This window comes from Nafulsella turpanensis ZLM-10, assembly GCF_000346615.1.
GTDB classification, from domain to species: domain Bacteria; phylum Bacteroidota; class Bacteroidia; order Cytophagales; family Cyclobacteriaceae; genus Nafulsella; species Nafulsella turpanensis.
This window is the reverse complement of the sequence record NZ_ANNU01000032.1, coordinates 57,672-101,926: the sequence shown is the minus strand read 5'-3', so window position 1 is coordinate 101,926 and position 44,255 is coordinate 57,672. Positions and strand designations below refer to the sequence as shown.

Below are 44,255 nucleotides of genomic sequence, written 5' to 3'. Positions count from 1 at the left end.
CTCTGGCTCTTCTCCTTGTCTCATAACGTTTCTTTTTGTGTATCGCTATTTCAGGACGGGACATTTTAAACAGTAAAAAAGACTACCATTTCAGGTGGTCTTTTTTATTTTTATTTGTGGCCATGCGACTAAAGGTGTTTTCTGCACTTGTGGAGGGAAAAGGCTTTTGTTACCTCATTTTTGCTTTCCTGCTTCACCTTAACGTACCTCAATATACCTCATTTTAGGTATTGAACCCCTCTTACAGCTCAAGTACCTTTATAGAGGAAAATGTAGGGAAGAGAAAATAAAACAGCAGAAGATGGCAAAAAATTCACAAAATACTACTTGCCTGGACGCAGAGGGCCTTTGGGTCGATTTTCCAGGGCAGGGAGAGGAAGCAGTGTTTTATGCTTCTATTTTCGATTGCCGTGGGCGCAGGCTTGCGGGGCATTCTTTTATCGTTCCGGATAGTAAAGAAAAGTGCCGATGGAATGTGAACCACACCACCTGGCCAAAGGGAGCTTATGTGCTGGTGTTAAAAGGTGAACGGGTGTTGCGGCAGACGCTTTTAATGAAATAGGTTGTGTTATGAGAAATAGACAGGAAAGGCTGCCTCAGGGCAGCCTTTCTTTTGTTGTCATTTATTTGTTTTATGAGCGGTAGCCTAACTTTTCCCGCACTTTGGCTAAAGTTTGGTGCGCTACTTCACGGGCTTTTGCTTCCCCTTCTTCCAGCTTTTTGTGCAGCTCCGGGAGGTTGTTCATATAAAAATTATAAAGCTCTCTCTCCTTAGAATATTTGCTGATAATCAGCTCGAATAGCTCCTGCTTGGCATGTCCGTACCCATAGTTACCTCCTTCATATTTTTTGCGCATTTCCTGCTGCTGCTCAGGTGTTGCTAAAAGGCTGTAAAGAGCAAAGACATTGTCGGTATTTGGGTCTTTTGGATCTTCAAGCGGCGTACTATCGGTAACGATGCCCATTACCTGTTTACGCAACTGCTTGTCGGGAATGAAGATGTCCAGTGTATTGCCATAACTCTTACTCATCTTTTGTCCGTCGGTGCCAGGTACGGTCATTACATTTTCATCTATTTTAGGTTCGGGCAGTACAAAGGTTTCACCATACTGGTTGTTAAAGGCACTGGCAATATCGCGCGCCATTTCCAGGTGCTGTTTCTGGTCTTTCCCTACGGGTACAAACTCTGCATCGTATAAAATAATGTCGGCCGTCATGAGTACCGGATAGGTAAAGAGGCCGGCGTTTATATCGGCGAGGCGATCTGACTTATCCTTAAACGAGTGGGCATTGGCCAGCATCGGGAAAGGGGTAAAGCAGTTCAGGTACCAGGTAAGCTCGCACACCTCCGGAATATGGCTCTGGCGGTAGAACATATTTTTGTCTGTATCGAACCCAAAGGCCAGCCATGCAGCTGCTACAGCATTGATATTTTCCTGTCGCTGTTCTGCATCTTTAATGGTGGTGAGCGAATGCAGGTCGGCAATAAAAAAGAGACATTCGTTTTTAGTATCGTTCGCCAGTTCAATAGCCGGTACGATTGCGCCTAAAATATTGCCCAGGTGCGGCCGGCCTGAGCTTTGTATTCCGGTAAGTATTCTTGCCATTATTGAATGTTTTTCTGCAAAATAAATAAAGCAGGTGCTAAATACGGAATAAAATGTAAATTTTCCGGCCAATTCTTACAGGCATTTTTCTCTGGCCTGTTTTTTGACTGCGCTTTATTGTTGTACAAAGCTGTAACTATTTGTAAATTCACCTTTGTTTAAACAGGATTAACAGAAATTGAATATGAAGAAAATAAGTGTGTGCCTGCTATTTGCCTTAATGGTTACTACGCTCACGCCGGAGGCAGGTGCCCAGCAAATTGTGGAACGTGAAGGTTTCGAAAAAAAGCTGGCCCGGGTGGAGTTTCCGGAAAAAATACATGATTTTGGCGTAGTACCGGAGCAGGAGGGACCTGTGCAGCATACTTTTGAGTTTACCAATACCGGAGAGGTACCTGTAAAGATTTTGGCCGTGCAGGCTTCCTGCGGGTGTACCACTCCTGACTGGACTAAAGAAGAAGTAGCCCCTGGCGAAAAAGGTATTGTAGTGGCGGAATATAACCCTATGAACCGCCCCGGGGTATTCAATAAATCCCTTACAGTTACTACCTCTGCAGATCCTAATGTTGTAATACTTACCATTAAAGGCACTGTAAAACCTCGTCCACGCACAGCCGAAGACGACTTCCCTGCAGCTTTGGGTAATCTTAGAGTTAAGTACCGGGGCTTTAATATGGGGAAAGTCACTACCGAGGCACCTGTTACGAAGGTGTTTGAAGTGTATAATCAGGGTGAAGAGCCGCTGGTTTTTAAAGAAGAGTTTACTGCTCCGGAGCATATTAAGGTGAGTTTCCGTCCCAAAGAAATCGCACCGAAGGGCCGTGGAGAAGTAATGCTTACGTATGATGTAAAAGCCAGAAACGAACTCGGTTGGGTATCAGATAACCTGGAACTCTTTACCAATGAAGCTGAGCCGCACAATAAGAAGGTTTTCAGCGTGATGGCGACCATTGAAGAATATTTTCCACCCATGACAGAGGAGGAAATTGTCCAGGCTCCCCGCCTGCAACTGGATAAGACAGTACACGAATTTGGAAAAGTAAATGAAGGAAAACTGGTTGAGACAACCTTCCAGATTACCAATACCGGAAAGCAGCCTTTAAATATCCGCAAAACAAAGGCAAATTGCGGCTGTACGGTTTCTGCGCCTGAAAAAGATACCCTGGCGCCAGGCGAAAGTAGCAATATCAAAGTAACTTTTGACACAAAAGGCCGCAGGGGTAACCAGTATAAAACAGTAACTATTTTCAGTAACGATCCTTTGGCGCCTACTCAAACCGTTACTTTAAAAGGTGAAGTGGTGGAGTAGCGTTAAGGGCTGAGACATAGATTAAAAAGCGCTGTGGGTTTTAACCACCAGCGCTTTTTATTTTAAAAGAGTGATACCAGTAATGGCTGAAGAAAGGGTAAAAGTATCTTCTACAAGAACATTCCTCCTCCTCTGTCACCATCTTATTTAAAAGCAGGTATACCTGTAATCTCATGACCCAGTATGAGGAGGTGGATATCATGTGTGCCTTCATAAGTAAGTACCGATTCCAGGTTCATCATGTGGCGCATCATGGGGTATTCGCCTGTTATGCCCATGCCGCCGTGGATTTGGCGGGCTTCTCTGGCAATGTCCAGGGCAATGGCTACGCTGTTACGTTTGGCAAGGGAAATCTGGGCGGTGGTCGCCTTTCCTTCGTCCATTAGTTTGCCCAGGCGCCAGCAAACGAGCTGTGCTTTGGTAATTTCCGTCAGCATCTCGGCCAGCTTTTTCTGTACCAGTTGAAAAGAACCGATTGGTTTGTCGAACTGTATCCGTTCCAGGGAGTAGCGGCGGGCAGCATCGTAGCAGTCCATTGCGGCACCTAATGCACCCCAGCTGATGCCATATCGGGCTGAATCGAGGCACATAAGTGGTGCGCCTAATCCGCTTTTATTGGGAAGCAGGTTTTCTTTGGGTACTTTAACATTATCGAATACCAGTTCGCCGGTTGTGCTGGCCCGAAGGCTCCATTTACCATGTGTTTCAGGAGTGCTGAAGCCTTCCATTCCTCTCTCTACAATCAGCCCGTGGATGCGGCCTTCTTCATTCTTGGCCCATACCACGGCCACATCGGCTTTAGGAGAATTACTAATCCACATTTTGGCGCCATTCAGCAGGTAATGGTCGCCCATGTCTCTAAAGTTGGTAAGCATGCCACCCGGGTTAGAACCATGGTTGGGTTCTGTGAGGCCAAAGCAGCCCAGCCATTCGCCCGAAGCCAGTTTAGGCAGGTATTTTTTGCGCTGCTCCTCTGAGCCGAATTTGTAAATGGGGTACATCACCAGGGAGCCCTGCACCGATGCCGTTGATCGCATGCCCGAGTCACCTCTTTCAATTTCCTGCATAATCAAACCATAGGAGATGTAATCCATACCCCCTCCGCCATATTCAACCGGTATAGTAGGACCAAAAGCACCTACATCACCAAACTTCCGCACAATTCCGTAAGGGAAATGCGCCTTCTGGCACCAATCCTCAATGTTAGGCGTGATTTCTTTTTTTACAAAATCGCGGATAGAGGCGCGAACCAGTTTGTGCTCTTCGGTGAGGAGGTCGTCTATCGCGTAAAAATCGGGTGACTCAAACTGGTCGTTAAAATTGCGTTTACCAGTTTTTTTGGAGTCTTCTGCGCTGTGTACTGACATACTTGACTTTTTTTAAAACAATATAATTCTCACCTTTACAATTCAGTTAAAAATAAGAATTGTCAGATGGATTCTTCAAATTTAGACCCCAATATAGTAGAAAAAATCAAGAAACTGGAGGAGAAGTTTGAGGCGATGGGGCAGGATATGTCTGCTTACCTCGACGGGCTCCTCCATGCCGATTACCTGAACTATTGGGACTATATCAATCTGGATACCCTGCTGAGTCTGCAGCAGCCCCGTACGAAATACCCGGATGAGAAGATTTTTATCATGTACCATCAGATAACTGAGTTGTATTTCAAACTCATTCTGTGGGAGCTGGAGCAGCTAACCAGTGGGGGAGAGTTTTCGGCGAAACGATTCCTGATGAAAATAGAGAGGGTAAATCGTTATTTCGAGCACCTGGTCAATTCTTTCGACATTATGGTAGATGGCATGGAGCGGGAGCAGTTCCTGAACTTCCGTATGTCCCTGCTACCTGCCAGTGGCTTTCAGTCGGCCCAGTACCGTCTGATTGAAATATATGCCACTGATCTGCAAAACCTGCTGCCAGAGGAGAACAGGAAAAGCCTGCCAGAAAAATACACTGAAGAAGAACTCATCCAGAGTGTGTATTGGCAGAAAGGAGCCACTGAACTCAAAACAGGAAAAAAGACCCTTACCCTTCAGCAGTTCGAAGAGAAGTATCGCGATACTTTTATCAAAACAATTAAAGCCAAGCAGGATACGAATCTTTACAAGGTGTACCATCAACATATAGCCGGAGCGGAGGAGGAAGAGGAAATTAAAGAAGCCTTGCGCGAATTTGACCACCTGGCCAATGTACACTGGCCGCTCTCACATTATAAGTCGGCCGTTCGCTACCTGCAGGGCGACCCGGAAACCATTGCGGCTACAGGTGGTACGAACTGGCAAAAGTATCTGCCGCCCCGCTTTCAGCGGATTATCTTTTTCCCTGAGCTATGGTCGGAGGAAGAGAAAAAAGAGTGGGGAAAGTCGTGGGTTCTGCAGCAGGTAAAAAAACAATAAGGCTTTAAACTGGACGATCTTCTCCTCTTGCTCCTGCGGGTGAAATGTTTTTTAGCCACCTTCTTCTTCTATTAGTGAATAGCCTTTCAGGAATAAAAAAATAGTACTATTTTAGCAGAGTTTACAAGTATTACTTTGCGCTTCCATCTCTTTATATGGCCTCTCTTTTTCTTGCTGCTTCCTGTTCTAACAATGGGGCAGTCCAGGAAAATTATAGTCTATTACGACCAGAACCAGAAGGTAGTAAAGGAGATTTTTTATGTGGAAGACACCCTCAGCATGGCACTGGAGGGTCCATACTCTTCTTATTATGTAAGCGGAGCTCTCAGGGAAAAAGGTTTTTACAGTAATAACCAGGCCACCGGCTTCTGGGAGTATTTCTATGAAAGTGGAAACCCTAAAATGAAAGGTGAGCTTAAGGATGGCTCTAACTTTGGCCACTGGAAGTACTACTACGAAAATGGAAACCTGAGTATGGAAGGCCCTATTTTCGATGGGCAGCGACAGGACTTCTGGACCCATTACTATGAAAACGGCAGTGTTAAACGACAGGGGAAATACCTTAATAACCGGATGGTAGGTATCTGGAATTATTTCTATGAAAGCCAGCAGGGGGGCTATGGTTCTCTTAAAGCGCAGGCTTTTTATGAGGATGGTAAAGGAACCTACAAAGAATTCTATCCCAACGGAGAGCTCAAGGCAGAGGGATTATACATTGACGGGAAAAGTGAAGGGGAATGGATATTTTACCATCCGAACGGAGCGATAGAGGCAAAGGGAAGTTATTTAAACGGTACCCGCCAGGGTAAATGGGTTTATTTCCATGCCAATGGAGAAAAGGCTGCAGAAGGAGTGTATACCGATGGACTCCGTGAGGGTGACTGGCGGTTCTATCATAAAAATGGCCAGTTAAGCTCAGAAGGGAAAATGCAGGAAGGGCAGAAAGATGGTTATTGGGTGCTGTACAACCGCTGGGGCGATTACAAAGGAGAAGGGAATTTTGTAAAAGGGGAAGGGGAGTATAAGGAGTTTCATCAAAATGGGCGCTTAAAAACCATTGGTATGATTAAGGATGATAAAAATGAGGGGGAGTGGCTGTACTATTATCCGAATGGTCGGCTGGAGGGTAAAGCCAGTTTTGAAAATGGCCGTGGCACCTATATCGGTTATTATCCAGATGGCAGTAAAAATATGGAAGGGCTGGTGGAAAATGGCCAGCGAGTAGAGGTGTGGAAGATGTATAAGAAATCCGGAGAGTTGTCGGGTTTTTACAAGGTGTATTATGAAAATGATGCACCGGTGTATAAAATTGTGGAAGATAAAAAGGAAAAGGAGCCCGAAGGCTCAGATAAACCTGAATACCGGTTTAAGGTAACCAGGTTCAGAAACTTTGAGCCTAAGATCGGCGAATTTAAAGCCCTTATTCTGGCTACCAACCCCCTTGCTCCTCTGCATGGAAGTTTGCCTGTTTCCGTGGAATATTATATTCAGGAACGTCTGGGGTACGACCTTCAGCTTACCTACCTGCGGAAGCCTTTTTTTCAACATCATGATCTGGTCCAGGCTGGCGGTGAATATTACCAGGGCTTCTCTTTTGCCGTTAAGCAGAAGTTTTACCAGCCAGAAGATAAACTGGGAATGTTCTATTATGGTCATGAATTTCGGGTAAGTCCCATTATGCATTTTCACCAGACAGATAATCCTTCCTTAGGTCGTGATGGCGCTGTTTCGATGGATGAGCTAAAAGTAGAATACAGCGTTGTTTTCGGAAACAGAATTACCAGAGATGCCGGCCGGAAGGGGGTGACGCTGGATGTTTTCCTGGGAATTGGTGCCGGCTACCGCTATATCAGTAAAAATTATGCAGAAGAGGAGCTGGACGAGTCGGTGTTTGGGAATGTTAGCCAGCGAAACTTTTCCGTTCCTATTCGCTTTGGCTTCAATCTCGGCTATGCCTTTAACCGGCTGAAGTAATCCGCTTTATTTCGGGCATTCCCTCCTAAACTAATTTCACCTCTTTTATTGTTACATTTGCAGCCTTTTAAGGATAACCACCTTACCGCTTATGCATAAAATAATAGAACTCACCTTAAAGCCCGAAGAGGCTTTCAATGAAACTCTTTTTAACCAGCTGGCCCGCCAGTCTGCAGGAATTGGTCTTTCTGCCAAGGAGGTGCATATACGCCCCCTGCGTCGCTCAATCGATGCCCGCGGCCGGCAGGTAAAAGTAAAAGTTCAGGCAGAAGTGTGGGTGCAGGAAACACCTCCGCCGCTGATTAATTACTCGCTCGACTTGCCCTCGGTAAAAGATGCTACTCCTGTGCTGGTGGTAGGTGCCGGTCCGGCTGGCCTGTTTGCCGCCCTACGGCTGGTAGAACTGGGATTAAAACCTGTTGTTTTCGAGCGCGGAAAAGATGTGAAAAGCCGCCGGCGGGATTTGGCAGCCATCAATAAAGAGCATACGGTAAATCCCGAATCAAACTATTGTTTTGGGGAAGGAGGGGCGGGTACCTATTCCGACGGAAAACTGTATACCCGCTCTAAAAAGCGGGGCGATGTGCGGCGAATTCTGGAAATACTGGTAGCCCATGGCGCAACTGAGCAGATTCTGGTCGATGCCCACCCTCATATCGGTACCAATAAGCTACCCAAAATTGTAGAAAGCCTGCGCGAAAGTATCATCCGGGCAGGAGGAGAAGTGCACTTCGACTGCCGGGTAGATGACCTGATAATTGAAGGAGGAGAACTTAAAGGGGTTATTACGGCCAATGGTGAGCGGCATAAAGGTTTGGGCGTTATCCTGGCCACCGGCCATTCGGCCCGCGATATTTTTGAGCTCCTGCAGCGGAAAAAGGTGCTGATTGAAAATAAGCCTTATGCACTTGGGGTGCGGATCGAACACAGCCAGCAATTGATAGATAGCATTCAGTACCACTGTGAGGACCGGGGCCCATGGTTGCCGGCCTCTTCTTATTCGCTGGTAAGCCAGGTGATGTGGGAAGGAAGAAAGCGGGGCGTCTTTTCTTTTTGCATGTGCCCGGGAGGCTTTATTGTTCCGGCGGCTACAGCCCCGGGCGAGGTGGTGGTAAATGGCATGAGCCCCAGCAGGCGAAATTCAAAGTTTGCCAACTCGGGTATTGTTGTGGCGGTGGAGCCAGATGAGTTGAAGGAATTTCATCAATATGGTCCCCTGGCCGGCCTCCGCTTTCAGCAGTCTGTAGAGCAGCAGGCGTGTGCAATGGCAGGTGGTACACAGGCTGCCCCCGCCCAGCGAATGCAGGATTTTGTGGAGGGAAAGGTGAGTAGCAGTCTGTTGGATACCAGCTATCAGCCAGGCCTTGTAAGTGCCAATATGCACGAGGTATTGCCACCCAATATTTCCCGAAGGCTGCAACAGGCATTTAAGGATTTCGGAAAAAAAATGAAAGGCTACCTCAGTAATGAGGCGCAGATTATAGGTGTGGAGAGTAGAACCTCCTCTCCGGTAAAAATCCCGCGTGAGCGCGAAACCCTTGAGCATATTGAACTGAAGAGGTTATTCCCTTGTGCAGAAGGAGCAGGTTATGCCGGCGGTATTGTTTCGGCAGCCATGGATGGAGAGCGCTGTGCCGAGTCTCTTGCGGCTATTTATGCCGGGGTGAGAACGGCGACAGAGGATTTTGAAAAATAGAAGCCATGCATTAGCCGTAAAACGGGTGCTTGGAAGGTGGGTTTTTCCAGAGATTAACCCAACCCGTTTTCCTTTCGTTTAGACAATAAAAAGGATAACGAAAAGAGAATTAGAGATATGAATAAAAAGACAGTAGTAATTGGCGCAAGCAACAATCCATCCCGCTATGCCTATATAGCCGCAAATATGCTTACGGACTATGGGCATGAAATAGTGCCTCTGGGAATTAAAAAAGGTGAAGTAGCAGGTGAAACTATTCAGGACCTCAGGGGACACCCGAAGGTGGAGGAAGTGGATACGGTAACCCTTTACCTGGGGCCGCAAAACCAGCCGGAGTGGTATGACTATATCCTGGGGCTGAATCCGAAGCGTATCATTTTTAACCCCGGAACTGAAAATACGGAGCTGGATAAAAAAGCCCGTTCTAAGGGAATCGAAACTGTATATGGCTGTACACTTGTAATGCTACGCTCCAACACCTATTAATTAAAAGAGTTAGTTTTTTAGACCGGGTTTCTGATTTATTTAGTTTCCGTGCTTATCAGGGGCTGAATGGTTATCCCTTTTTGAGCTAGCAGTTCCAGCTGTTGTTGAAGTTGTGTCCTTTCCTCATCATCAAGTGCATTGCAGCAAAGGTAAAGAATGTGAAGTGAGGGCAATCTGGTGATGGAGGTAGGGATAGACTGCAGCTGGTTATGCGAAATATCAAGGTCCTTTAGCCTGTTGAGTTGGAGGATAGGTTCCGGGAAGTCCTGCAGGTAATTGTGGTTGAGGTGTAAGACTTCCAGCTGATGAAGCTCTCCTAAACTTGCAGGAATTTCAGTAAGTAAATTATGGTGGAGGTACAACTCCTGTAATTTTTCCAGCTTTCCTAATGAGGAGGGGAGGCTGTGGAGCTGGTTGTGGGCGGCAAACAGCATTTTGAGGTTCTTTAACTTTTCAATCTCTTCCGGAATAGCGTCCAGCTGGTTGTAGTAGAGATCCAGCGCCTCCAGTTTTTCCAGTTCTAGTAAAGAGCGGGGAAAAGCAGTCTGCCGGTTGCGGTACAGGCTTATTTGCTCCAGATTTCGTAGTTGGCCCACCTCTGCTGGCAGGCAGCTTAACTGGTTATCTGCCAGGCTTAAATTTTCCAGATTCTTCAGGCGTTTTATGCTCTCTGGCAGGCACTGGAGCTGGCATTGGTTCATTTCCAGGCGTGTGATGCGCCTCAGCGGACGAAATGCCTGCCTGTGTAGTTCCAGTGGATTGCGATTTAGCCGGAGTTTGCGAAGAGAGCGGACCCTGCCAATTCGCCCTGGCAGGCGGCGGAGCTGATTATCTTCCAGCGAGAGCTCTTCCAGTTTTCTCAGGCGGTGGAGTTTTCGCGGCATTTTGTTTAGTTCATTGGAGCCCAGGTATAGCTTTTTAATGGTGTGATTTCTCTTAATAATGAGCTTCCTTTCAGTCAGACCGTTCTTCTCGAGCTTAAGCGAAGTCAGCCGGGGCATATCATTCAGCCAGGCAGGTAATACCGCTAGCCGATTGCCGGAAAAGTTTAAATGTTCTAACCTGCCAAAGTGCTTTATAAACTGGGGAATTTCCCGTAAATTACAATTCTTCAAACTGATTTGCTCAATGAGGCCTTTATGCGGATAGTTGGCCAGACGCGCCAGATAATCTGTTACTGTTTCTTCTTTTTCCCTGCTCAGGTTCCGGCTTAAAGCGGGCACCTCAATGGTATTAACCTGCTGTGCCAGCAGGTTAAAGGAGAAAAAAAGGAGTACCAGGGAATAAAGGATGAATTTCATACTTAAAACTAAATATTTAGTTGATAAAAAACACTATTTTAGGTGCTAAAAAGGATAAAATTTCGTATTTTTGAGTCTTTTGTAAAAGATTATGAGCGAACCGAAAGAGATAAAAGCAAACAATTACGGAGCCAATAATATACAGGTCCTGGAAGGACTTGAGGCGGTACGTAAAAGACCCGCCATGTATATTGGCGATGTGGGCATTAAAGGCTTACACCACCTGATTTGGGAAGTGGTCGATAACTCTATCGACGAAGCGATGGCTGGTCATTGCGACCATATTAAAGTCACCATCAACGAAGACAATTCTATTACGGTGGTAGATAATGGAAGGGGTATTCCTACCGACTACCACACAAAGGAAAAACGCTCGGCCCTCGAGGTAGTAATGACTGTACTGCATGCCGGCGGTAAGTTCGATAAAGATACTTACAAAGTTTCCGGAGGTCTTCATGGAGTAGGTGTATCCTGTGTAAATGCCCTTTCCATACTCCTGCATGCCGAAGTGCACCGCGACGGTAAAGTATTCGAGCAGGAGTACAGTAAGGGAATTCCTCAGTACCCTGTCAGGGAAATAGGCACCACGGATCTTACAGGAACCACCATTCGTTTTAAGCCCGACGGCGAAATTTTCCACGACCTGGTTTACCGCTACGAAACCGTAGCCACTCGCCTGCGGGAACTCTCCTTCCTGAATGCAGGTATCCGTATCGACCTTACCGACCTGCGCGAACTGGATGATAAAGGACAGCCAAGGCATGAGCAGTTCTTTTCTCAAGGCGGCTTAAAAGAGTTTGTTGAGTACCTCGATAGCACTCGTGAAAATCTTATCCCTGAGCCTATTTTTGTAGAGGGAGAAAAAGGAGGCATTCCGGTACAGGTAGCCATGAGCTACAATACTTCCTATACCGAAAATGTGGTTTCCTATGTGAATAATATTAATACCATAGAAGGTGGTACGCACGTAAGCGGTTTCCGCCGCGCGCTTACCCGTACTCTTAAAGCTTATGCCGACCGTTCAGGACTACTGGACAAGGCAAAAGTAGAAATTGTAGGCGATGACTTCCGTGAGGGCCTTACCGCAGTAGTATCCGTTAAAGTAGCGGAGCCGCAGTTCGAAGGGCAAACCAAGACCAAGCTAGGAAACTCCGATGCTATAGGGGCGGTGGATGCCAGCGTTAGTGAAATTCTCAATAACTATCTTGAGGAGCATCCGAAGGAAGCCCGCCAGATAGTGCAAAAGGTAATTTTAGCTGCACAGGCCCGGCAGGCAGCCCGTAAGGCACGCGAAATGGTGCAGCGGAAAAATGTACTCTCCGGCACCGGCTTGCCAGGTAAGCTGGCCGACTGCTCCGACAGCGACCCGGCTGTGAGTGAACTGTATCTGGTGGAAGGTGACTCTGCAGGCGGATCTGCCAAGCAGGGCCGCGACCGTAAGTTTCAGGCGATACTGCCGCTGAGAGGCAAAATTCTGAATGTGGAAAAAGCACAGGAGCACAGAATTTACGATAATGAGGAAATCAAGAACATGATTACCGCCATGGGTGTAAGCTTTGGCCGCGAAGATGATGACAAAGCGCTCAATATGGAAAAACTTCGTTATCATAAAATCGTTATAATGACGGATGCCGATATTGACGGCTCCCACATTCGTACATTAATTCTTACTTTCTTCTTCCGCTATATGCGGGAGCTGATTGAAAAAGGATATTTGTATATTGCCCTGCCGCCACTTTACCTGCTTAAAAAAGGAAAGGATGAACGCTATGCATGGTCGGAAGATGATCGGGCAAGGATTGTGAAAGAAATGGCTAAAGAAGGGAAAGAAGATGCGGTAGGTGTGCAGCGTTATAAGGGTTTAGGTGAAATGAACCCGGAACAGCTCTGGACTACCACCATGAATCCGGATACCCGAAGCATGAAAAGAGTAACCATTGATTCGGCCGCAGAGGCAGATCACCTGTTTTCTATGCTAATGGGCGATGAAGTAGCTCCTCGCCGTGATTTTATTGAACGCAATGCTAAATATGCAAAGCTGGATGTGTAGGCTATCCTATAAATAAAATTATAAAAGAAAATAAAGCCTATTCAGCTAATGGATAGGCTTTTGCTTTTAAAGTGCCCCTCGTGGAGGAGTGGGCCGGAATTTAAACTGAAGACTTTTTTAAACTATGGTAAGAATAGACCGAGTTTCTTCCATGATAAACAACAGCCGCTATATCAGTCGTGATATTAGCTGGTTGAAATTTAATGAACGGGTGCTGGACCAGGCACATTCCGGAAATCGTACAATTTTTGAGCGGTTAAAATTCTTGTCAATCACTGACTCCAATCTTGATGAATTTCTCATGATTCGGGTGGGGAGTTTATACAACTACATCGATTATAATCGCGAGCGGGTCGATTACTCCGGACTGCGGGAGGTGCCTTTTAAGCGGAGGCTTTTTGCTGAACTGCAGCGCTTCCATACAGAACAACACGAGCTGTATAAGCAGGAATTAAAGCCCTATTTTGAAGAAAATGACTTTCAGATTTGTAAGCTCGACGGTCTGAGTTCGGAGGAGCATGCACAGGTAGAGCAGTACTTTAAAAAAACTATCTACCCCATGATTACCCCAATGGTGTTCGATAGTTATCACACCTTTCCGATTCTCATGAACCGCCTGCTGATTTTTGGAGTAACAACCAAAAACCCCGGCGATAAAAAGAAGCACCGGAAGCTTTCTTTTATCCAGATTCCTCAGAACCTGCCGCGCTTTTATGAAGTGGAGCGAGAGGAAGTAATTATTTTCGTTCCGATTGAGGAAATTATTCGAAAGTATATTGCCAAGTTCTTCAGAAATGTAGAGATCCTGTCAGTTAACCTCTTCCGCATTACCCGCAACGGGGACTTTACCCTGGAAGAGAGCGATGAAATTGACACTAATTTCCTTGAAGAAATAAAGAGAAAGCTCAAAACCCGCAAGACTGGTAGGGTAGTGCGGATTGAAATAGAAGAAGGGTATGATAAGTGGATGCTGAACCTGCTGAAAAAACGATGGGAACTGGAGGAGGAAAATATTTTTGAAATCAGTGAAGACAGCCTGATTGACTTCAGTTCTCTCATGCAGATTGTATTCCATAACGAATTTAGGGATCGTCTGCCCGTGCAGCCCTCGTTTGTGCCCCCACTTTCTTATCCGGATCATGACCTGTCGGAAAGTATTTTTGATGTACTCAAGAATAAGGACATACTCCTGCACCATCCATACAATAGTATAGAACCGCTGCTGGGCTTGCTGGAGCAGGCTGCAGAAGATCCACTGGTACTGGCCATTAAAATCACTATTTACCGGCTGGCAGACGATTCGCGCGTTACAGCCGCCCTCTTGAAAGCGGCTGAAAATGGTAAAAATGTATCGGTCCTGTTCGAGGTAAAAGCCCGCTTTGATGAAGAAAATAACATTCGCGAGGCCCAGAAGCTGCAAAAAGCCGGCTGCTTTGTTATTTATGGTATCAGCAGCTTTAAAACACACACCAAACTGATGCTGATTGTGCGGAAGGAGGGGGCCAAAGTTACCCGTTATGTACATATGAGCAGTGGTAACTACAATGAAAATACCGCCCGCCTCTATACCGACTTAAGTCTGCTCACCACAAATGAAATTTATGCGCACGATGTGTCGGAATTCTTTAACGTAATTACCGGGCATTCCAACCCCGAAGCATATAAAAACCTGATTACAGCCCCTGGCAGCATGCGGGAGCAGCTGATTGATCTCATTCGGCAGGAAGCGGAAAATGCACGGCAGGGACTTCCCTCGGGCATGGTTATTAAGGTTAACTCACTGGAAGATCGCCAGACAATCGATGAACTGTACGAAGCATCGCAGGCAGGAGTTCCTATTAAGCTCGTGGTAAGAGGTATATGCTGCCTGCGTCCTGAACGGGAAGGTCTGAGTGAGAATATTATGGTGAAGTCTATTGTGGGCGATTTTCTCGAACATGCCCGTTTGTATTACTTCCACCAGGCAGGCAAGCCAAAGGTATATGGAGGCAGTGCAGATATGATGGTTCGAAGCTTCGATCGGCGACTGGAGTCACTCTTCCTTGTTCTGGATAAAAATATCCGTAAAGAAGCCATGAATATTCTGCTCTACAACCTGCGCGATAATGTTAACAGTTACGTGCTGAAGGAAGATGGGCATTACGAAAAAGTACAGCCGGACGAAGGGGAGGAGCCTTTTAACCTGCACAGGGAGTTTTATAAAGTGCGGCAGCATGACATCCACGAGGTAAAGTTATTTGAGGAAGAGCTGCAGCAGGCCCAGGCTCTTGATTAAGACCGGTGCTTCTCGTACAGGTAATGCATTACCCCGTCTTTGAGCCCGACATCAGGCACCAGGATGCTTTTAGTGCGTGCCCAGTCCATTACTTTAATATAAATGTCGGAGGCAGGCACAATTACATCGGCACGATCGGGGTTCAGTTGCAGGGTGTGGATGCGTTCTTCCAAATCATAAGACTCAATCAGTGCTTTAATTTCCTTAATTTTCGCTAAGGACATAAGCTTGCCTGGCTTCTTCTTTGCCATGGAATAAATTTTGTTGATGTTGCCGCCCGTGCCCAGGGCGGTAACATGCTCATGGTATTTCAGTACCCTTTTATTGATCCACTGCTGCATTTCGGCCCAGACCGCCGGGTTGTCCTTACCCTGCAGTATGCGCACAGAGCCAACGTTAAAAGAGCAGACATCTACCTTCTCCTTATTGTGGTACAGGTTAAGTTCCGTACTTCCGCCGCCAACATCGATGTGCAGGCAAAGACCCTTAGGAATAAAATTGGAAAGAGCAAGGTTAATCATATCTGCCTCTTTTTCGCCATCAATGATATGGATTTCCAGCCCTACCTCTTTTTTCACCTTTGCGGCCAGTTCTGCTCCATTGTCGGAATTGCGCATGGCAGAGGTAGCACAGGCATAAAAGGCATCCACCTCGTAAAGCTCCAGCAACAGCTTGAAAGCTTTCATGAGCTTAATAAATTTCTGCTGGCTCTTCGGGCTCAGCGAGCCGCTGGAAAAGACATCCTGCCCCAGGCGAAGAGGGAAACGAACATATTCCAGTCTTTTAAAAAGTGTTTGTCCTTTAAAGAGGGTAACATTGGTTATTTGCAGACGGATGGCATTGGAGCCAATATCGATGGCGGCTAATTTCAAAGCTCAGGTTATTATGTTTTGCTAATAAACGGCTGTTTTTTAAACATTTTACCCAAAAATAGGTAATACTTTTATAAATGATGAATGCCGGAAGGAGCCTTTCAGCATTTAGCTCAAATAAAATAGAGAAAGCATATTTATAATAAATTTTATTGGCTATTATTGTTATTGAAATAACTTATCAGGAAAGAGTGAGGGATTGGGCCCTTTGACCTCTTAGCAACCTTGTTTAGCTTGGTGCTAATTCCCAGTTTCGCTTCGGCGGAAGAAGATAAGCTTACCACTTTTTTTCCTTCCTACCGTTTTCTTTCCTGCTGAGCCTGGCCATTACAAACACTTATTTTTGATGAAAAAGGATATTAGAGAAATTCTGAAGCAGAGAATTCTGGTGCTCGATGGTGCCATGGGTACAATGATTCAGCGACATAAATTAGAGGAAGAGGACTTCCGGGGAGAACGCTTTAAAGACTACCCCAGCGACCTTAAGGGTAATAATGACCTTCTATCCTTAACCAGACCGGATGTTATCAGAAATATCCATAAAGAGTATTTTGCAGCAGGAGCCGATATTGCCGAAACCAATACCTTTAGCGGTACATCTATTGCCATGGCCGATTATGGTATGGAACCGCTGGTATATGAGCTGAATTATGAATCGGCCCGCCTTGCCCGCGAAGCGGCCGATGAGTACACTGCCAGAGAACCTGATAAACCTCGTTTTGTGGCAGGCTCCATTGGTCCGACCAACCGTACCGCCTCTCTTTCGCCCGATGTAAACCGCCCCGGCTACCGCGCCATTACCTTCGATGAGCTCGTAGAAGCTTATACTGAGCAGGTAAAAGGCCTGGCCGAAGGAGGTGTGGACCTCTTCCTGGTCGAAACCGTATTCGATACACTTAATTGTAAAGCGGCTCTTTTTGCCATTAGTACTTACCTGGAGGAAACAGGAAAAGATATTCCTACCATGGTGTCCGGTACTATTACCGATGCCAGTGGGCGTACGCTCTCCGGCCAAACCGTAGAGGCATTCTGGGCCTCCATTTCGCATATGCCGCTCCTGAGCGTAGGCCTTAACTGTGCGCTTGGCGCGAAGCAGCTGCGCCCGTATATCGAGGAACTATCACGTATTGCCCCCGTTCACATCAGTGCTCATCCTAATGCAGGTTTGCCGAACGAGTTTGGAGAATATGACCAGTCGGCCGAAGAAATGGCTGCCGTGATTGAGGATTTTGCAAAGGCAGGCTTGCTCAATATTGTTGGAGGTTGTTGTGGTACCACGCCACAACACATCAGCAAGGTAGCTGAGGTGGCAGTCCGTTATGCTCCCCGTGTTTTGCCGGAAAAAAGAATGAACCCCTTATTCAGTGGTATGGAAGCCCTGCGGGTAACCAAGGAAACCAACTTCGTAAATGTTGGGGAAAGAACCAATGTAACCGGCTCCCGCAAATTTGCCCGCCTGATTAAAAACGAGCAATATGAAGAGGCCCTCACCGTAGCCCTCGACCAGGTAGAAGGTGGCGCTCAAATCATTGATGTAAACGTTGATGAAGGAATGCTCGAATCGGCCGAGGTAATGCAGAAGTTTCTGAACCTGATGGCTTCCGAGCCTGATATTGCCAAACTTCCGGTGATGATCGACTCCTCTAAGTTTTCGGTTATTGAAGCAGGCTTAAAATGTACCCAGGGGAAAAGCATTGTAAACTCCATTAGCCTCAAGGAAGGGGAGGAGAACTTTATTAAGCAGGCCAAACTGGTCAGAAAATACGGTGCTGCTGTGGTGGTAATGGCTTTTGACGAAAAAGGCCAGGCCGATAATTACGAACGACGCATCGAAATCTGCAAGAGGTCGTACGATATTCTTGTAGATAAAGTAGGTTTCCCGCCGCAGGACATCATCTTCGACCCGAATATCCTCACCGTAGGTACCGGTATGGAAGAGCATAACAATTATGCAGTGGATTATATCCGGGCCGTTAAATGGATCAAGGAAAACCTGCCACACGCCATGGTTAGTGGTGGAGTCAGTAACGTATCCTTTTCCTTCCGGGGGAATAACCCGGTAAGAGAGGCGATGCACTCAGCCTTTTTATATCATGCTATCGAAGCCGGTATGGACATGGGAATCGTTAACCCCAGCATGCTGGAGGTATATGATGAGGTGCCGAAGGAGTTGCTCGAAAAGGTGGAAGATGTGCTGCTAAATCGTAGGGACGATGCCACAGAGCGCCTGATGGAGTTTGCCGACAGTGTAAAAGATAATGAAGGTAAGAAGCAGGAAAAAGACCTTGCCTGGCGGGAGGAGCCCGTGGAGAAGCGTATCAGCCATGCCTTAATTAAAGGTATTACAGAATATATTGTTGAAGATACGGAAGAAGCCCGCCAAAAACTGGACAAGCCACTCCATGTTATTGAGGGACCTCTTATGGATGGAATGGGCATAGTAGGCGACCTTTTTGGTTCCGGAAAAATGTTTCTTCCACAGGTGGTAAAAAGTGCCCGGGTAATGAAAAAAGCCGTGGCGTACCTGCTGCCCTTTATGGAGGAGGAAAAAGAGGAAGGTGACACCCGCAAGAATGCCGGCAAAATACTGATGGCTACCGTTAAAGGCGATGTCCACGACATCGGTAAAAATATTGTGGGCGTGGTACTTTCCTGTAACGATTATGAGGTGATAGACCTGGGGGTAATGGTACCATTGCAGAAAATACTGGAAGAAGCTGAGAAGCACCAGGTGGATATGATTGGCCTGAGCGGACTGATTACGCCTTCGCTCGATGAAATGGTATATGTAGCCCAGGAGATGCAAAACCGTGGCATGAACCTCCCGCTCCTGATTGGCGGTGCAACCACTTCCCGTATTCATACTGCGGTTAAAATAGCTCCTAATTACGATGGCCCGGTGGTACATGTAACCGACGCCTCACGAAGTGTGCCGGTAGCGCAAAATCTTTTAGGAGAAAAGCGTGCGGAGTACAAGGCAAAAATTGATGAAGAGTATACCAAAGTTCGCGAGGGGCATAAAAACCGCCAGAACGATAAACGCTACCTAAGCATAGAAGATGCCCGGAAGAACAAACACCAGGTAAACTGGGAGGAAACCAAAACCACTAAACCGGAATTCTTCGGCACAAAGGTTTTCAAAAACTTTCCGCTCGAAGAGCTGGTGCCTTATATTGACTGGACTCCCTTCTTCCATGCCTGGGAGATGAAAGGACGCTACCCTAAAATTATGGATGATCCGGAAAAAGGGCCGGCCGCCAAAAAGCTTTTCGAAGATGCCCAGGAACTGCTTCAAAAAATAATTGATGAAAAACTACTCGAAGCGCGGGCCGTTATCGGTTTCTACCCGGCAAATACCGAAGAGGACGATACTATTGTTTTATACACCGATGATGAACGCGGACAGGAGCTGAGCCGCTTCCATACCCTCCGCCAGCAAAGCGAAAAGCCCGCAGGTACGCCTAACTTATCGTTTGCCGATTTTCTTGCCCCGCAGGAAACAGGCCTTAAAGATTATATCGGCGGCTTTGCAGTAACGGCAGGCATCGGGCTGGATGAACTGGTTCAAAAATTTGAGGCAGACCACGACGACTACAACAGTATTATGACCAAAGCCCTGGCTGACCGTCTGGCCGAAGCCTTTGCTGAGCTGATGCACAAAAAAGTGCGAACCGAATACTGGGGCTATGTGGCGGAGGAATCGCTGGACAACGAAAGTCTCATCCGGGAGAAGTATCAGGGCATTCGCCCTGCCCCTGGCTACCCCGGTTGCCCGGACCATACCGAAAAGGTCACCCTCTTCGAATTACTGGACTGCGAAGCCCAGACAGGCATTGGCTTAACCGAAAGCCTGGCCATGTACCCGGCTTCTTCAGTAAGCGGGCTCTACTATTCTCACCCGGATTCCAAATACTTTGGCCTCGGTAAAATAGGCCGCGATCAGGTAGAGGATATTGCCAGGAGAAAGAATATGACCGTTGAGGAACTGGAACGCTGGCTTTCACCTAATTTAAATTATGAACCTTCTGAAGTCAGGGAAAAAGTTGAAGCCTGATATATCAGAGACAGGACATGTGAGATTTGAGATAGGAGAGCGGGCGTTTTGCCGTGCCAATATTAAGTCTCCTATCTCACGTCTCGTGTCTCACGTCTAAATCTGAAAACTCTCGATCCATTAAACCCAACAATGAAAGTTACTGACCATATAAAAAACGCGAAAAAAACCTTATTTTCTTTAGAAGTGCTGCCACCATTGCGGGACGAAACCATTCAGAACCTGTTCAGCCATATGGACCCGCTGATGGAATTTAAGCCTCCTTTTGTAGATGTTACCTACCATCGGGAAGAATTTATTTATAAGCGAAGGGAAAATGGCTTACTGGAAAGGATAACGGTGCGGAAAAGGCCTGGCACCGTGGGTATTTGTGCGGCTATCATGAACCGCTACCATGTCGATACCGTCCCCCATATCATCTGCGGTGGCTTTACCAAATCAGAAACAGAGAATGCCCTGATAGACCTGGACTATCTTGGGGTAGAGAACGTGCTCGTGCTGAGGGGCGATGCCATAAAGTCAGAGCCGCGTTTTGTGCCTCATGAAGAAGGACACCCTTATGCCCTGGACCTGCTCCAGCAGGTAAAGAGCATGAATAACGGGGTATATCTCGATGAGGAGATTGAGAGTAGAACCAAAACTAATTTCTGTGTGGGAGTAGCCGGTTATCCTGAAAAACACATGGAGGCTCCGAACTTAAAAACAGATATCTATTACCTGAAGAAAAAAGTAGAAGCAGGGGCAGACTATGTGGTAACGCAAATGTTTTTCGATAACCAGAAATTCTTCCAGTTTGTGGAAATGTGCAGGGCCGAGGGAATAAATGTCCCTATCATCCCGGGAATGAAGCCTATTACCACTACCTCTCACTTAACAGTGTTGCCCCAGATCTTCCATCTCGATTTACCCGAAGCCTTAAGCAAGGAGCTCTTAAAGTGCAAGAATAATAAAGATGCGCGGCAGGTAGGAATTGAGTGGGCTATTCAGCAAAGTAAAGAGCTAATGGAGTATGGAGTGCCATGCCTGCATTATTACTCCATGGGCAAGTCTTACTCAGTTCGTAAAATTGCCGAAGCCCTTTTTTAACGGTCCGCCGCTGCGGTCCAGAGTAGGGGGTCCTGAGAGGGTATACATTTAATTGCACTTCTGCATCCTCTGGTGCAGAAGTGCAGGGTGTGGTTATTGGGGAGATGGATTTGTGGCCTGAAAACTTGTAATTGCCCGCTCATTTTCTAATTTTCACACTTGCATACTGAAAGGCAGGTTTATAAACTTTAAATAAGCGTAACAGCAAATTAGAACCTTAAACATGGCTCAGGACTCAAAACCCCAGACTCAAAATTCAGGACTTAAAATAATTGAATGCCCCCGCGATGCCATGCAGGGGTACAAAACTTTTATTCCCACCGAAAAAAAGGTCGCTTATATTAATGCACTGCTGCAGGTAGGCTTCGATACCATCGATTTCGGCAGTTTTGTATCGCCTAAAGCCATTCCCCAAATGCGCGATACCGCAGAGGTACTGGCAGGGCTGGATTTGCGTAACAGCCGCTCAAAACTTCTGGCCATTGTGGCAAACTATCGTGGTGCGGAGGATGCAGTACGCCACCCGGAAATAAACTACCTGGGCTTTCCGCTCTCCCTTTCCGAGACTTTTCAGCAACGGAACACCAACAAAAGTATTGCAGAAGCCCTGCAGGTGGTGGAAGATATCCAGAACCTCAGCCAGCAGACAGGAAAAGAGTTGGTAACTTACCTTTCCATGGGATTTGGTAACCCTTATGGCGACCCCTATGATGTAGGAGTCGTGGAGGAATTTACTGAAAAGTTAAGCCAGAGAGGGATAAGAATTATTTCTCTTGCAGATACAATTGCTTCGGCCAGCCCGGCCCAGATAAGTGAGCTTTTTGATACCATTAGTCGTCAGTTTCCTGACAATGAGGTGGGAGTGCACCTCCACAGCCTCCGTAGTGATGCCTATACCAAAATAGATGCTGCTTATAGGGCTGGCTGCCGCAGAATTGACGGTGCCCTCCTTGGCTTTGGGGGCTGCCCAATGGCAAAAGATGAGCTGGTAGGGAACCTACCCACCGAAGAACTAATCCGGTATATCGCTGAAGAGAATATTTCGCATCCACTCAATGAAGAGGCCCTGCAGCAAAGTTTAAAGCTGGCCCGTGAAATTTTTGTGATGTAGAATTTAGTAAATTTTGCCGCAAACATTACACGGAAAAGGAATGGGGGTTAATGGTAAGGAAACCCTCCTGAGGAGCACTTACCTTAGTGCCATAATCAATTATTGATTTCCAGGCCTCCATCCTTATGAAAAAGATTTATCTCTCCACCCTTGCCCTAGGCTTCTTTCTTTTCTCTGTAACAGGAGCCTTCAGCCAAAGCGCAGTAGCCTTCCTCGAATCAGGAAGCAAATACTACGATTCGAAAGACTATAAGGAAGCGTTCATGAATTTTAATAAGGCCATCGAAACCGATCCTTCTTTTGCCCAGGCATATTATATGAGAGGAAATGCCAAAAAAGGTTTCGAAGACCTGCACGGGGCCATGCAGGATTATAACAGAGCCATAGAGCTGAACCTGAATATGGCCGATGCTTATTTCCAGCGTGGAAGCCTCAAGTTCGAGCTGCAGGATTATTATGGGGCTATTGCAGACTTTACCTCAGCCATTAAATTAGACGATAGTAATGTAGAAGCCTATTACAAGCGGGGCATGGCTAAGCAGCAACTGGAAGCTTATGAAGATGCAATTAATGACTGTTCAAAGATTATTGAAATAAACCCTAAAAACCTTGATGCTTATTTTCTCAGAGGTATTCTGAGAATTGAGCATGGTCAATTAGAGGCTGGATGCTTGGATTTGAGTAAAGCAGGTGAATTGGGCGATATAAAAGCATATGAAGTGATACGGGAGCGCTGCAATCAGCGGTGCTTTATGAAAGAGGGATGATTTTTCGCCTTTGAATGTGTAATGAATGATGAGATTAGCTCCGGAGGAATCCTTCGGAGCTTTTTTGTTACACCAAAGCAAACTTTTTACCCGGAAAACTCCGGACGATACTGCGGAACTCCAGGGTAAGTAGGACAGACGACAGCGGCCCCACCGGAATCTGTGCCCGCCAGCTTAGCTCATCTATTTGCAGGCCTTTCGGGTGTTCTTTTAGTAGAAGAACCACCTGTGCTTCCTGTTCTGTGAGCTCCAGATTCTCCGGTAGCAAGGCTTCTTTCGGGGAAGGGGTATTGTCGGTGGACCAGTTCATAACCTGGGCCAGATCTGCCACGGAGGTGAAAAGGTGAGCCACTGAACTTTTAATAAGCTGGTTGCTGCCTGCTGAGTAGGGGCTGGTAAGGTGGCCGGGTACTGCAAAAACTTCTCTGTCGTAAGAGCTGGCAATATCGGCGGTAATAAGAGCACCTCCTTTGGCAGCAGCCTCTACCACGATAACCACATCGGCCAGTCCGGCTATAATGCGGTTACGGGCGGGGAATTTAAACGCTTCGGGTTGGGAGCCAAAGCCATGTTCCGTCAGCAGCCCACCCTGCTTAAGCATTTCCTGCGCAGTATTCTTATGCGTCGAAGGGTATATACAATGTCCAGTCCGCTGGCCATCACGCCAAGGGTAGGCAAACCATTCCGTAGAGCAGCTCTGTGGGCAATAATATCTATGCCATAGGCAAGCCCGCTGATAATGAGGGGCTGGTAGGGTAGGAGTTCGGCTACAATTTGCTCGCAAAGCTGTTTTCCGTAAGGAGTTGCCTGGCGGGTACCTACAATGGCCACTGTTTTGGCCGAATCGGGCGCCGAATTGCCTTTGTAGAATAGAATGGTGGGGGCGTCGGGAACTTGTTTGAGGCGGTATGGGTACTCTTTATCGGTATATGCCAGTATTTGGGCATCATGCTTTTCTGCGGCTGCCAGCTCTTTTTCAGCCTGTTGCAGAAAGCGGTTTTGAATAATGCTTTCGGCCGTTTTAGGACCAATGCCGGGGATTTTGCTCAGCTTGCTTTTAGGAGCTGAAAAAACTGCTTTGGCAGAGCCGCAGTAGCTAATCAGATTTTTTGTAAGGAGATTCCCTACGCCGGGAATCAGGCTGAGGGCGACCTGGTACAGCTTCTGCTCATCCATTAGGGCATGTTATTTTTCATTTCTACCAGGAAAGATCGTATTTCCTTCAGGGAATCTATAAGGACCAGGCGATCCTGTATGTTCTTCTGGTTATTTTTGAGCATTTCCTTTGCTCCCTGTAGTGTAAAGCCTTTTTCTTTTACCAGGTGGTAAATCAGCTTTACGCTTTCAATATCCTCCCTGGTAAACTGCCGGTTACCCTTTCGGTTTTTCTTTGGCTTTATAATATCAAACTCATTTTCCCAAAAGCGGATGAGCGAAGTGGCAACATTCAGCTGCGTCGCAACCTCGCCTATGGAAAAATATTTTTTCTCAATTTTTTTCTCTTTATAAGCCATCCGTGAGAGTTACTGTTTCGGTTGTTGAAAGATGATGCCTTCGTCGGTTATCTGCAAAGGTACTTCAGGGAAATCTTCCTTTGTAAGATTTTGAAGAATTTTTATAGCCCGCTTTTCTTCATCTATAACAGGAATTCCCTCGCCTATTTGAATAATGGGCGTTACCTCGGCTTTGAAAAACTTTCCCTTTGGTCCTATATAGACTTTTACAATGGGGGCGAGGCCATTTTCGTTCCGCAGGTTAAAGCGGGCATAGGTGGCAAAATTGCCTAGGCTGTAGGCGATAAAGCGGTCTTTGTACACCTCTACTGCACGGGTAACATGGGGGCCGTGTCCAAAAATAATGTCGGCACCTGCATCGACCATCCTGTGGGAGAATTTATACACATTCCCCCGGTTTTCTCCATAAAATTCTTCTGTTTCGCGTGTTACATGCTGGTACTTGTTTCCTTCGGCCCCGCCATGAAAAGAAACTATGACAATGTCGGAAAGTGAATCGAGGTGGGCGACGATCTGGCTGGCCGCTTCATGATCGTTGATGCTTTGCGTGCCTACATTAGGAGAGAATGCAGCCATTCCCCAGCGCACACCGGAATGCTCAAACAACACAAAAGGCTGCTGCAGCAAGCCTGCATGCTGTATGCCGAGGCTGTCGAGTACTTTTATGGTATTGAACCTCCCTTCATCGCCAAAATCACCTGCATGGTTATTGGCCGTGCTCATCAGGTCAAAGCCAGCTTCTTTTAAGTGGCCCGCCAGGTATTCGGGCATCCGGAACAGGTAGCAAACATCCGGGTTGTTGCAATGCTTTTGTGTTCCGGCACTATCGAGCAGTACCCCTTCCAGGTTGCCAAAGGTAAGGTCGGCCTGCTGCAGAATGGGGGCCACCCCGGCAAGGAGATAGCGGCCGCTGTCGGGCGGAAGGTAGCTGGAGTCCGGGAAATTAGTGCCCAGCATAATATCGCCGACTCCAATAGTGGTAACGGTGTCTTTCCAAACTCTGAACATATCAACAGGTACTTCGGTATGCAGGTTTGGTAGTGTATCGCCCTCCTGTGTTATATAGTAGGTGGTAGTGTCGGTAGTAATGGCAGGAGTCGTCGCCTGCCTGGGTGCACTGGTTTTACAGGCAGCAAGCAGGGAAAGCATAGCCAGCAGAAGGAGCGGGTGGTGGGTCTTCATGAATGAGAAAGTAATAAAATTTTAGCTGCCGGCAAAAGGCCCGGCTGCTTTTTTTATCCAGCCTGAGCAGAAAAAGAGAAAGCAGCCTTCGGAAGGCCCGGTTTTATGGAAAGAAAGGGGGCGCTTAGCTGTAAGAGATGGTCGCCATGATTTTACCCCAGCGACTGGTTTTCCCTGGATGCCAGCTCGAGCAGCTTCTCATACTCCTCAGCATTGAGGTCCTGGAAGAAGAAGTTCATCGGGTTAACCTTCTTATCATCTTTAATTACCTCGTAATGCAGGTGTGGGGCAGTAGAGCTGCCGGTATTTCCAACATAGCCAATAACCTCTCCTCTTTTAACACTGTCGCCTTTTTCTACATTGAATTTATCCAGGTGGGCATATTTGGTAACATAGCCATAGCCATGGTCAATTTCTACCTGTTTTCCATAGCCGCCATACTGGGAGCGCACCACTTTAACCACTCCGTCGCCGGTAGCATAAATAGGAGTACCGCGTGGGGCAGAGAAGTCGCAGCCGGTGTGCATTTTCCGCACTTTATAGATGGGGTGCATTCTCAGGCCAAAGCCCGAGGCCATTCGCTTCAGTTCCTGGTTAGAAATAGGCTGAATAGCGGGGATAGAAGCCCACATTTTTTCTTTATCATTGGCCATCCGGATGATATCATCGTACGACTTGGTCTGGATGTACATTTGCTTCTTTAGCTGGTCAATTTTTTTACGGTTGCTCAGGATCAGGTCTTCCCGTGTGAGGCCTTTTTCCAGCAGGTCTTTATAGCGTTCCGTGCCACCCACACCGGCCTGGCGGATGGTAGAGGGGATAGGGTCGGCCTCAAAAATAATCCGGTAAATATTGTCGTCGCGCTCCTGGAGTACGGCAAGCATTTCATTAAGGCGGCTGATGTCTTTCTCCATCATCTCGTAATAAAGGCGGAGCTCTTCGTTCTCCTTTTTGAGCATGGCTTCCTTTGGAGAGTCGAAGTATACATTGTAAGCCATTACAATTCCAACTGCAAGAATAAAGGATACTGACAGGAAGCCGAGGAAGTTCAGGAACACGTCCCATTTCCCTCTTTTAATTCGTTCGTAGCGGCAGGTTTCTGTATCGTAGTAATATTTTATTCGCGCCATTGCTAAATTGGTAATGTAAAATCTGTTAATTTTGTGGCTAAAATCAAGGTTTATAGCCTGTTTTTAACATCATTAATTGCACCCTAAGCGGTTTCTAAAAGGCAATATATAAAGAATTACTAAAAACAGCCTCTTAACAATAATCTCATCTATGGATTCGAAGCAGATAAGAAGTACCTTTCTGGAATTTTTTCAATCAAAACAACACCGAATCGTTCCATCAGCCCCAATGGTCAATAAGGATGATCCTACACTTATGTTCACCAATGCGGGAATGAACCAGTTCAAGGATTACTTTTTAGGTAATAAAAAGGCTGATTTTACACGGGTGGCAGATACCCAGAAATGTCTTCGTGTGTCCGGCAAACACAATGATCTGGAAGAGGTAGGCATCGATACCTACCACCATACCATGTTTGAGATGTTGGGCAACTGGAGCTTTGGCGATTACTTTAAGGAGGAAGCCATCCAGTGGGCGTGGGAGTTGTTAACAGAACATTTTAAACTGCCAAAAGACCGCTTATATGTAACTGTTTTCGAAGGTGATACAGACGATAACTTAAGTCCCGATGAAGAGGCTTTTAAGCTGTGGAGCCGGATTCTGCCGGAAGACCGTATTATTTATGCCTCCAAGAAAGATAACTTCTGGGAAATGGGCGATACCGGCCCCTGTGGACCCTGCTCTGAAATTCATGTAGACCTTCGGTCGGAGAAAGAAGTAGCCGAAACGCCTGGTCGTGAGCTGGTAAATAACGACCACCCGCAGGTGGTGGAAATCTGGAACCTGGTGTTTATCCAGTTTAACCGCATGGCCAATGGAAGCCTGCAGCCACTGCCTGATAAACATGTCGATACAGGCATGGGCTTCGAACGTTTGGCGATGGCCATCCAGGGCAAACGCTCTAACTACGATACAGATGTGTTCCAGCCCCTTATTCAGCAGGTGGCAAAAGATGCCGGCATTGCCTATGGCAAAGCCGAAGAGACCGACATTGCAATGCGGGTGATGGTCGACCATATCCGTGCGATTGCCTTTGCGATAGCCGATGGCCAGCTGCCATCGAATACAGGAGCGGGTTATGTGATTCGCCGGATATTGCGCCGTGCCGTACGCTACGCCTTTACCTTCCTGAACCTGAAAGAGCCTTACCTGTATCGCCTGGTGGCAGTGCTCAACGAGCAGATGGGTGAATTTTTCCCGGAGCTCAAAGCACAGGAAGCCTTTATCAGCAAAGTAATTCAGGAAGAAGAAGCCGCCTTCCTCCGTACGCTGGAAACTGGTCTGCGTCGCCTCAACGAACTTATCAGTTCCGGCTCAAAAGCCATTAGCGGACCGGTTGCCTTCGAGCTGTACGATACCTTTGGCTTTCCGCTCGACCTTACCGGTCTAATTGCCAGGGAAAACGGCCTTACCGTTGATGAAAAAGGCTTTTCCGCAGAGATGCAGAAGCAAAAAGAGCGTTCTAAAAAAGCAGCGGTTACCGAAGCAGGCGATTGGGTAGCGGTAAAAGGAGGTAGTGAAAAAGTAGACTTTGTGGGCTACACTCAGCTGGAAGCGAAAGCCCGAATCGTAAAGTACCGGGAGGTAAAGGAAAAGAACAAAACGAACTATCAGCTGGTGCTGGATAAAACCCCTTTCTATGCCGAAAGTGGCGGACAGGTAGGGGATACCGGTTACCTTACCGATGGCAAGGAAAAAATCAGGATTATCGATACCAAAAAGGAAAATGACCTGATTGTGCATTTTGCTGAGCGTCTGCCGCAACAGCCGGAAGCTGAATTTACTGCTGTGGTAGATGCCGATAAGCGCCGCTATACCCAAAACAACCATACGGCTACCCACCTGTTGCATGCAGCCTTGCGGAAGGTTTTAGGAGAACACGTGCAGCAGAAAGGCTCCCTGGTAAATGAGCAGTTGCTCCGCTTCGACTTTTCACACTTTGCTAAAGTTACGGACGAAGAGCTTAAAAAAGTAGAGGAGATGGTGAATGAGCGGATTCGCCAGAACATCCAGTTGCTCGAAGAGTGCGATGTGGCCCTTGAAGAGGCAAAGAAAAAAGGCGCTATGGCGCTCTTCGGTGAAAAATATGGCGATACGGTAAGAGTTATCTCTTTCGACCCTGCTTATTCTGTAGAGCTTTGCGGTGGTACCCACGTAACCGCTACCGGACAGATCGGCCTGTTTAAAATCGTATCCGAAGGTTCTGTATCTGCCGGTGTGCGCCGGATTGAGGCGGTAACGGCCCGTGCAGCAGAGGAAATGGTGCGTGAGCAACAGGAAAATATTGAGCAGCTGAAAGCCCTGTTAAAAAACCCGAAAGATTTAACCGCTGCCGTACAAGGCCTGCTGGACGAACGAAATAAATTAGCGAAGGAGCTGGAAAAGGTGCAGCAGCAACAGGCAGGAGAACTACGCAAAGAACTGGCCGCTAAAGTACAGGAAACCGATGGTATTCAGCTGCTGATTGAGCGGGTGAGCCTGCCTTCGGCAGATGCACTAAAAACTATTTCTTTTGAGCTGAAGAACCAGTTTGACCGCCTGCTGATGGTATTGGCTGCTGACATTGACCATAAGCCCCAAATATCGGTGGTGGTGGCCGAAGCCCTTATTCAGGAAAAAGGCCTCCATGCCGGAAACCTGGTGCGTGAGCTGGCAAAAGAAATAAAAGGCGGCGGCGGCGGACAGCCCTTCTTTGCCACTGCCGGAGGAAAAGATATTAACGGCTTGGATAAAGTGATAGAAAAAGCCAAATTGATTGCCAAACAGTAAAGAAGAACAACACCTTCTTTCTTTTCCATAAGATTAGAAATACTTGAATTATGCTGAATCAGGAAATTCGCGATAAATATAAGGTAGTCATAGGACTTGAGGTGCATGCTCAGCTGCTTACCCAAAGCAAAATGTATGCTTCCGACCCGGTAGAGTATGGAAATCTGCCCAATACCAACATCAGTGTTATTACCCTCGGCCACCCTGGCACCTTGCCGGTGGTCAATAAAAGGGCCGTGGAATATGCCATGCGCATGGGGATTGCCTGCCGCTCCGAAATTACCCGTTACAACATCTTTGACCGGAAGAATTATTTCTACCCCGACCTCCCGAAGGGCTACCAGGTAACGCAGGACAAAACGCCGATTTGCCGTGGCGGCTTTATCGCCATCAAAACAAAGGAGGGGGGAGAAAAGCAGGTGAGCCTGACGCGCATCCATATGGAAGAGGATTCCGGTAAATCCATGCACCTCGAGGGCGATGTGGATACCCTGGTAGACTTTAACCGTGCCGGAACTCCGCTTATCGAAATTGTAACCGAGCCGGTTGTGGAAAGCTCTGAAGAGGCTTACGTATTTCTGCAGGAAATTCGCCGCCTGGTACGCTATCTTGATATATGCGATGGCAATATGGAGGAAGGTTCGCTACGCTGCGATGCCAATATTTCTGTGATGCTGGCAGGCTCTGAGGTATACGGTAAAAAGGTGGAGGTAAAGAATATGAACTCCTTCCGGAATGTACAGCGGGCCATTGAATATGAAATTGAACGCCAGATATTAGCCGTAGAAGCAGGGGAGAAGATATCCTCAGAAACCCGCACCTTCGATGCCACCACAGGTACTACCATTTCCATGCGTACCAAGGAAGAGCTGAACGACTACCGCTATTTTCCGGAGCCTGACCTGAGCCCACTGGTTATTTCAGATGAATGGCTGAATAGTGTAAAAGAGCAGATGCCAAGTTTGCCCTGGGAGTTGCTTCATAAGTTTGTCAATGAGTATGGCTTATCTGAATATGATGCCCAGGTGCTGACCGACAGTAAAAATATAGCCCTCTACTTTGAGGAGCTTTGTAGCCAGACACGCAATTACAAAGCCGCCGCAAACTGGATGATGGGCCCTGTTAAAGGCTATCTCAACGAACTTACCCTCGATATCACCAACTTCCCGCTTAAACCCGCTCAGGTTGCGGAACTGATTGAGTTGGTGGACAGTAATAAAGTGAGCTTTTCAGTAGCAAGCCAAAAGCTATATCCGCTCCTGCTGCAACAGCCACAGCAAAAAGCAATAGCCATCGCTGAAGCCGAAAACCTCTTGCAGGAAAGTAATGAAGATACCATTTTGCCCATCATAGAAGATGTAATTGCTGCCTGGCCGGAAAAGGTGGAGGAGTACCGTGGAGGTAAAAAAGGGCTACTAGGGCTCTTTATGGGAGAAGTAATGAAGAAGAGCCAGGGTAAGGCAGACCCAAAAAAGACGAATCAGCTGCTGCGCGAAGCGCTGGAAAAATAAAGCTTTCTTACATAGGCTGCACGATTTCGTGCAGCTTTTTGTTGCTTTGAAAAGAAATTAAAACAAGAATTTATGAACTTCAGAAATCTGAATGTAGCACTGCTGGCCATGCTGGCTTTTGCCTCCTGCTCAAACGGGCAGAGCGGGCAAAATCCGGAAGAAGGCGAAATTGTGCTGCAGGGAAAGGTGGAGAACCCACTCAGCGGACACATTATTCTGGAAGAAATACAGGGGAACCAGGCAGTACCTGTAGATACCTTTGCCCTGGCTGAGGACCAGACCTTTAAAGAAACGCTGGATATTAATGAGCCAGGCTTTTACCGTCTTAATTTTTACGGTCAGCAATATGCTATGCTGGTGCTCGATAATGAAGATGTAACCATCAACGCCAATATGAACAGTAGTGAGCCTGCGAAAGTGGAAGGCTCAGCAGATACTGATGATTTAGAAGCTATTAATCGCCTGATGCGGGCGAACATGGAAAAAGTAAAGACGCTGGAAAATGAATTCCTGGAAGCTCGTAAAAGTGGTGATAAAATCAGGATGAAGGAGCTGGAGCAGGAGTATATTGCCCTTGAGCAGCAACAGCGCGATAAACTTAAGGATTTGATGCGTCAGATGGAAAGCTCCATTTCATTAGTTTATGGCGTTAATTACCTGAACCGCGAAGCAGACTTTCCTTTCCTTGACTCTTTGGCCAACCGCCTGCAAAAGGATTTGCCGGAGTCTAAGTATGTGAAAGACTTTGCGCAGGGAGTGGAAAGTATGCGCGCTACAGTAGTTGGACAGGTGGCGCCGGAAATTAGCCTCCCTAATCCTGAAGGAGAGATTAAAAAGCTTTCCGACCTGAGAGGAAATATCGTAATGATTGACTTCTGGGCTGCCTGGTGCGGACCCTGCCGTCGCGAAAACCCGAATGTGGTAAAACTGTATAACAAGTATAAAGACGAGGGATTTGAAATTTATGGGGTTTCGCTCGACCGTAATAAGCAGGATTGGGTAAAAGCTATTGAAAAAGATGGCCTTACCTGGACACAGGTTTCAGACCTCAATTATTTCAATTCAGAAGCAGCTAAAACCTATAACATCAATGCCATTCCGGCTACGGTGCTTCTGGATAAAGAAGGACGGATCATAGCCAGGAACCTGAGAGGTGAGGCCTTGGAGAAAAAGCTGGCAGAGCTATTCGGCGAAGAATAGCATAAACCTTTAGTAAAAATATACAGGAAGCCTCATCAATCAATTGATGGGGCTTCTTTTTTTGTTTGCTAAAAAGAGGAATCATGGCAGCTGCTGTTCCGAAGCTTTTACAGCTGAACAGTACATTCTCTTTTTCTATGGGAGTGGGTCTTTTCGAGTGGCTCAATGGGAAGAGCAGTTCAGTTCAAGGAAGTGAAAAAAAGAATTCGCTGGTGAGGTAATTTTCCTGGTGTTAGGGGCAGAACAGCAGGAAAGAGACGCTTTGAAGAAAGAAGATATGTCCGGTAATCAATTAATTCTCCAGTATTCTTCTGGCAAACATCAGGCGGGTTTCATAATAGCCATCCAGCTGGCTCACCTTTACCCCTCCGTTAGAAGAGGAGTGAACAAAGCTGATTTCTTCTTCAGGAGTGGAAATGATAATTCCAACGTGTCCCACCTGTCGCAGTTTGGGGTTAGTGCCTGTGAAAAACAGCAAATCTCCTTTTTGGACTTCATTGAGTGGTATTTCTTTCCCCTGGGTACTTTGGGAGCGACTGGAGCGGAGCAGCTCATGTCCGAAATGAGAAAAAACGTAAAAAACAAAACCGGAGCAGTCGAATCCTTCAGGCGACTCGCCGCCGTAGCGGTATTTTTTGCCATGCAGAGAAAGTGCAAAACTGCTAAGGCTGTCTGCCAATTGCCTGCTACGGAAATCGTTGAGCAGTGTTTCTTTCAGGAGCGGGTCAATTATACTTAAGCTATCGGGAGGCGAATGAGTATTACTTTGCCCGGGAGGCCCATCAAAAGAATTGGAGTGGAAGGCGCTGAAAATTACAACAACTGCCAGTGCTACCCCTGAATTGCGTTTGTAGCGGTTAAAATACCTGCCTGAGCTGCTGAAGAAATGTAGGAATCGTTGCATAGCTGGCAAATTGGTTCAACTGCTAAACGAACAGCTGTTTAAGTAGGTTCCACAGGGCTATTTTGCGGGAGCGTTCTGCCCGGAGTACCGAAAGTTTATCCACCATTAATAACTTTCGGCCCTTGCTTTTTTCCAGCTCGTAAGGAGCCAGTGTAGTAGTGGCTGGCACTTCCTGCCGCGATACGCCAAAGGAGAAGAAGTGGGTGAAAGGGATTTCATTTATAGCCTCCCAGTCAGCAGGGTTCTGACACTGGCAAATATTGACAATAGCCACATCATCGAAAGTGTACTGAATAGCTTTCAGAACATCCTTTAAGAATAAGCCATCGGCCCTCTCCATAATAGGGTGGTTGGGGTCTTCGACCAGAATGAGCAGCCCTTTACGGTTTTCTCCAAAGATAAGCTTTGGGTTTACCGTTGTGGCCTTTGCTTTTTCAGGAGCAGGATTAGCTGCTTTGGCTACCGGTGCAGGTGCTTCATTTTCTTCCTTTTTACCGGCTGCTTCTGTATTAGCGTTTGAAGGACTTAATGGCTGCTGAGTAGCCGCTTCAGCGGCCGCCTGCCGGTCTTCCGGTAGCAGAAATAAATCTTCCGTAATAAAATAAGGTAAGAAGGAAAGGTCGTGCTGCATGGGTAAGGAAAGTATTCGGGCTAAGCGGATCTCTTAACCCGAATATACTACTATTTTTTATCTGACGGGAGGTCGAAGAGTGATTTTAGTTCTTTAGCATCCTGCGGCAGCATTCGCTTTCCTAAAATAAGCCGGAGTTGCCGGCGGCGAAGGGCACTATCGTACAACTCCTGTTCTTCCTCCGTTTCCGGAACCAGTTCTGGTACCTCAATCGGGCGGCCGCTTTGGTCCACAGCTACAAAGGTAAAAAAGGCCCGGTTGCTTTCGAATTTACGGCCGGCCGGAATGTCTTCGGCTGTAACCACAATGTGCACCTCCATGGAAGAGTTAAAAGCACGTGTTACCTGCGCTTTAAGGGTAACAACATTGCCCAGCTGTATACCCTGGCCAAAGGAGATATTATCGGCCGAAGCAGTTACTACAATGCGATTGCTATGTTTTTGGGCGGCAATGGCAGAGACAATGTCCATCCAGTGCATGAGTTTACCTCCCATTAAATTATTGAGAGTATTGGTGTCGTTGGGCAGCACCAGTTCCGTCATGGTTACGCAGGATTCACGGGCAAATTTTTTCTTTTTAGGCATAATAGAGCATGTTCAAATCTACAGGTTCCGATGGTCTTTGGCATCCCAGCCCTGGGAGCCGCGGAGTTTTACAAAACTAAAAAAGTCGTATTCTTCTTTTACAATCGTACTCTCATCCTTTTTGGTCAGGCGGAGCATTTTCTGCTGCTGGTCGTCCCCTACCGGAATCACCAGTTTTCCGCCAACAGCAAGCTGCCGCAGCAGGTCGTTAGGCACGAAGGGAGCGCCGGCCGTTACAATTATTTTATCGTAAGGAGCATAGGAGGGGAGGCCGCGGGAGCCATCGCCATGAACGAAAATGGCATTATACCCCATTTCCGGCAACATTCTGCGGGCTTTCTCGTGCAGCTTCCGGATGTACTCAATGGTATATACCCTTGCGCCTAACTCCAGCAGCACACAGCACTGGTAGCCACTTCCGGTTCCTATTTCCAATACCTTTTCGCCCGGCTTTACTTCCAGTAGCTGCGATTGAAAAGCCACCGTGTAGGGCTGTGAAATGGTTTGCCCTTCGCCAATAGGAAAGGCTTTATCCTGGTAAGCCTGTTCTAAAAAGGCTTTTTCGAAGAAGAAGTGGCGGGGCACCTGCTGAATGGCCTGCAAAACCCGCTCATCGTATATTCCCTTCTGTACAAGAATGCGGACCAGCGATCTGCGCATTCCTTTATGTTTATAATCGTCCTGATACATCATGAGCGGCTAGGGTTAAAGCATTGCAAATATATTCTAAAAATCAGCAAAACACAGGGCCTGCTTTGCGATGGATCAATAGGGAGAACTACCTGAACAAAACAATATTTGCCCGATAGCTCCTTACTATCAATCTTCGGGGGCGGGCTTTTTGTTTAGCTATCAGCTTTTATCTTAAATTTACAGGATTGAAAAATTTTAATGAAAAGGACATGTTTACCGGAATCATAGAAGCACTCGGGCAGGTAAAAGGCATAGAGCAGGAAGGCAGCAACCGCACCTTCGAAATTGAAAGCCACCTTGCCTCCGAGCTGAAAATAGATCAGAGTGTGGCCCATAATGGGGTATGCCTAACCGTAATAGCCGTTGCCGGGGATCGCTATAAAGTAACGGCCATTGACGAGACAATGAAAAAAACTAATCTGGGCGAATGGAAAGAAGGTACACAGGTAAACCTGGAGCGCTGTATGCCGGCCAATGGCCGTTTCGACGGGCATATTGTGCAGGGCCATGTCGACCTTACTGCAGTCTGCACGGGCCGGAAAGAAGAGGGTGGAAGCTGGCTGTTCGACTTCAGCTATCCTGAAGGCACCAGCCATATGACGGTGGAAAAAGGTTCTATTACCGTTAATGGAGTTAGCCTTACCTGCTTTAACAGCAAGGACAACAGCTTTAGAGTAGCCATTATTCCCTATACTTTTGAGCATACCAACTTCCACCAGCTAAAGGAGGGTATGCAGGTGAATCTGGAGTTTGACATCATTGGCAAATACCTGCAGAAAATTGCCCTGAGGCAGATGGGGAAGTAGGGAAGGGTAAAACTGGAAATTAAAGAACCCGCCAATCGAGCTGGTTCTTTAATTTCATTCATCTTCAGGAGTCTTTTTGTCTGTCCAGAGAAGGAAGGCGGGGAGAGAGCTGGTTGTAGATCCAGTAGACGAGCCATCCAAAGAACAGCCCTACAATGGCACCCACCGTAATATCGCCGGGATAATGCACTCCCAGGTATACCCTGCTGTAGGAAACCAGCACGGCCCAGGGAAAGAGTAAAATAATCCAGCGGAAGCGGTCGCGGAGCTGCAGCCATAAAAAGGCCGCCACTCCAAAAACATTGGAAGCATGAGAGGAGGCAAAGCCATACCGGCCGCCGCACTTCTCGACCGTATGTACCATATGGCCAATTAGCGGATCGTGGCAGGGGCGGGGCCGCTCGAAGAAAGGCTTCATAAAGCTGGAAGTAAACTGGTCGGCCAGCGTTACCACCAGGGCAACCCCTACCAGAACATATACTGCATTCCAGCCATTTTTCCGAATAATCAGGTATACCAGGAAAAGGTAAAGAGGAAGCCAGAAGAATTTATGGCTCACCCAGTACATCATCTCATCAAAAAAAGGATTGTTGTAGCTGTTGAGCTCCAGCAGCAGCTCCCGGTCCAGCTGAACCAGCGAATCGAACATAACTTAAAGGGCTAGCCAGTTGATGTCTTTTTGCAGCAGCTCCAGTGTTTGCGCTTCGCGGCTTCCGGCTTCAGGGCTGTAGTTGTACTCCCATGCTGCCAGCGGAGGCAGGCTCATAAGAATAGATTCGGTCCGCCCTTCGGTATCGAGGCCAAATTTGGTGCCTTTATCCCACACCAGGTTAAATTCCACGTAGCGGCCCCGGCGAAGTCTTTGCCAGTCGAGCTCTTCCTGCCCGTATGAGAGCGTTTTGTTCAGCTCGATGAGGTGGGTGTAGATAGGTGCAAAGGCTTTCCCTACGTCCTGCACAAAGCCAAATAGTTTTTCTTTGCCTCCCTGTTCCTCACTACTTAATCGGTCGAAAAAGATGCCGCCAACACCACGGCTTTCCTTACGGTGGGGGATATAAAAGTAATCATCGGCCCATTTTTTAAATTTAGTATAGTAAGTCTCATCGTGCCGGTCGCATACCTGTTTTAGCTGCTGATGGAACCAGGCTGCCTGTGCCTTTACCACATAATGAGGTGTAAGGTCAATACCGCCGCCAAACCACCAGACTCCATTGCTCATTTCGAAGTAGCGAACATTCATATGAATAATGGGTACCATCGGGCTCTTCGGGTGCATGACAATGGATACGCCGCTGGCAAAAAAATCGGCCTGCTGTAGTTGCAGCTTCTGTAACATTCCCTGAGGTGTTTCGCCATATACGGCGCTAAAATTAACCCCTCCCTTTTCCAGTACCTGTCCGTTCCTGATTACGCGGGAACGGCCGCCGCCGCCTTTCCCGGCTCCGGCCACCGGGTCGTCGCGAAGCCAGCTGTCTTCTTCAAACTTTGCGCCTCCATCGGCAATTTCCAGCTGAAGACAAATATTATCCTGTAGTGCTCTAAAACTTTCTGCTATCTCTTCTCTCGTCATTTTTTATTTCGGTTGACCAGTAAATTTAAAACTATTTAAAGGAACACCAAAGCGGCGGGGCTTACGATCGTTAGCTTTTTAGCTGCAAACGATAGAAATCTGTTTTATTTTGGCTAAATTCGCAGGACACGCCAATCGATATACAATTTTTTTATGCCATCACTGAAAGAAAAGAAGAAAAATACCTCCATCGACAGTGCAGTTTACCTGAAGGCCTACAAACTCATGTGCCTGGCCGGACGTATGGCCGAAACCTACGAGGAGAATAAACAGATTTGCAGCAAATATGTCCACAGTACTTCCCGCGGACATGAAGCCATTCAGCTGGCGGCGGCCCTTCAGCTCAGGTCTATCGATTATGCCGCTCCTTACTATCGCGATGAATCAATTTTACTGGGAATAGGAATGCAGCCGCATGAGCTTATGATGCAGCTGATGGCCAAGGCCGACGATCCTTTCTCCGGAGGCAGAACCTATTATTCGCATCCTTCCCTTAAAAGAGAAGGAATGCCTACCATTCCGCACCAAAGCTCTGCTACCGGTATGCAGGCGATTCCGGCGACCGGCATGGCCCATGGGCTTTCTTACCTCGAAAGCCAGGGGCTGCTCAATGGAAGTGAAAAAGCGGTGGTACTTTGCTCGCTGGGCGATGGCTCGGTAACGGAAGGCGAAGTATCGGAAGCCATGCAGATGGCTGTGCTCAAGCAACTGCCGGTGGTTTACCTGGTGCAGGATAATGAGTGGGGTATATCGGCAAGCGGTAAAGAAATGCGCGCCATGAATGCCTATGAATTTGCAGCCGGTTTTAAAGGGCTGGAGCGGATGCAGCTCGATGGCGCTGATTTTACAGCCTCTTACCTCGGCATGCAAAAGGCTTATGAATATGTGCGGAAGGAAAGAAAGCCTGTTCTGGTGCACGCCACCTGTCCTTTGCTGGGGCACCATACCTCCGGAGTTCGTAAGGAATGGTATCGCGGAGAGAAGGACCTGGCCCTGCACAGTCAGGATGACCCGCGGCCGAAGTTACGGGCTTTCTTACTCGAGGAAGGAATAGCTTCGGTTGAGGAAATAGAAAAAATTGAAGAAGAGGCGGTGCAGGAAATTGCGAAGGCCTATGAAACTGCATTAAACGCTCCTGAACCAGCTCCGGAAACGCTCATGGAAAATGAGTTTGCTGCCACGCCGGTTACAGAAGAAAAAGGAGAGCGGAAACCAAAGGGAGCCGAAAAAGTAGTAATGGTCGATGCCGCCCTGCATGCGGTGGATGAGATTTTGAAAAAGCACCCAGATGCTTTATTGTATGGCCAGGATGTGGGCGGTCGTCTTGGGGGTGTTTTCCGCGAAGCGGCTACCCTGGCAGGCAAGTACGGGGAAGAAAGAGTTTTTAACACGCCCATACAGGAAGCTTATATTGTTGGTTCCACAGCGGGTATGTCGGCCGTAGGGGCAAAACCCATGGTAGAGATTCAGTTTGCCGACTATATCTGGCCGGGTATTAACCAGCTGGTAGAGGAGCTGAGCAAGAGCTGTTATCTTTCCAGAGGTAAATTCCCCATCCAGTCGCTTATTCGTGTGCCGATTGGCGCATACGGCGGGGGAGGACCTTATCACTCCGGTAGTGTGGAATCTACACTCCTGAATATCCGGGGTATAAAAGTAGTGTACCCCTCCAATGCAGCCGATATGAAAGGTCTTTTCAAAGCGGCTTTTTACGATCCGAACCCAGTAGTAATGCTGGAGCATAAAGGGCTTTACTGGAGTAAAGTACCAGGAACAGAAGAAGCTAAAACCCTGGAGCCGGATGAGGATTACATTATTCCTTTAGGCAAAGCAAGGATAGCACAGGAAGCTTCTGCTGAAAAACTGGAAGAAGGAGATACGGTGGGTGTCATAACCTATGGTATGGGTGTGCATTGGTCGCGTGCTGCCAGTGGAGCTTTTCCGGGTCAGGTAGAAATTCTCGACCTCCGTACCCTCAATCCATTAGACTGGACTGCTGTAAAGGAACTGGTTAAGCGACATGGCAAGGTGCTGGTGGTAACGGAAGAACCACTCATGAATTCCTTTGCAGAATCCCTTGCCGGCCGGATTAGCGAACAATGTTTCCAGCAGCTCGATGCGCCGGTTATGACCATCGGTGCCAAAAACCTGCCCGCCATTCCGCTGAATGTGGGGCTTGAAAAAGAAATGTTGCCCAATGCCGATAAGGTACAGGTAAAATTGCAGGAACTGCTGGATTATTAAGCAGGACCTAACGAAAGCAAAAAATCCATACTTCGAGCGGGAGTATGGGTTTTTTGTTTTTGGGTAAAAGAGGTTTGGAAAAAAGAGGCGCTTTTCATTCTTCTGGTAACTTCCCGATGGAAAGGATCTCCATTCAACACCTTTTTTTAAGCAAGTGCCAGGGCAGACAGAAACTCCACCTTTTTAGAAAGGATAACCAATACCAATATTAAGAATGATAAGGTCCTGGGGAGCACTGAAAGGAAAGCCTTCAAATTTATCGAAGGTCCAGCCCTCGCTGTAATTATAGCCACCTTCTCCATCAGGCGTAACGGCCATAGGGTTGTAAATTTTTACACCAAGGTCGAAGCGCACAACCAGGAAGGAGAAGTCCATCCGGAGGCCATAGCCGGCGCCAAGGGCCAACTGCTTATAAAACTCATCTACCTTAAATTCACCGCCCGGAAAAACGGGAGATTCCTCGAGGTGCCAGATGTTTCCGAAGTCGACAAAAACTGCTCCATTCAGGAAACCAAAAATATTGTGACGGTATTCGACACTTCCTTCAATCAGGACTTCCCCAGGCTGTTCCAGCTGGTTGGTGATAATTTCATTTTCGCCAAATTCATCAACACCATACAGCGCTGGGTTGTAAACCCCCGGGCCCAGACGGCGGGGGCGGTAAGAACGTACGCTATTACTCCCTCCGGCAAAGAAGAACTTCTCATATGGGAGCGTGGCATTTTCGGAGCCATATGGAACGGCAACCCCTGCATTTAAGCGATAGGCCAATCCTATCTTATCCTCCAGAGGAATGTACACCCGGAAATCGTTGCTCAGTTTTACAAACCGATAAGCCCTGAGTTCATCTTCTCCTTCTAAAGGCTCTCCATCTACCGGAGTTTCACTGGCAAAAGGGAGATCAATAAAGTTAAGTGAAGTGCCTCCACTCTCAATAAAAGGCCTTATATAGCGCGATCTTTCCACATAGGTACCGTAATTATTTTTATTAAAAATAGCATAGGCATACATGCTAGATACAAAGGCGGGGTCGAAAGAATGGATATAGGGGTTCCCTTCGGCCTGCCATTCTTTCAGCAGTGCCAGAAACTCTGCGCCTTCTGCACCCTGGAAGGAGGAGTTAATATAGCTGACATCCAGCGGAGAGAAGGTATAAAGGTTATTATAGAAGCTCTCATCGGCTTCCTTCTCTGTTTGCCAGGTATAGGTTAAAGAGGTGTTGTAAGTGGAGCGGACAAATTCCGGCCGGTTGGTATAGGCGTAGCCAATTAACAGCCTTGATTTAGGGTTTAAGTTACCTAACCTGTAGCGCAGCCTGGGGCCGAGAGGTGCCAGGAAGTGAGGAAAAATAAGAGAAAGATTAGCGCCAATCTGCTGGCTGGTAAGGTTGGCGGTCGGATCGGTCGTTCCGGGTACTCCTTCTATCCCTGCGAGCAAATTGAGCTGCAGTGTTTCCATACCGCCAAAAGTGTTACGGTTGGTCCAGGTTGAATTAAAATAGGGACCAGGGGTGCTGTGGCTGTAGGTGATCCCTACTTCATTGCTGGTCTGGAATTTTTTGAGCGGACTGGTGAAAATGAGTGCATTGAAGGTATCGCCGGTGGTGTCGTAGGTAACATTAATAAACTTGAATATGTCGAGGTTCGCCAGTTGCTTTTGTGTTTCCAGAGTCGCCCTTCTGCTGTACAGGCTGTCGGGGCGCATAAATACCCTGTTATCCAGTACGCGTTTCGAATATTGCTCTTCAAAAAACTTATAGATAATGCCGTTGTACAGCCTGCTTTCCCTCCCGGCTAGGTCGCCTTGTATGGTGGCATCCGTGGTAAAAATGACAGAGTCAATTCTGAACTGTTTATGATAGCCCCTGTCGGCCGGCTGGTAAATAATGGTTTCGATAGATACTTTTCGTTCGCCCAGAGTGGTGTCTACCTTAAAATGTACATACTGAGGGCTAAACTCATAGTACCCGTGGTTTTTAAGCAGATTATCAATCCGGTTTCGTTCCAGGGAGAGTTCATACTGGTCGTACAGCTGGGTGGTGTCGAGGTAGCTATCTTCCTGGTATTCATCCAGGATGTCCCTTATCTGGTTGTTGGCAACGGTCAGGTAAAGCGTGTCGATGGTCCACGGAAGATTTTCTTCAATCAAATAGGTTACAATTGCTTTATTGCCTCCTTTTATATCCAGGTCGAAACCCACTTCACCATGAAAGAAGCCCTTCGACTCCAGGTAAAGCTCCATTTGCTCGGCAGTCTGGACGGTAAGGGCACTATCGTAAATTACAATAGGCTCTCCAATCTGCATGAGCAGGTTTCCCTCTTCCAGTACTTTGTTCTTTTTCTCTATTTTTTCTCTTTTCTTCTCTCGGAGTCGTTCTGCGCGGTTTTCTCTTCCTTCTTCAACAGCTTCGGCAATTTTCCTGTCCAGCTCTTCTGCCTTTTCATCCCGTTTCCGCCGGATTTTATCCTTATCGTAAAACTGTTTTCCCAGGTAGTGGAGGGAAACATAGGGGGTCCATGGAATGAGGGGGAACTCCAGATTAGGCTCCTGCCGGTAAAAATCGGCCAGCTCACTGGTGCTTATTACCTCATTTCCTACAATTTTCTGCTCGCTCAGCAGGAGCTTGCCCTCTGGCAGATGCTTGGTACCCAGGCAGGAGGATAGGCCGAGCAGGAGGCAGAGGACGGTTAATTTATTTAGAAACTTCAAAATCTCGTTTTACTTTTGCTTTATGATTACAAAAAAACAAAGCCAGCTCATAAAATCACTGCACCTCAAAAAGTATCGCAAAAAAGAACAGCTCTTCTTTGTCGAGGGCACAAAAAGCGTGCTGGAACTTTTGGAATCAGATTATGAAACAAGAACTGTTTATGCAACTCCATTGTTTTTGCAAGATAACGCTAAGGAATTAGAAAAAGCAAATGTGGAGCTGGTTTCAGTACCGGCAGATATCCTCGCCGGTCTGGGTACGTTTAAGACGAACGACAGCGCCCTGGCAGTAGCCGAAATGAAGCCAAACCAGCCACTGGAAGCAACGGCCGGTGAATATGCGCTGCTGCTCGATGATGTCAATGACCCGGGAAACCTGGGTACGATTATCCGGATTGCCGACTGGTATGGAATAAAGAAGCTCATCTGTTCAGAAAATACCGTCGACTTTTACAGTCCTAAGGTGGTGGCGGCTGCTAAAGGTTCTTTTACCCGCGTTCGGGCTTACTATACCAATCTTCCCGGCTTTTTAGCGGGCAACAGGCTGCCGGTTTATGGTGCCGACCTGGAGGGTGCCGATGTCCATCATTTTTCCTTTAGCGGCGGGGGTTATTTGCTAATGGGGAATGAAGCCAATGGGATCCATCCGGATCTTTATCCTTTTATCAGCAAGAAAATAAGAATCCCTGCTTATGGAGGGGCTGAGTCGCTGAATGTAGCGATTGCAACAGCTATTATCTGTGATAATTTACGAAGGGGAGAAGAATACAGTGCCTAGAGACCAGCATTCTCAGTTGCACCGGGATGTCGGCCACCGTGGTGACGGCCACCGGAATGCCGGCCACCGTGGTGACGGCCATCAAGATAACGGTCAATCAGGTAGTGAGCCAGGTAGAGAAGTGGGGTGAGCAGAACCGCTACTACAAATTTATAGAGATAGTTGATTAGGGCAACGGAAATAAGCTGTGGCCATGACCAGTTGCCAAACAGTTTGAAGGCTATAAAGAGCACGACAAAGCTGTCGACTAATTGAGAAATAAGAGTAGAGCCGGTTGCTCTCAGCCATATTTTTTTAGATCCTGTAATGCTTCTCAGGCGCTGAAATACCCATGCATCGAGCAGCTGACCAATAAGGAAGGCGGTAAGGGAACCGATTATAATGCCCATTCCCTGCCGGAAAACAGCATTAAAGGCCGTGTTAATATCAAAGGGCCTTCCTTCAGCATCGGTCCGGTTTACCTCCAGCCAAAAAGCAGCCGGCTCCAGCTCAGTTACCAGCAGAATTACCCCGAAAACATAGAGGATTAAGCCTGCAGTGAGAAAGCTTATTTTCCTGACTCCTTTCGGACCAAAATATTCATTAATAATATCGGTGGTAACAAACACAAGCGGCCAGATAATAGCCCCGGCAGTAAGGTTAAAGTCCAGCCTGAAATTATCCAGTAAGGGGATTTGGGCGGGCGGAAGCCCCAGGCTCCCTTCGGCCGAGAAAATTTTGACACCAATGAGCTCGGCAAGAATGGCATTGGTAAGGAAAATGCCGGAAAGAATGAGGAACAGATTATTTCGCCTGCGGGCAGGTGCAGTGGCCTCTATCTTCATGTGTTAGTCTTTTACCTCAATGGTTTCGCCCTCAATGGCCAGCCTGGTATTAGGGAAGATGCCTTGTGCTTCGGAAAGCAAAGGGCTCAGGTCTTTGTAGCGAACAGAATAATGGCCCAGCACTAAAGTAGCTGCATTTGCTTCCCTGGCCATATGGGCGGCCTGTTCGGCGGTGGAGTGGAAGGTTTCTGCTGCCCGCTCGGCCTGGTCCTGGGCAA

Annotated in this window: 36 protein-coding genes and 1 riboswitch (1 of these 37 only partly in view); of the genes, 18 read left to right on the top strand and 18 right to left on the bottom strand. The window is 47.3% G+C overall.

The features are described from left to right. The first annotated feature begins 301 nt into the window (after window positions 1-301). The gene (locus F752_RS0113280; protein ID WP_017732233.1) at window positions 302-562 is read left to right on the top strand and encodes a hypothetical protein; all 261 of its coding nucleotides are present in this window, start codon (window positions 302-304) and stop codon (window positions 560-562) included. A gap of 70 nt (window positions 563-632) precedes the next feature. Here F752_RS0113280 and trpS read toward each other — a convergent pair whose 3' ends face one another. Next, on the bottom strand, window positions 633-1,607 hold the full coding sequence (trpS, locus tag F752_RS0113275; RefSeq protein WP_026135733.1) for a tryptophan--tRNA ligase: 975 nt from the start codon (window positions 1,605-1,607) through the stop codon (window positions 633-635). Between the two features lie 184 nt (window positions 1,608-1,791). Here trpS and F752_RS0113270 point away from each other — a divergent pair, with 184 nt between their 5' ends. Continuing rightward, window positions 1,792-2,916 carry a DUF1573 domain-containing protein gene (locus F752_RS0113270; protein WP_017732231.1) on the top strand — a complete coding sequence of 375 codons (1,125 nt, stop codon included), beginning with the start codon at window positions 1,792-1,794 and terminating at the stop codon, window positions 2,914-2,916. A 143-nt stretch (window positions 2,917-3,059) separates the two neighbouring features. Here the strand turns inward: F752_RS0113270 and F752_RS0113265 are convergent, their stop codons facing one another. Beyond that, on the bottom strand, window positions 3,060-4,283 hold the full coding sequence (locus tag F752_RS0113265; RefSeq protein ID WP_017732230.1) for an acyl-CoA dehydrogenase family protein: 1,224 nt from the start codon (window positions 4,281-4,283) through the stop codon (window positions 3,060-3,062). Window positions 4,284-4,349: 66 nt separating this feature from the next. On the opposite strand from F752_RS0113265, the gene F752_RS0113260 reads away from it, so the two are divergent. The 4 genes from F752_RS0113260 to F752_RS0113245 all read left to right on the top strand — a co-directional run bounded on the left by F752_RS0113260 (window position 4,350) and on the right by F752_RS0113245 (window position 9,471). Beyond that, window positions 4,350-5,315, top strand: coding sequence for a tryptophan 2,3-dioxygenase family protein (locus F752_RS0113260; protein WP_017732229.1), 966 nt, complete (start codon window positions 4,350-4,352; stop codon window positions 5,313-5,315). A 192-nt stretch (window positions 5,316-5,507) separates the two neighbouring features. Next, a complete protein-coding gene (locus F752_RS0113255) occupies window positions 5,508-7,289 on the top strand; it encodes a toxin-antitoxin system YwqK family antitoxin (RefSeq protein WP_017732228.1) in 1,782 nt (593 codons plus the stop codon). 91 nt (window positions 7,290-7,380) lie between these two features. Beyond that, entirely contained in the window at window positions 7,381-8,985 is a 1,605-nt protein-coding gene (locus F752_RS0113250) for an NAD(P)/FAD-dependent oxidoreductase (RefSeq protein WP_017732227.1), read from the top strand. A gap of 117 nt (window positions 8,986-9,102) precedes the next feature. Next, complete coding sequence (locus F752_RS0113245) at window positions 9,103-9,471, top strand: CoA-binding protein (protein ID WP_017732226.1); 369 nt, start codon at window positions 9,103-9,105, stop codon at window positions 9,469-9,471. Between the two features lie 35 nt (window positions 9,472-9,506). Here F752_RS0113245 and F752_RS24130 read toward each other — a convergent pair whose 3' ends face one another. Then, window positions 9,507-10,772: a leucine-rich repeat domain-containing protein gene (locus tag F752_RS24130; RefSeq protein WP_017732225.1), complete on the bottom strand. Its 1,266-nt coding sequence runs from the start codon at window positions 10,770-10,772 to the stop codon at window positions 9,507-9,509. A gap of 91 nt (window positions 10,773-10,863) precedes the next feature. On the opposite strand from F752_RS24130, the gene gyrB reads away from it, so the two are divergent. Further along, the gene (gyrB, locus tag F752_RS0113235) at window positions 10,864-12,822 is read left to right on the top strand and encodes a DNA topoisomerase (ATP-hydrolyzing) subunit B (RefSeq protein WP_017732224.1); all 1,959 of its coding nucleotides are present in this window, start codon (window positions 10,864-10,866) and stop codon (window positions 12,820-12,822) included. Between the two features lie 124 nt (window positions 12,823-12,946). Further along, entirely contained in the window at window positions 12,947-15,097 is a 2,151-nt protein-coding gene (ppk1, locus tag F752_RS0113230) for a polyphosphate kinase 1 (protein WP_040664603.1), read from the top strand. Here ppk1 and F752_RS0113225 read toward each other — a convergent pair. Beyond that, window positions 15,094-15,969 carry a Ppx/GppA phosphatase family protein gene (locus F752_RS0113225; RefSeq protein WP_017732222.1) on the bottom strand — a complete coding sequence of 292 codons (876 nt, stop codon included), beginning with the start codon at window positions 15,967-15,969 and terminating at the stop codon, window positions 15,094-15,096. The genes ppk1 and F752_RS0113225 overlap by 4 nt on opposite strands. A gap of 175 nt (window positions 15,970-16,144) precedes the next feature. Next, a riboswitch (SAM riboswitch) is annotated at window positions 16,145-16,247 on the top strand. 68 nt (window positions 16,248-16,315) lie between these two features. Here F752_RS0113225 and metH point away from each other — a divergent pair. The 4 genes from metH (at window position 16,316) to F752_RS0113200 (ending at window position 22,987) form a co-directional block, all read left to right on the top strand. Further along, window positions 16,316-20,023, top strand: a complete 3,708-nt coding sequence (gene metH, locus F752_RS0113220) for a methionine synthase (protein WP_017732221.1) — start codon at window positions 16,316-16,318, stop codon at window positions 20,021-20,023. 132 nt (window positions 20,024-20,155) lie between these two features. Then, a complete protein-coding gene (gene metF, locus F752_RS0113215; RefSeq protein ID WP_017732220.1) occupies window positions 20,156-21,109 on the top strand; it encodes a methylenetetrahydrofolate reductase [NAD(P)H] in 954 nt (317 codons plus the stop codon). Between the two features lie 223 nt (window positions 21,110-21,332). Then, complete coding sequence (locus tag F752_RS0113210) at window positions 21,333-22,220, top strand: hydroxymethylglutaryl-CoA lyase (protein ID WP_017732219.1); 888 nt, start codon at window positions 21,333-21,335, stop codon at window positions 22,218-22,220. A 125-nt stretch (window positions 22,221-22,345) separates the two neighbouring features. Further along, window positions 22,346-22,987: a tetratricopeptide repeat protein gene (locus F752_RS0113200; protein WP_017732218.1), complete on the top strand. Its 642-nt coding sequence runs from the start codon at window positions 22,346-22,348 to the stop codon at window positions 22,985-22,987. Between the two features lie 67 nt (window positions 22,988-23,054). On the opposite strand, the gene F752_RS26900 is transcribed toward F752_RS0113200, so the two are convergent. The 5 genes from F752_RS26900 to F752_RS0113180 all read right to left on the bottom strand — a co-directional run bounded on the left by F752_RS26900 (window position 23,055) and on the right by F752_RS0113180 (window position 26,813). Further along, window positions 23,055-23,588, bottom strand: coding sequence for a DNA-processing protein DprA (locus tag F752_RS26900; protein ID WP_316928877.1), 534 nt, complete (start codon window positions 23,586-23,588; stop codon window positions 23,055-23,057). Then, window positions 23,564-24,163, bottom strand: coding sequence for a DNA-processing protein DprA (locus tag F752_RS26895; protein WP_316928876.1), 600 nt, complete (start codon window positions 24,161-24,163; stop codon window positions 23,564-23,566). Before F752_RS26895 ends, F752_RS26900 begins: the two co-directional genes overlap by 25 nt. Continuing rightward, a complete protein-coding gene (locus tag F752_RS0113190; RefSeq protein ID WP_017732217.1) occupies window positions 24,163-24,501 on the bottom strand; it encodes a MerR family transcriptional regulator in 339 nt (112 codons plus the stop codon). Before F752_RS0113190 ends, F752_RS26895 begins: the two co-directional genes overlap by 1 nt. Window positions 24,502-24,510: 9 nt before the next feature. Next, window positions 24,511-25,683 carry a CapA family protein gene (locus tag F752_RS0113185; protein ID WP_017732216.1) on the bottom strand — a complete coding sequence of 391 codons (1,173 nt, stop codon included), beginning with the start codon at window positions 25,681-25,683 and terminating at the stop codon, window positions 24,511-24,513. A gap of 152 nt (window positions 25,684-25,835) precedes the next feature. Further along, a complete protein-coding gene (locus F752_RS0113180) occupies window positions 25,836-26,813 on the bottom strand; it encodes a M23 family metallopeptidase (RefSeq protein ID WP_017732215.1) in 978 nt (325 codons plus the stop codon). A 151-nt stretch (window positions 26,814-26,964) separates the two neighbouring features. Here F752_RS0113180 and alaS point away from each other — a divergent pair, with 151 nt between their 5' ends. From alaS to F752_RS25800, 3 genes are all read left to right on the top strand, one after another. Next, complete coding sequence (gene alaS / locus F752_RS0113175; protein WP_026135732.1) at window positions 26,965-29,583, top strand: alanine--tRNA ligase; 2,619 nt, start codon at window positions 26,965-26,967, stop codon at window positions 29,581-29,583. A gap of 50 nt (window positions 29,584-29,633) precedes the next feature. Beyond that, window positions 29,634-31,094 (top strand): Asp-tRNA(Asn)/Glu-tRNA(Gln) amidotransferase subunit GatB, encoded by a 1,461-nt coding sequence (gene gatB, locus F752_RS0113170; RefSeq protein WP_017732213.1) that lies wholly within the window; start codon window positions 29,634-29,636, stop codon window positions 31,092-31,094. A 72-nt stretch (window positions 31,095-31,166) separates the two neighbouring features. After that, a complete protein-coding gene (locus F752_RS25800) occupies window positions 31,167-32,294 on the top strand; it encodes a TlpA disulfide reductase family protein (protein ID WP_017732212.1) in 1,128 nt (375 codons plus the stop codon). Window positions 32,295-32,586: 292 nt separating this feature from the next. On the opposite strand, the gene F752_RS0113155 is transcribed toward F752_RS25800, so the two are convergent. From F752_RS0113155 to F752_RS0113140, 4 genes are read right to left on the bottom strand one after another with little or no spacing between them, the layout of a single operon-like run. Continuing rightward, entirely contained in the window at window positions 32,587-33,198 is a 612-nt protein-coding gene (locus F752_RS0113155; protein WP_017732210.1) for a C40 family peptidase, read from the bottom strand. Window positions 33,199-33,220: 22 nt separating this feature from the next. Next, window positions 33,221-33,829 carry a hypothetical protein gene (locus tag F752_RS0113150; RefSeq protein WP_017732209.1) on the bottom strand — a complete coding sequence of 203 codons (609 nt, stop codon included), beginning with the start codon at window positions 33,827-33,829 and terminating at the stop codon, window positions 33,221-33,223. Between the two features lie 50 nt (window positions 33,830-33,879). After that, entirely contained in the window at window positions 33,880-34,413 is a 534-nt protein-coding gene (locus F752_RS0113145; RefSeq protein WP_017732208.1) for an acyl-CoA thioesterase, read from the bottom strand. Window positions 34,414-34,431: 18 nt separating this feature from the next. Next, a complete protein-coding gene (locus F752_RS0113140; RefSeq protein WP_017732207.1) occupies window positions 34,432-35,103 on the bottom strand; it encodes a protein-L-isoaspartate(D-aspartate) O-methyltransferase in 672 nt (223 codons plus the stop codon). A gap of 212 nt (window positions 35,104-35,315) precedes the next feature. Here F752_RS0113140 and F752_RS0113135 point away from each other — a divergent pair, with 212 nt between their 5' ends. After that, entirely contained in the window at window positions 35,316-35,912 is a 597-nt protein-coding gene (locus tag F752_RS0113135; RefSeq protein ID WP_040664614.1) for a riboflavin synthase, read from the top strand. A 64-nt stretch (window positions 35,913-35,976) separates the two neighbouring features. Here F752_RS0113135 and F752_RS0113130 read toward each other — a convergent pair whose 3' ends face one another. Next, window positions 35,977-36,561 (bottom strand): phosphatase PAP2 family protein, encoded by a 585-nt coding sequence (locus F752_RS0113130; RefSeq protein ID WP_017732205.1) that lies wholly within the window; start codon window positions 36,559-36,561, stop codon window positions 35,977-35,979. Between the two features lie 3 nt (window positions 36,562-36,564). Next, complete coding sequence (hemF, locus tag F752_RS0113125; protein WP_017732204.1) at window positions 36,565-37,482, bottom strand: oxygen-dependent coproporphyrinogen oxidase; 918 nt, start codon at window positions 37,480-37,482, stop codon at window positions 36,565-36,567. Between the two features lie 153 nt (window positions 37,483-37,635). On the opposite strand from hemF, the gene F752_RS0113120 reads away from it, so the two are divergent. After that, the gene (locus tag F752_RS0113120; protein ID WP_017732203.1) at window positions 37,636-39,726 is read left to right on the top strand and encodes an alpha-ketoacid dehydrogenase subunit alpha/beta; all 2,091 of its coding nucleotides are present in this window, start codon (window positions 37,636-37,638) and stop codon (window positions 39,724-39,726) included. A gap of 183 nt (window positions 39,727-39,909) precedes the next feature. On the opposite strand, the gene tamL is transcribed toward F752_RS0113120, so the two are convergent. Further along, window positions 39,910-42,435: a translocation and assembly module lipoprotein TamL gene (tamL, locus tag F752_RS0113115; protein ID WP_017732202.1), complete on the bottom strand. Its 2,526-nt coding sequence runs from the start codon at window positions 42,433-42,435 to the stop codon at window positions 39,910-39,912. A gap of 22 nt (window positions 42,436-42,457) precedes the next feature. Between tamL and F752_RS0113110 the strand changes: the two genes are divergently transcribed. Continuing rightward, window positions 42,458-43,213: a TrmH family RNA methyltransferase gene (locus F752_RS0113110; RefSeq protein WP_017732201.1), complete on the top strand. Its 756-nt coding sequence runs from the start codon at window positions 42,458-42,460 to the stop codon at window positions 43,211-43,213. On the opposite strand, the gene F752_RS24120 is transcribed toward F752_RS0113110, so the two are convergent. Continuing rightward, a complete protein-coding gene (locus F752_RS24120; protein WP_017732200.1) occupies window positions 43,210-44,037 on the bottom strand; it encodes a queuosine precursor transporter in 828 nt (275 codons plus the stop codon). The two genes, F752_RS0113110 and F752_RS24120, sit on opposite strands and share 4 nt — an antisense overlap. A gap of 3 nt (window positions 44,038-44,040) precedes the next feature. Continuing rightward, window positions 44,041-44,255 carry the 3' portion of a ribonuclease Z gene (locus F752_RS0113100; RefSeq protein ID WP_017732199.1) on the bottom strand. It continues 703 nt past the right edge of the window, so 215 of the gene's 918 nt are visible here — the last part of the coding sequence; the start codon falls outside the window, past its right edge; the stop codon is at window positions 44,041-44,043.

What these genes read in the sequence shown, in the direction of transcription:
- metF (WP_017732220.1), top strand. Translation starts at nt 20,156, where the DNA reads ATGAAAGTTACTGACCATATAAAAAACGCGAAAAAAACCTTATTTTCT.
- F752_RS0113110 (WP_017732201.1), top strand. Translation starts at nt 42,458, where the DNA reads ATGATTACAAAAAAACAAAGCCAGCTCATAAAATCACTGCACCTCAAA.
- F752_RS0113200 (WP_017732218.1), top strand. Translation starts at nt 22,346, where the DNA reads ATGAAAAAGATTTATCTCTCCACCCTTGCCCTAGGCTTCTTTCTTTTC.
- F752_RS0113140 (WP_017732207.1), bottom strand. Translation starts at nt 35,103, where the DNA reads ATGTATCAGGACGATTATAAACATAAAGGAATGCGCAGATCGCTGGTC.
- F752_RS0113150 (WP_017732209.1), bottom strand. Translation starts at nt 33,829, where the DNA reads ATGCAGCACGACCTTTCCTTCTTACCTTATTTTATTACGGAAGATTTA.
- F752_RS26895 (WP_316928876.1), bottom strand. Translation starts at nt 24,163, where the DNA reads ATGGATGAGCAGAAGCTGTACCAGGTCGCCCTCAGCCTGATTCCCGGC.
- F752_RS0113130 (WP_017732205.1), bottom strand. Translation starts at nt 36,561, where the DNA reads ATGTTCGATTCGCTGGTTCAGCTGGACCGGGAGCTGCTGCTGGAGCTC.
- hemF (WP_017732204.1), bottom strand. Translation starts at nt 37,482, where the DNA reads ATGACGAGAGAAGAGATAGCAGAAAGTTTTAGAGCACTACAGGATAAT.
- F752_RS0113270 (WP_017732231.1), top strand. Translation starts at nt 1,792, where the DNA reads ATGAAGAAAATAAGTGTGTGCCTGCTATTTGCCTTAATGGTTACTACG.
- ppk1 (WP_040664603.1), top strand. Translation starts at nt 12,947, where the DNA reads ATGGTAAGAATAGACCGAGTTTCTTCCATGATAAACAACAGCCGCTAT.
- F752_RS0113185 (WP_017732216.1), bottom strand. Translation starts at nt 25,683, where the DNA reads ATGAAGACCCACCACCCGCTCCTTCTGCTGGCTATGCTTTCCCTGCTT.
- F752_RS0113245 (WP_017732226.1), top strand. Translation starts at nt 9,103, where the DNA reads ATGAATAAAAAGACAGTAGTAATTGGCGCAAGCAACAATCCATCCCGC.
- F752_RS26900 (WP_316928877.1), bottom strand. Translation starts at nt 23,588, where the DNA reads ATGCTTAAGCAGGGTGGGCTGCTGACGGAACATGGCTTTGGCTCCCAA.
- F752_RS25800 (WP_017732212.1), top strand. Translation starts at nt 31,167, where the DNA reads ATGAACTTCAGAAATCTGAATGTAGCACTGCTGGCCATGCTGGCTTTT.
- F752_RS24120 (WP_017732200.1), bottom strand. Translation starts at nt 44,037, where the DNA reads ATGAAGATAGAGGCCACTGCACCTGCCCGCAGGCGAAATAATCTGTTC.
- F752_RS0113210 (WP_017732219.1), top strand. Translation starts at nt 21,333, where the DNA reads ATGGCTCAGGACTCAAAACCCCAGACTCAAAATTCAGGACTTAAAATA.
- metH (WP_017732221.1), top strand. Translation starts at nt 16,316, where the DNA reads ATGAAAAAGGATATTAGAGAAATTCTGAAGCAGAGAATTCTGGTGCTC.
- F752_RS0113280 (WP_017732233.1), top strand. Translation starts at nt 302, where the DNA reads ATGGCAAAAAATTCACAAAATACTACTTGCCTGGACGCAGAGGGCCTT.
- gatB (WP_017732213.1), top strand. Translation starts at nt 29,634, where the DNA reads ATGCTGAATCAGGAAATTCGCGATAAATATAAGGTAGTCATAGGACTT.
- F752_RS0113190 (WP_017732217.1), bottom strand. Translation starts at nt 24,501, where the DNA reads ATGGCTTATAAAGAGAAAAAAATTGAGAAAAAATATTTTTCCATAGGC.
- F752_RS0113250 (WP_017732227.1), top strand. Translation starts at nt 7,381, where the DNA reads ATGCATAAAATAATAGAACTCACCTTAAAGCCCGAAGAGGCTTTCAAT.
- gyrB (WP_017732224.1), top strand. Translation starts at nt 10,864, where the DNA reads ATGAGCGAACCGAAAGAGATAAAAGCAAACAATTACGGAGCCAATAAT.
- F752_RS0113120 (WP_017732203.1), top strand. Translation starts at nt 37,636, where the DNA reads ATGCCATCACTGAAAGAAAAGAAGAAAAATACCTCCATCGACAGTGCA.
- trpS (WP_026135733.1), bottom strand. Translation starts at nt 1,607, where the DNA reads ATGGCAAGAATACTTACCGGAATACAAAGCTCAGGCCGGCCGCACCTG.
- alaS (WP_026135732.1), top strand. Translation starts at nt 26,965, where the DNA reads ATGGATTCGAAGCAGATAAGAAGTACCTTTCTGGAATTTTTTCAATCA.
- F752_RS0113135 (WP_040664614.1), top strand. Translation starts at nt 35,316, where the DNA reads ATGTTTACCGGAATCATAGAAGCACTCGGGCAGGTAAAAGGCATAGAG.
- F752_RS0113145 (WP_017732208.1), bottom strand. Translation starts at nt 34,413, where the DNA reads ATGCCTAAAAAGAAAAAATTTGCCCGTGAATCCTGCGTAACCATGACG.
- F752_RS0113265 (WP_017732230.1), bottom strand. Translation starts at nt 4,283, where the DNA reads ATGTCAGTACACAGCGCAGAAGACTCCAAAAAAACTGGTAAACGCAAT.
- F752_RS0113255 (WP_017732228.1), top strand. Translation starts at nt 5,508, where the DNA reads ATGGGGCAGTCCAGGAAAATTATAGTCTATTACGACCAGAACCAGAAG.
- F752_RS24130 (WP_017732225.1), bottom strand. Translation starts at nt 10,772, where the DNA reads ATGAAATTCATCCTTTATTCCCTGGTACTCCTTTTTTTCTCCTTTAAC.
- F752_RS0113180 (WP_017732215.1), bottom strand. Translation starts at nt 26,813, where the DNA reads ATGGCGCGAATAAAATATTACTACGATACAGAAACCTGCCGCTACGAA.
- F752_RS0113155 (WP_017732210.1), bottom strand. Translation starts at nt 33,198, where the DNA reads ATGCAACGATTCCTACATTTCTTCAGCAGCTCAGGCAGGTATTTTAAC.
- F752_RS0113260 (WP_017732229.1), top strand. Translation starts at nt 4,350, where the DNA reads ATGGATTCTTCAAATTTAGACCCCAATATAGTAGAAAAAATCAAGAAA.